This is a genomic window from Sporichthyaceae bacterium (genome assembly GCA_036493475.1).
Taxonomy (GTDB): domain Bacteria; phylum Actinomycetota; class Actinomycetes; order Sporichthyales; family Sporichthyaceae; genus DASQPJ01.
The window spans coordinates 1-45,747 of sequence record DASXPS010000075.1 but is presented as its reverse complement, the minus strand read 5'-3'; the positions used below and the strand labels follow the sequence as shown (position 1 = coordinate 45,747).

Sequence of the window (45,747 nt, the reverse complement as noted above, 5' to 3'; positions counted from 1 at the left end):
CGACCAGTTCGCCGACTTCTGCCGCTCGCTCAGCGAATTGTGCGGCACCGATCTCGTGCTGCCGATGAACACCGGGGCCGAGGCGGTCGAGACCGCGATCAAGGTGGCCCGCAAGTGGGGTTACACGGTCAAGGGCGTGCCGGCGGATCAGGCCACCATCATTGTGGCCGCGGACAACTTTCACGGCCGCACCACCACGATCGTCTCCTTCTCCACCGACCCCGGCGCCCGCGAGGACTTCGGCCCGTTCACCCCGGGCTTCAAGGTCGTCCCGTACGGCGACGCCGCGGCGCTGGAGGCGGCCATCGACGCCACCACGGTGGCCGTGCTGCTCGAGCCGATCCAGGGCGAGGCGGGCGTTGTCGTGCCGCCCGCGGGCTACCTGCAGGCGGTGCGCGAGGCCTGCACCCGGAACAACGTGCTGTTCGTGGCCGACGAGATCCAGTCCGGTCTCGGCCGCACCGGCGCGACGTTCGCCTGCGAGCATTCCGATGTCGTGCCGGACATGTATCTGCTCGGCAAGGCGCTGGGCGGCGGCATTGTGCCGGTGTCCGCCGTGGTCGCCGACGCCGACGTGCTCGGTGTGCTGCGCCCCGGCCAACACGGTTCCACGTTCGGCGGCAACCCGTTGGCCTGCGCGGTGGGTCGCGCGGTGGTGCGGCTGCTGAGCACCGGGGAGTTCCAGGCCGCAGCCCGGGTCCGGGGCGCGCAGTTGCACGCCCGGCTGGCCGAGTTGGCCCCGCTCGGCGTCACCGCCGTGCGCGGTCAGGGCCTATGGGCGGGCATCGACATCGACCCGGTAGTCGGCACCGGCCGGGAGATCTGCGAGCGGTTGATGGAGCGCGGGGTGCTGGCCAAGGACACCCACGGCTCCACCATCCGCCTCGCCCCCCCGCTGACCATCAACGAGGTCGAGGTGGACTGGGCCGTGGATCGGCTGGCCGAGGCACTGCGGGGCTGACGTTCTCTCAGTTCAGTCGGGAGCGGGCGGTACGCGCGTCCTGACGGGCCGAGCGGGCCACCAACGGGTGCTCGGCCTCCACCCGCTCCGCGAAAGCCTCCAGCGCCGTGGCCGCGGCGGCGAACTCGCCGGTGCGGGCCAATGTCTCGCCGTGCTCACGGCGCAGCGCCTCCGGGCAGCCGGGCAGCAGCAGCGACAGCTCCAACGCCCACAGTCGAGTACGCACCCGATCGGTGCGCGAGGCCCAGGTGCGGATGTTGGCGAGGATGCGCAACACCGTGCGCGGGGTGTCCCAGGGCCGCAGGTCGCGTGCGGTCGGCTCGTGCCCGACGGCCCGGTACACCGCCGCGGAAGTCACCGGTGTGCCGCCCGCGAACGGGTCCACCAATGCGAACTGGGACGGGTCGGTGGCCCGGTCCGGGTCGCCGATCCCGACCACGAAGTGACCCGGCAACCCGATGCCGTAGGCGGGGACATCGATGCGGCGAGCCACCTCCAACCACACCACCGAGAGCAGGATGGGCAGCCCGCGCCGGGAGCGCAGCACCTCGTGCAGTAGCGAGGAACGCAGTTCGTCGTAGTCCGACGTGGCCCCGGCGAACCCGACGTCGCCACCGAGCGTGGCCCGCAGGTGGCGGCCGATCGCGGCCGGATTTGCCTCGCCGGGCAGGCCGGCGCCCACCACCTGCGCCAGTGAGTCCAACCTGGCCCGGGCCACGTCAATGTCCAGGGTGGGCTCGACCTCGGTGCCCAGCAACAGACAGGGCAGGTCCAGCGGCCCGTTCGGGTCCGCGGCAGAAGCCGCGAACCGTTCCCGGACCTCACTCATGTCGCCCCTGACCCCGGTGCCACCCGGTAGTGATACGTGTGATGCAGCGTCAGACCGAGCTCGCGGTAGAGCGTGAGCGCCGGCTTGTTGTCGTTGGCCACCTGCAGGAAGACATTGCCGGCGCCCTGCTCTCGACCATATGCGACCAGCGCGCCCACGACATGGCGCGCCAATCCCCGCCGGCGTGCGGCCGGGGCGGTCTCCAATGCGGACAGGCCCACCCAGCCGTCCGCCACGGTAGCCCGGCCGATGGCCAGCACCTCGCCGTCGCACTCCACCTGCGCGAACGTCACCCGCTCCGGTCCGGTCAGCACGCTCAACCCGACCGGCGGGATGGACGCACCGCGCGCGCGGTAACACGCCAACCAACCCGGCGACGGCGCGGGCAGCAGTTGCGCGGGCGGCAACCCGGCCAACGCCGCCGGCTCGGGCACCGCGACGGCCGGGCCGGTCAACACCAGGATCTCCGCGCCGCGCGCGACGGTGAAACCGCGCGCGGCCAGCGCCTCGTCCACGTCCGTGGCCGTGCTCGGCACCGAGTACACCGACGCAAGCCCACGGCGGGCGTACCAGGCATCGACAAAGGCCATGGCCCGGTCCACCGGCAGGCCCGGATCACCCAGCGGCAGCACCGAGTTAGCGCGCAGCGTCCAGCCCGCCGACGCCCGCAGCAGCCACCCGGCGAGCTGCTCGGTCTCCGCCGCCGGCCAGCCCGCGGCGGCGATCGACTGCAGGGCCTGAACCTGCTCGGGTCTCCCGACGGCCCGCAGCGGGGCCGGCGGCACCCGTTTCCCGGCCAGCAACGTGTCCTGGGCGATCTCGGTCACCGTGCCGTCCTTGCGGGCCACCGCGAGCGTCCCGTCCGCCCAGCGCAGCAGCATCCCCACCGCATCGGACATGGTGCCGTCCGCCAGCCGACGCCGCACCGACACGCGCGCCCCGACATCCTGCGGCGAGATGGACACGACCAGCGCGAATCCCGTCGGCAACCATCGCCCCCCGTTGTCGTGACGGACTGACCTGCCCGTGATACTAAGTCGGGATTCGCAGCGCTAGGAGGAGCCACCCGTGACGTACGTGATCGCCCAGCCTTGCGTCGATCTGAAGGACAAGGCCTGCATCGAGGAATGTCCGGTCGACTGCATCTACGAGGGCGAGCGGATGTTGTACATCCACCCCGACGAGTGCGTGGACTGCGGCGCGTGCGAGCCGGTATGCCCGGTCGAGGCCATCTTTTACGAGGACGATGTGCCCGACCAGTGGAAGGACTTCTACAAGGCCAACGTGGAGTTCTTCGACGATCTCGGCTCGCCCGGTGGCGCCGCCAAGCTCGGCCTGATCGAGCGTGACCACGCCACGGTCGCGGCGTTGCCGCCGCAAGAGCACGAAGAGTGAGCCGCGGATCCCTTCCTGATTTCCCCTGGGACCGGCTGAGTCCGGTCAAGGACGCCGCGATCGCCGCCGCCGGTGCCGACGGATTGGTGGACCTCTCTGTCGGCACCCCGGTTGACCCCGCGCCTGCCGTGGTGCGGGCGGCCCTGGCCGCCGCGGCCGATGCCCCCGGCTACCCGCTGACCTCCGGCACCGCGGCGCTGCGGGAGACCATCGCCGGATTTCTGAGGAGTCGGTTCGGGATTGCCGGCCTGTCGCCCACGGCGGTGCTGCCCACCATCGGCTCCAAGGAGCTGGTGGCGTGGTTGCCCACGTTGCTCGGCATCGGCGCCGGTGATGTGGTCGCCCATCCCGCCTTGGCCTATCCGACCTACGACGTCGGCGCCCGGCTCGCCGGCGCCATTCCGGTGCCCGCGGACGACCCGGAGCAGCTGGACCGGGCCGCGGCCGCCGGGCCGGTCCGCGCGATCTGGGTGAACTCGCCGGCCAACCCGTCCGGCCGGGTACTCGGCCCGGACCAACTCAAGGCCTTGGTGCACTGGGCGCGTACGCACGATGCGGTGCTGGTCTCCGACGAGTGCTACGCCGAATTCGGCTGGGATGTCGAGCCGACTTCGGTGTTGCACCCCGACGTGTGCGGTGGGTCGCACGAAGGCCTGCTGGCCGTCCACTCACTGTCCAAACGGTCGAACCTGGCCGGCTACCGCGCCGCATTCCTGGCCGGGGACGCCGCGGTGATCGCCGGCCTGCTCGAGGTGCGCAAGCACGCCGGGATGATGGTGCCCGCGCCGGTGCAGGCCGCGATGATCGCCGCGCTCACCGACACCGAGCACGTGCGCGTGCAGCGAGAGCGCTACGCCGAACGCCGCCGGCTGTTGCGCGCCGCCCTGGCGGAAACCGGCTACCGGGTCGAGCACTCCGAGGCCGGGTTGTACCTATGGGCCACTCGCGACGAGGACTGCTGGGAAACCGTGCGGCGCTTCGCCGGCCACGGGATTCTGGTCGCGCCGGGGGAGTTCTACGGGGCCGCGGGCATGCGGCATGTGCGGGTGGCGCTCACCGCGACCGACGAACGCATCGCTGCGGCGGCCACCCGGCTACGCGCCGGATGATCAGCCCCGGGCGACGATCACGATGAACGCGGCCACCGCGATCAGCAGCGCCACCAGGGCCACCAGCAACGGGCCCTTGGCACCCGCCCGCGGCTCGTAGTGCTCGGCGCCGGCCACGAACGCGCGGAACATCTCGGTATTGCCGCCGGGATCCGGCTCCAAGTCCGACATGAGCCGACCATAGACCTCGCCGAGCCCGATCGCAGGCAGATACGCCGGCATGATCGCAAAGGCTGACCGCCGCGGGTGGGTCGGGCTACGGCGCGCCGCCGGCGGCCTGCAACGCGTCCGGTTCCGGTTCGGTGGCAATGCCGGTCAGGGCGGCGAAAACCACCACGTTCTGGGTGTATCCGGACGGGGAGTAGGCCCCTCCGCAGGTGATCAACCGCAACACCGGCACCGCGCTGGATCCGTAGACGGCCTCGGAGGGGAACGAGTCCTTCGGGTACAGGCCGCTCTCCCGCACGGTGAACTCCGCGATGCTGCGATCGGCCCGAGTGACCCAGATGCGGTCGCCCGGATGCAGTGCACCGAGGTTGAAGAACACGGCCTGGGCGTCGGGGGCGTCCAGGTGTCCGACGATCACCGCGGGACCGACCTCGCCCGGACTGGACAGGTTCTGGTACCAACCGGCCGGGGAGTTGGGGGCGTCCGGTGGCAGTTGCAGGGTGCCGTCCGGGTTCAGTCCCAGGCTGAGCAGGTTCGTCTCGATGCCCACCCGCGGGATGGAAAGGTGCACGGGCACCGAGCGGTCCAGGGTGAGCGCCATGGGCGCGACCACGGGCGTCTGCGGGACCGACGGGAACAACGAGTCGGTCAGATCCAACGGATCGTCGGAGTCATGATCCGACTGGGTCACCGCCGACTCCATGGACGGCACCGGAGCAGATTGTTTGCCGAAATCCAGCCCGATCACCATCGCGGCCACGCCGATCTGCGCGCACAGCGTGGCCACGGCGACGGCCAGGAAGGTCGTCCGGTCCATCGACCGGGACTTCCTGGCCGGAGCCGCAGCCGGTGCGCAGTCAGGTTCGGCCATGGACGTCAGACTGACAGATCGGCGGCCGAACGGAAGGGGCGAGGATCAGGCGTTCGGGCGGCGACGGAGCATGAACCCACCGGCGGCACACGCGACCAGCACGGCAGCGGCACCACCCACCGCGAGCGCGGTGTTGTCCGAGACCGCCGCGCCGCCGCCACCGGTGGCCGGGGCACCCTTGGGCACCGCGGACGGCTGGGTCGCCGGCGCGGTGGCCGCACTGGTCGGCTTGCTGGTCTTGTACTCGTCGGACTCGCTGCTGCTCGAGGAGCCCGCCGCGGAGGACATCGAGGACGAGCTACCCGAGCTGGACTTCGGCGGGGTGCACGGCGGCGGGGTCACGCAGGTCGAGGTCGACGAGGTGGCGGCTGCCGAGGGCTTCGCGGTCGCGGCTGCGCTGGAGCCGGTGTGCGTGGTCATTCCGGGCATGTCCGCGGACATCGAGCTGCCCGGAGCCATGTTCATGCCCGGCATCGCGTTGTTGCTCGACGAGGAGGAGCCGGAGCTGCCCGACGAGGAGGACCCGGAGCTGCTCGACGAGGAGGAGCCGGAGCTGCCCGACGAGGAGGAGCCGGAGCTGCCCGACTTCGGTGGCGTGCACGGCGGCGGAGTGACGCAGGTCGACGTGGACGACCCGGAGGAGTTCGAACCCGTGGCCAACGACGAGGAGGACGTGGCGGCGGAGCTCGGCTTGACCGAGGCAGCAGGCGTGGCGGAGGCGGTGGCGGGCGCAACCGTGGTGGTCGGCAACACCAGGGGTGCACCAGCGGGCGGCGCACCCGCGGGCGGAGCTCCGGCTCCCGCGGTTGACGAGGTCGAGTCGTTACCGGACTTCAGACCGATCAGCGACAGCACAACGGCGAGGAGCACGATCGCCACGAGTGCGCCGATGACCCAGGCTGTGTTGTTCGGACTGTCGTTGTCCGGGCCTGGTTGATCGTCCGACATGGTGTCGGCGGGATTATCGGACATGAGTGTCTCCCGTTGGCGAGCGCAATTGAGGCGAAATGCTATGCGCTCTCGGGTTCTTGCTGATCATGCTGGCCGCAAAGATCTTGTTAGCCTTCACACGCCTCTACGTTCACATTTGTCACTAGCGGACCATGATCCGCACCTGATCCCTCAACAGATCCGCCGGATCCTGCGAGCCACTGGGCGCCCGGTACTGCTGCCACCCACGGGCCGATTTGGACGCCGTCCACACCCGGCCGTCAAAGGCCACACTGGCCAGGCCGAGCGCTTTGGCCCGGGCCACCGCCCATTGCGCGCCGGCCCATCCGGCCCGACGTGAATCGGTCTCGGTTTCTGGGTACCGCACATCGAGCGTGCGCGGCGACACCAGCGGGCTGATCCGGGCGTCCACCGACGGACCGAACGCAGCCTCGAGTGCGGCGATCGCCTGCTGCATGCGGGCGGTGTGCCCGCTGGGCCCCGGGGTTTCCGGATCCAGCGACCCGATCCGCTCGGCGCAGGTGAACGCGGACGGCGAGTAACCCATCAGCGTCGAGGCCAGCACCCGGGCCCGCGGTTCGTGCTTGTCGTAGCCGTGCGGGTAGCCGCTGCGTTGTACCTTCTGCGCGGCCTCGCCGATGTCCATGGTCTTGTAGCCATCGATCTTGATCAGTGCGTCGAAGAACGCGTTGGCCGCATGCACCGGGTCCATGACCTCCGCCGAGGTGCCCCACCCCTGCGACGGGCGCTGTTGGAACAGACCCAGGGAGTCCCGATCACCGTGGTCCAGGTTCTGCAGCTTGGACTCCTGCAACGCGGTGGCCAGAGCAATGGTCGCCGCCCGAGCGGGCAGCGCGCGCCGCGCGGCCACCGCGGAGATGGTCGCGGCGTTGTCCGCCTGCTCCAGGCTGACGTGCACGGTGGTGCCGCCGGCCGTGGCGGTGCAGGCCTCGTGCAGCACCACCCGTTCGGAAAGGATGTGCAGGGTCACCGCCGCGGCACCGGCGAGCACCAGCATGCCCAGTGAGACGATCGCGGCCCGCCGCACCGGCCGGGTCAGTGCCATGGCCGTCCCCCGCCGGTGACAATGTGCAGCAAGGACGACATTGAGCAGGGCGCCCGGTGCGGCCGGGCCCGAACCGGGAGAACCGCGGAATGCCGACGGGAGTCATCGGGGTCGGATACGAGGATCGATCCGTCACGGAGTTCGTGCTGAGCCTGCGCGCCCACGGCGTGCACGTGCTGCTCGACGCTCGGCAGGTGCCGCGGTGCAGCCGGCGCGGCTTCAGCCGGCACTCGTTGGCCGAGGCGCTGCGGTCGGTGGGCATTCACTACGTGCACTACGAGGTGCTGGGCAATCCCGACCAGAACCAGGCCGGATTCCACGGTGATGCGACTGCGATGGCCGCGGCCGCAGCCCGGTATCGCACCCGGCTGGCCGAACCCGCCGCGCTGGCGGTTCTCACCGACCTGATCGCGGTGTCCCGACGGCGCCTGGTCGCGGTCATGACCATGGAGGTCGACGCCGAGCGTTCTCATCGGGCCACCCTGCTCGCGGAGATCGAGCGGCGGGCGGAGAACCGGCCCGCGGATATCGACGCGGTGCTCGCCGAGTTCCTCGAGCCCGCGGTTAGCGTCGCGGCGGAGCCGGTGGACACCCGGACCAAGGTCGAACGCGACATCGACGAACTGCTCGCCGAGTTCAGTTAGCGTGCAGGGCGGCGTTCAGCCCGCCCCAGTCGGCCCCCGCCCGGGCCACGGCCTCCACCGCGCCGGTCACGCTGTTGCGCCGGAACAACACGTTGTCCCGCCCGGAGAGTTCGCGGGCCTTGACGATGCTGCCGTCCGGCAGGCTCAGCTTGGTGCCCGCGGTGATGTAGCAACCGGCCTCCACCACGCACCCGTTGCCCAACGAGATGCCCAACCCGGCGTTGGCCCCGATCAGACAACCGGTGCCGACCCGGATGACCTCCTTGCCACCACCGGACAGCGTGCCCATGATCGATGCCCCGCCGCCCACGTCCGAGCCGTCGTCCACCAGCACGCCGGCCGAGATGCGACCCTCCACCATCGAGGCGCCCAACGTGCCCGCGTTGAAGTTGACGAAGCCCTCGTGCATGACCGTGGTGCCACTGGCCAGGTGGGCGCCCAACCGCACCCGATCCGCATCGGCGATGCGCACGCCGGTGGGCACCACGTAGTCGGTCATCCGCGGGAACTTGTCCACGCCGAAGACCTGCACCGGGCCGTCGGCGCGCAGCCGCGCGCGGATCAGCTCGAAGTCCTCCACCGGGCACGGTCCGCGGTCGGTCCACACCACGTTGGACAGCAAGCCGAAGATCCCGTCCAGGTTCGCCCCGTGCGGTGCGATCAGCCGGTGGGAGAGCAGATGCAGGCGCAGGTAGGCGTCGGCGGCGTCCACCGGCGGATCTGCCAGCGAGCCGATCACCGTGCGCACCACCTCGGTGCGCACCCCACGCTTGGCGTCCTTGCCGACCAACGCGGTCAGCACTGTCGGTGGCGCCGCGTCGTCCGGCGTGCCCAATGCCGGGCTGGGATACCAGGCGTCCAGCACCCGGCCGTCGGACTCCACCACCGTGGCCACGCCGTGGCCCCACGCACCCGTCGCACTCACCCGCCCACCGTATCCGCCCCATCCCAACTACCGTGGGCACATGTTGATCGACCCGAGCAGCGCGCTGGACCTGTCGTTGGACGGGCCCGCGTTGGCCGCCGACCTGGTGGCCCGCCCGTCGATCAGTGGCACCGAGGGGCCGTTGGCCGACGCGGTGGAGAAGGCGTTGCGCTCCCTGTCCCATCTGACGGTGGATCGGGACGGCGACGCGGTGGTGGCCCGCACGCAAAGCGGCAAGCCCGAGCGGGTGGTCATCGCCGGTCACCTGGACACCGTGCCCGCGGCCGGCAACCTGTCCGCCCGGGTGGAGGCCGACCGGCTGTACGGGCTGGGCGCCTGCGACATGAAGGGCGGCGTGGCGGTGGCGTTGCGGTTGGCCGCGACGCTGACCGACCCGGCCCGCGATGTCACCTACGTCTTCTACGACAACGAGGAGGTCGCCGCCGAGCTCAACGGGCTCGGTCGGTTGGCCCGGGCCCACCCGGATTGGTTGGCCGCGGACTTCGCGGTGCTGATGGAGCCGTCCAACGCCGGGGTGGAGGCCGGGTGCCAGGGCACGCTGCGGGTCGAGGTCACGGTGCGCGGCGTGCGCGCCCACAGCGCCCGGGCCTGGCGCGGGAAGAACGCCATCCACGGCGCCGGGGAAATTCTGGATCGGCTGCGGGCTTACCAGCCCCGCCGCCCCGTGGTCGACGCCCTGGAGTACCGCGAGGGTCTGTCCGCGGTGTTCGTGCGCGGCGGTGTGGCGGGCAACGTGATTCCCGACGAATGCGTGGTGACGGTCAATCACCGATTCGCCCCGGACCGAACCCCGGAGCAGGCACTGGACCACGTGCGGGAGGTGTTCGACGGCTTCGACGTCGCCTGCCTGGACATCGCGCCCGGTGCGCTGCCCGGCCTGAACCGGCCCGCGGCCGCGGCCTTTCTGGCCGCTACCGGTCGACCGCCGGCCCCGAAGTACGGCTGGACCGATGTCGCCCGGTTCTCCGAATTGGGCGTGCCGGCGGTGAACTACGGCCCCGGCGACCCGAGCCTGGCGCACGCCGCGGGGGAGTTCGTGGAGCTGCGCGAGATCCGGGAGTGCGAGGAGCGGTTACGCAGTTGGCTCAGCTACTGAGTTCTATGTTTTGAGGGCCTCGGCCAGCAACCGGTAGGAGTGCAGCCGGGCCTCATGGCTCCACACGTTGGTCACCACCATGAGCTCGTCCGCGCCCGATACGGCCAGCCGCTTGCTCACTTGCTCGCGCACGCCCGCCGGATCCCCGATCACCCCCAGCGGACGACGCCGGGCGATCGCGGCGCGCTCGGCGGCGGTGAAGGCGTGCGCGTCGACCTCCGCCGGGCTGGGCAACGGTTCGAACAGGCCCCGTTCGATGCGCAACCACGCCAGATCCATGGTCGAGGCCAGCCGCTCGGCCTCGGCGTGCGTGTCCGCGCAGACCACCGCGACGGCGAGGATCGCGTGCGGTGCGGGAAAGTCCGCGCTCGGGGTGAACGATTCCTTGTACGCCGCGATCGACGGACCCGGCGGGTCCGGGGTGAAGTGGGTGGCGAAGGCGTAGCCAAGGCCGGCCCGTCCGGCCGCGGCGGCGCTGGCCCCGCTGGACCCGAGAATCCACATCGGCGGACTGGCCACGTCCACCGGCATCACCGTCAGCTCCGCGAATGGGTGCCCGGCCGGGAACATCGCCCGGGACAGCGCGATCAGCTCGGACATCAACGAGGAGAAGGCGGTCCCGTCGAAGGCGCGCAGGGCGTTGCCGGCCACCTGATCCGACCCCGGCGCGCGGCCCAGTCCCAGGTCGATGCGGCCGGGGTAGAGCGCGGCCAGGGTGTGGAACGCCTCAGCCACCCGCAGCGGGGCGTGATTGGGCAGCATGATCCCGCCCGAGCCGACCCGGATCCGTTCGGTGTGCGCCGCCACGTGTGCGATCAGTACCTCAGGGGAACTGCTGGCCACCGAGGGCAGGCTGTGGTGCTCGGCGAACCAGTAGCGCACGTATCCGAGTTCGTCGGCCAACCGGGCCAGGTCGACCGTGCGACGCACGCACTCAGCAGCCGGGGTCCCCGTAGGCACCGGCGCAAGATCGAGGACCGACAGCGGGAGATCCATGGCAGATCAGATGCTGTCATGATGGGCGGGCGAGCCGGGACCGGGCCGGCTGACGGGGCGTACTAACGTCACGCGCATGGCCGAGCAGCCCGCCGGGCGGACCCCCGAGCACCACCGTGGACCCGTCATCCTGCGCCGCCGGTATGCGCAGACGTCCACCACCGACCAGCGACTGCTCGACGGGCTCGGTCCCAGCGACTGGGTGCACACCGACCCGTGGCGGGTGCTGCGTATCCAGGCGGAATTCGTCGAGGGCTTCGGCCTGCTCGCCGAGATCGGCCGGGCGATCACCGTGTTCGGCTCGGCGCGCACCCCGCGCGACCATCCCGAGTACGAGCTGAGCCGGCAGCTGGGGTACAGCCTGGCCAAGGCCGGCTGGGCGGTGATCACCGGCGGCGGCCCCGGCGTGATGGAGGCGGCCAACCGTGGATGCGTGGAGGCCGAGGGAACCTCGATCGGGCTGGGCATCGAGCTGCCGTTCGAGCAGGGCCTCAACGACTACGTCGACATCGGCATCGACTTCCGCTACTTCTTCGTGCGCAAGACGATGTTCGTCAAGTACGCGCAGGGCTTCGTGTTCATGCCCGGCGGGTTCGGCACCCTCGACGAGCTGTTCGAGGCGCTGGTGTTGGTGCAGACGCAGAAGGTCACCCGGTTCCCCACCGTGCTGATGGGTGTCGAATATTGGAGTCCCCTGGTCGAGTGGCTGCGCACCCGGATGGTGCAGGCGGGCAAGATCTCACCCGACGACATGGACCTGCTGCACATCACCGACGACGTGGACGAGGTCGTGCAGATCATGGCCGACGCGGACCAGCAGCGCCGCGGCCACGAGCGGGCCGCCGGGAATGCGTTGGCCGTCGACATGGCCGCGCAGACCGGCGAACTGCGCATGGTCCGGCCGGACCTGCGCGATAGCTGACGGTTCGTCAGGTCGATGTAAATGGCAAGCATCTGCGTGTTCTGTGCGTCCAGCGAGGCCATCGAGCCGCGCTGGGTGGAACTGGGTGCCGCGGTCGGTGCGGAGCTGGCCACCCGCGGGCACCGGTTGGTGTCCGGCGGCGGGTCGATCTCCACGATGGGTGCGCTGGCCCGCGCGGCGCGGGCGGGCGGTGCGCACACCACCGGGGTGATCCCGCAATCACTGGCGGACCGCGAGGTGGCCGACTCCGATGCGGATGAGTTGTTGGTGACCGCGGACATGCGCACCCGCAAGGGCGAGATGGACGCGCGCTCGGATGCGTTCCTGGTGCTGCCCGGCGGCATCGGCACGCTGGAGGAGTTGCTGGAGATCTGGGTGGCCCGGGTGCTCGGCATGCACGACAAGCCGGTGGTGGTGCTCGACCCGGCCGGTCTTTATGCGCCGCTGCGTGAGCAGGTCCGGGTGCTGGTCGAACAGCGGTTCATGCGCCCCGCGGCCGCCGACCTGCTGCGGTGGACGACCACCGTCGCCGAGGCCCTGGACGCCGTGGAGGCAGAGTTGGCCCGGCCCGTCGTGGCCCAGCCCGTCGAGGCGGAGATCATCGAGGTCGCCGAGCCCTGAGGAGCCAGCCAATGGATCTGTTCGACCTGACCGGCCGCACCGCCCTGGTCACCGGCGGCACGTCCGGCATCGGGGTGATGATTGCCCGCGGCCTGCTGCAGGCCGGCGCCACGGTGTGGCTCACCTCCCGCAAGCAGGACCAGGGCGATGCGGCGGTCGCCGAGCTGTCGCAGTTCGGCAAGGTGCAGTTCCTGGCCACCGACCTGGGCCGAGAGGAGGAATGCACCCGGTTGGCAGGCGAGATCGCCGCGCGGGAACCACGTCTGCACATCCTGGTAAACAACGCGGGCGCCAACTGGGGCGCGCCGTTGGAGGAGTTCCCGGCCAGTGCCTGGGACAAAGTGCTCGGCCTGAACGTCAAGGCCCCGTTCCTGCTCACCCGCGCCCTGCTGCCGCAACTGCAGGCTGCGGGCAGCGCGGACAATCCCGCCCGGGTGATCAACGTGGGCAGCATCGACGGTTTGCGGGTTCCGGCATTGCCGACGTATTCCTACTCGGCCTCCAAAGCCGCGCTGCACCACTTGACCCGGGTCCTGGCCCGCGAACTCGGACCCCGGCACATCACTGTCAACGCGATCGCCCCCGGCCCGTTCCGCAGCAAGATGATGGACGCGACGCTGAAGAGCCACGAGCAGCAGATCATCGCCGCGTCACCGCTGGGACGCGTCGGCGTCGACGACGACATGGCCGGTGCGGCGGTGTTTTTGGCCGGCCGGGCCTCGTCCTATGTGACCGGGGCGATCCTGCCGGTGGACGGCGGGATCTACACCACGTCCTGAGCGCGGTCAGACCAGGACGGTCGTGGCCTCGGGCTCATCGGTCTCCAGGAACACGAAGCGGCGGTAGGCCCAGAACCGGAAAATCGTGCCCAACGCCATGCCCACGACGTTCGCGGAGATGTTGTCGGCCAGCGGCGAGGTGAGGTCGAGCAGGTAGTGCGAGGTGCCGAGGCAGGACAGGGCGATGGCCAAGCCGACCGCGTTGAACCCGAAGAACAGCGCGTACTCCTTGCGCATGCCCTGCCGCTCACGGTGGCGGAAGGTCCAGTGGCGGTTGCCGAAGTAGGCCACCGTGGTGGCCACCACCGTGGAGATCGCCTTGGCGGTCAGCGGCTTGCTCTCCAGCGCGCCGGAGCGCAACGCGTTGAACGTGGTCAGGTCCACCAGGTAGGCCACCGCGCCGACCACGCCGAACTTCGCGAGTTCGTGCAGCAGATGACCGAACCGCTCGCGGACGGCCCGATTGAGGCCGCCGAGCCAGCTGCGGTCCAGAGGTCGGGCGTAACTCACCGGTGGCAGCCCTCTCAGCCGTCCCGGGACCTGGCCCCGAGCTCCCATGACAAATGCAGTACTCCCCCGCGAGGAAGAAATGTAACGGGCTGTGCCCGGTGAATTCGCACCCGGCCCGCGGTCGTGATCGAACGGCAACCCGACGTGGGGCTGATGTGACCCGGCAGTTAACGTGTGCGCGTGGCGGCGCCGGTAGTGGGCATGGTCGGCGACGGTCAACTCGCCCGGATGACCGCCCAGGCCGCGATCGCGTTGGATGTCCGGCTACGCGTGCTGGCCTCGTCGAAGGACTCCTCCGCGGGCAAGGTTGCCGCCGAGGTCACGCTGGGTGATCACGACGACCTGGACGACCTGCGTGCGTTCGCCGCCGAATGCGATGTGCTCACCTTCGACCACGAGCACGTGCCCACGGCCCACCTGGACACCCTGGTGGCGGAGGGGGTGCTGGTTCGCCCGGGGCCGCACGCCTTGCGTTATGCCCAGGACAAGTCTGCGATGCGTGAGCGGTTGACCGCGGCGGGCATCCCCACTCCGCCTTGGGCGCTGGTGGCCGATCCCGAACAGCTCGCCGCGTTCGGCGACCGGGCCGGCTGGCCGGTGATGGTGAAGACCCCGCGCGGTGGCTACGACGGCCGCGGGGTGCGGCTGGTGTTTGACGCCGAGGACGCCGCGGACTGGCTCGCCCGCGGACCGCTGCTGGCCGAGGCCAAGGTCGACTTCAGCCGCGAGCTCGCCGTGCTGTTGGCCCGCAGCCCGCACGGGCAGGCCGCGGTGTACCCGGTGCAGCAGACCGTTCAGCGCGACGGCATCTGCCGCGAGGTGATCGTGCCCGCGCCCATCAGCGAGGAGCACGCGTTGGACGCGATGCGCATCGGGCTGGCGGTGGCCGGGGAACTCGACGTGGTCGGGCTGCTGGCCGTCGAGCTGTTCGACACCCCGGACGGCGTGCTGGTCAACGAACTCGCCATGCGGCCACACAACAGCGGGCACTGGAGTATTGACGGCGCGATCACCAGCCAATTCGAGCAGCACCTGCGCGCGGTGCTGGACTGGCCACTGGGCGACACCTCGATGCGCAGCCCGCACGCGGTGATGGCCAACGTGCTCGGTGGGTCCCACCCCGATTTGCATTCCGGTTATCTGCACTGCATGGCGCACGACCCCGGCCTACGCATCCACAACTACGGCAAAAAGGTGGTGCCCGGCCGCAAGGTGGGCCACGTGACGGTCACCGGGGACGACCCGGCGGACCTGCTGGCCCGGGCCCGGCACGCGGCGGCCTTTCTGACTTACGAATATGAAGGCCTGATTGGCGAGGACGAAGGAGACCCCGATGGCTGAGCCCGACGCCCCGCCGGCGCCACCGTCCGGCCCGAAGCCGCTGGTCGGCATCGTGATGGGCTCGGACTCCGACTGGTCGGTGATGGAAGCGGCGGCCGAGGCGTTGGGCGAGTTCGATGTGCCGCACGAGGTCGATGTGGTCTCCGCGCACCGGATGCCGCAGGCCATGCTCGACTACGGCGCGAAGGCGGCCGGCCGCGGACTGAAGGTGATCATCGCCGGTGCCGGCGGAGCCGCCCACCTACCCGGCATGCTGGCCGCGGTGACGCCGTTGCCGGTGATCGGGGTGCCGGTGCCGCTGAAGAACCTGGACGGCCTGGATTCGCTGCTGTCCATCGTGCAGATGCCCGCCGGGGTACCGGTGGCCACCGTGGCGATCGGCAACGCGCGTAACGCCGGCCTGCTCGCGGTGCGCATTCTGGGCACCGCGGATCCCGACCTGCGCAACCGGATGAGCGACTTCCAGAAAGATCTCGAGGCCGGGGCCCGGGCCAAGGGGGCTGCGCTGCGTCGGCGTTGACCGTCCTGGTCGAGCAGCTAGTTGCGGCCGAACCCGCGGTAGGCCCAGCCGGCCGCCCGCCAGGCGGTGGCGTCCAGCGCGTTGCGGGCGTCCAGCACACAGGGCCGGTTGACCGCCTCGGCCAGCGCGGCCGGGTCCAGCGCGGCGAACTCCGGCCATTCGGTCAGGTGCAACACCAGGTTCGCCCCGGTGCACGCGGCCACCGCGGACTCCGCGTAGGTCAGCGTGGGGAAGCGGTCCCGGGCGTTCGGCATCGCCTTCGGGTCGTAAACGGTGACCAGGGCGCCGGCCAGTTGTAGTTCACCGGCCACGTGCAGTGCCGGCGAGTCGCGCACATCGTCGGAGTCCGGCTTGAACGCCGCTCCCAAGATGGCGATGTGTTCGCCGACCACGGACCCGCCACACATCTCGCGAGCCAGTTCGACGGTGCGGGAACGGCGGCGCAGGTTGATCGCGTCCACCTCGCGCAGGAACATCAGCGCCTCCGAGGCGCCGAGCTCCCCGGCCCGGGCCATGAAGGCACGGATGTCCTTGGGCAGGCAGCCACCGCCGAAGCCCAGGCCGGCGTTGAGGAACTTCCGGCCGATGCGCGGGTCGTGGCCGAGCGCGTCGGCCAGGGCGCTGACGTCGGCGCCCGCCGCCTCACACACCTCGGCCATCGCGTTGATGAAGGAGATCTTGGTGGCCAGGAACGCGTTCGCGGCCACCTTGACCAACTCCGCGGTCGCGTAGTCGGTGGTCAGGAACGGCACCCCCGCGGAAATCTGCTCGGCGTACACCTCGCGCAGCATGGCCACCGCGGCCTCGGTGCGCGCGCCGATCACCAAGCGGTCGGGGCGCAACGTGTCGGCCACTGCAAAGCCCTCGCGCAGGAACTCCGGGTTCCAGGCCAGCTCCGCACCCACCCGGGCGGGCGCGGTGCGGGCCAACTCCTCGGCCAGCCGCGCGGCGGTGCCCACCGGCACGGTGGATTTGCCGACCACCAGACAGGCCCGGTCCAGGTGCGGTGCCAACCCGGCGATCACCGAGTTGACCTGGCTCAGGTCGGCGGCCAGCTCGCCCTGCCGCTGCGGGGTGCCCACACAGGTGAAATGCACGTCGCCGAAGGCAGCCACCTCGGCGTAGGAGGTGGTGAAGCGCAGCCGGCCGCCCTCGATGTGCTTGGCCACCAACGGCTGCAGGTCGGGCTCGAAGAACGGCACCTCACCCGCGGACAACATGCCGATCTTCACCGCATCGACGTCCATGCCGAGCACCTCGAAACCCAGCTCGGCCATGCATGCGGCGTGCGTCACACCGAGGTACCCGGTGCCCAACACCGTCAGCCGCAGCGTCACCACCGCTCCTTCCCATCACACTCAAAGCTGAGGCTAATGTCCGGCGTCTACCATCTGGTGTATTCACACGATCACTGCGCGCGACTCGCCCAGATGTACCGGACGGCGACCCGTCGCGTGTTGATACTGGTCATCTTGTCCCCGGCCGGGGGAGTCGGTGAGATGTCGGAGGCTGTCCGTGCACATCCCGAAGGCCGACCTTCGCCGTAAGTCGGAGCTGGTCCGGTTCCGGCGGGCGCTGGCGTTGCTGGGCATGACCCTCGTGCTGCCCGGCTCGGCGCAGGTGATGTGCGGGTCGAAGACCGTCGGGCGGGCTGCGCTGCGGGTGCTTGGGCTGTGTGCCGCGGTGTGCGTGGTCGGCTTTCTGATCATCGGGCGCAACGGGGTGATCAAGCTCGGTCTGAACACCACCGCGCTGACTCTGGGCGAGGTTGCCGTCACCGTGCTCGCGCTGTGCTGGCTGGCGCTGTTCGTGGACGCGTGGCGGTTGGGGCGGCCACCGACACTGCGCCGTCCGCACCGTCTGGTGTCCGCAGGCCTGTCGCTGACCCTGATGGCCGGCATCACGGTGCCGATGGCCTACGGCGCGTACCTGATGGACCTGCAGCGCAACGTCATCAAGGACGTATTCGTGCAGGGCGGCCTCGGTCAGCTCTACAACGGCCGACTGAACGTGCTGCTGCTCGGTGGCGACGGCGGCCTGGACCGCACCGGCATCCGCACCGACTCGATCTCGTTGGCCAGCATCGACGTGGCCACCGGCAAGACCGTGCTGTTCTCGTTGCCGCGCAACCTGCAGTACGTGCAGTTCCCGCCGGGCACCACGATGGCCAAGCACTTCCCGAACGGATTCCCGGACTTCGCCTTCGGCATCTACACCTGGGCGACGGAGAACAAGAACCTGTTCCCCGGCGTCTCCGACCCCGGCGCACTCGCGGTCGAACAGGCGGTGGCGCAGACCCTCGGCATCCCGGTGCACTACTACGCGCTGGTGAACCTGCAGGGATTCCAGAGCGTGATCGACGCGCTGGGCGGCATCACGCTGCGGGTCGGCGAGCGGCTGCCGATCGGTGGCGGGCACACCATGGGTGGCGCACCGAACCCGATCCTGGGCTGGATCGAGCCCGGCCTGCAGCACCTCGACGGGTACCACGCGCTGTGGTACGCCCGATCCCGCGCGACCACCACCGACTATGACCGGATGGCCCGGCAGCGCTGCGTGTTCGGCGCGATCCTGCGCGAGGCCAACCCGGCGACCGTGCTGAAGAACTACAGCGGCCTGGCCCACTCGGCCAAGAAGGTGCTGACCACCGACCTGACGACAGGCGCCCTATCCCGACTGGTCGACGTGGCCAACCTGACCAAGAACACCAAGGTGACCAGCGTCCAATTCACCAACCAGGTCATCGATCCGGCCAACCCGGACATCAACTACATCCGGCAGAAGGTGCAGGAGGCGATCACGGCCTCGGAGGCACAGCCGGTGCCGACCGCGACGCCGACCGCCTCGGCCAAGGCGAAGGCCAAGCCCACCAAGGCCAAGACCAAGGTGAAGCCCAAGCCGACCAAGCAGCCGACGGTGTCCGCGGCGCCGGGCGACCCGGAGTCGGTCGACGACAGCTGCCAGTACTCCTGAGCATGGCCGTCGACTGCACTGACGCGACCCTCCCGAGGGTCGCGGTGATCATGCCGATCCTCAACGAGGGCCGGCACCTGCGGCACGCCGTCGGCGCGGTGCAGGCCCAGGATTACCGCGGGCCGATGGAGATCGTGCTCGCGCTGGGTCCGTCCACCGACGACACCGATGTCATCGCCAAAGAACTGGCCGACGCCGACCCGCGGATCACCACGGTGCAGAACCCGACCGGGGCCACCCCGCGCGGGTTGAACGCGGCCATCGCGGCGAGTACCCACGAGATCGTGGTACGTGTCGACGGCCACGCCATCCTGCCGCCGGACTACGTGCGCATCGCGGTCGAGGTGCTCGCCGAAACCGGCGCGGACAACGTCGGCGGCGTGATGGCCGCCGAGGGGGTGACCCCGTTCGAGCAGGCGGTGGCCAGGGCCATGCGCAGCCGGTTGGGCATCGGCGCCGCCCGGTTCCATGTGGGCGGCGAGGCCGGCCCCGCGGACACCGTCTACCTGGGGGTGTTCCGCCGGGAGATGCTGCACCGGGTCGGCGGCTTCGACGAGTCGCTGCGCCGCGCGCAGGACTGGGAGCTCAACCACCGCATCCGCGAGGCCGGCGGCACCGTGTGGTTCACTCCGCGCATCCAGGTCACCTACCGGCCGCGGCCGGACCTGCCCTCGTTGGCCAAGCAGTTCTTCCGCACCGGACAGTGGCGTCGGGGGGTGATCCGGCGGACGCCGCGCACCGCTAACGCCCGGTACCTGGCCCCGCCCGCCGCGGTGCTTGCTGTGCTCGGGGGCACCGTCCTCGGGTTGTCCGGCAGGCGCATCGGGTGGCTGGCGCCCGGTGGGTATCTGGCCGCGGTGCTGGCGGGTTCCCTCGCCAATCGCAAGGGCCTGGGCACGGGTGCCGCCGCGCGGCTGCCGGTGGTGCTCACCACCATGCACATGGCCTGGGGCGCAGGTTTCCTGCTCAGTCCGAAGGACCTGATTCCGGAACCCGAGCTCAACGCTCCCGAGTGACCTCGTTGGCACGGCGCAGGTCGGCGACGAAGTCGACCTCTACCGCGTAGAACCGGGAGATGTCCACCGGGCGCACCCGCAGGCCCGCCGCGATCGCCGTCTCCAGACCGCGCTCGAAGTAGTCGGTGTCCGCGCATGCGTCCAGGTGCGAAATCAGCAGGTCCTTGTCCGCGGGGCCGACGAAGTTGATGCCGATCGCCTCGCCAAGCCCGTCCGGGACCGTCTTGGACAGGCCCAGCACCATGCCGTCGCCGTCCACCGTGTACTTGATCTCCTCCTCGCCCACGGCCGCGGTGTTCACGCACACGAACGATTCGCCGGCCGCGATCTGTGGTGCCACCGCCTGCAGAATCGCCGGGTCGAACACCACGTCGCCGTTCAACCAGAGCACGCCGCCGGGCCCGGCGAGGCGCAGCGCGCGCAGCAGGCTCTTCGCGGTGTTCGTCTGGTCGTAGCGCTCGTTGTAGGCGTAGAGGACGTCCGGGTGCGCCTCCATGATCAGGTCCAGCTTGAAGCCGACCACCACGATGACCGGCACGTCCGCACCGAACACGGCGCGGACGCCATCCAACTGGCGGGCCATGATCGTTCGGCCACTCACCAGCGGGGTCAAAGGCTTGGGAAACGGCATGCCCAGCCGGGAGCCGAAGCCCGCGGCGAGCACCACCACCTGTACTGCTGGGGCCATCGGGCGATCGTACGCGCGGGGACGGTGCGTGCGGGCCGCGTTGAGCCGGGCGCGCTGATATACACGGCCGTGTGGCTTCCGATGTCCGATCGCCCGGCACCCGGCCCCGGCCGTCGCTGGCCGAGTTGCGGGCCAAGGCGCAGCCGCCGGCCGTGCTGTCCCGGGCCAACGCCGAGCACTGGGCCGGGTTGGCCTACGGCCGCAAGATCTCCATCCACCTGACCCGGGCCTTGGTCAACACCCGCATCACCCCGGACGCCATCACCTGGACGATGATCGTGGCCGGGGGCCTGTCCGCGATATCGCTGTCCATCCCGGGCCTGCCCACCGCGATCCTGGCCGTGCTGCTGATTCAGTGTCAGTTGATCCTGGATTGCTCGGACGGGGAGTTGGCCCGGTGGCGGGACAAGACCGGCGCCAGCGGGGTGTACCTGGACCGCATCGGCCACTACGTCACCGAGGCCGGACTGACCGCGGCACTGGGTATTCGGGCCGGCGGCGGTTGGGGGTCACTGGACGGCTGGGCCACCCTCGGCTTCGCCACCGCCACCGTCACGCTGATCGTGAAGGCGGAGACCGACCTGGTGCACACCGCCCGGGCGTTGGCCAAGCTGCCGCCCACCGCGGACGGCGAACAGACCATTCGCACCGCGGGCCTGCGCGGGGCCCGGGCGATCTTCGGCTGGATTCCCATTCACCGCGCGCTGCTGGCGCTGGAGTTTTCCTTCCTGGCCATGGTTATTGCCGTCGTCGACGCAATCGCCGGCAACCACGACGCCACCAGGGCGTTGACCGTCGCGATGCTGCCCATCGCGACCTTTGTGGCCGGCGGACACCTGCTCGCGATCCTGTTGTCCAACCGGCTACGCGCGCCGGAGATCGAACAGTGAAACATCGGGCAGGACGGGACGAACGGTCCGAACGCCGGATGCGCATCGCGCTGTTGGCGCCCGCGGACAATGTGCACACCCACAAGTGGTTGGACTTCTACGACCGGCGCGGCATCGACGTCTACGCGATAAGCCTGGCTGCGCACACCGACCACGAGGGCCACAAGTGGTCGCGGGTACGCCAGGCGTACCTGCCGATGGCCTTCGATCACAAGTCCGCCTACCTGCTGACCGTGCGTCGGTTGCGTGCGCTGCTGGCGCAGGCCGACCCCGATCTGGTGCACGCGCATTACGTCTCCAGCTACGGCTTCCTCGGTGCGTTGGCCAACCGGCATCCGTATGTGGTGTCCGTGTGGGGCAACGACATCTACGAGTTCCCGCAGCAGGGTCCGGCGCAGAAACGCATGGTGGAGTTCGCATTGCGCCGCGCGGACGCGGTGTGCTCGACCAGTCAGGTGATGCGCGTGGAGGCCAACAAGTACACCGACAAGGCCGTGTCGGTGACCCCGTTCGGGGTGGACACCGTGCGCTTCGCACCCGGCCCTCGCCCACCGGATGACCGCATCGTGTTCGGCATCGTCAAGACCATGGACGCCAAGTACGGCATCGACGTGCTGTTGCGGGCCTTCCGACAGTTCCTGGACGACGCACCGGCCGAGATCGGTGCGCACGGCGAACTGTTGGTCGTCGGTGGCGGGCCGCAATTGAAGGCCTACCGGAGGCTGGCCGCGGAACTCGGCGTGAGCGACCGGGTGCGCTTTCCCGGACGCATCCCACATGCCGAGGTGCCGGCCACCATTCGGGGCATGGACGTGTTCGTGGTGCCCTCGGTGCGCGACTCGGAGAGTTTCGGGGTGGCCGCGGTGGAGGCCCAGGCCTGCGGGGTCCCGGTGATCGTGTCCGACGTCGGCGGGCTGCCCGAGGTGGTCCAGGACGGCGTCACCGGATACGTGGTGGCGCCCCGCGACCCGACGGCGATCGCCGCCCGGATGACCGAACTGGCCGCCGACGCGTCATTGCGCGCCCGCATGGGCGCCGCAGGCCGCGCCCACGCGGTCCAGGCGTACTCCTGGGACCGCAATGCGGGGTTGATGTTGGACGTTTATTCGCGGCTGAACGTCGCCGGACGGTGACCAACGGCGCACCGTCAGCTCACTGGTGTCGCACGCACGTGCCCGTGTCGCGCCCTACGCTGGGCGCCGGGGATCTTCTGGATGGGAGCTGGATTCGGTGGTCGTGGCGCGCACGGAGACGTGGTCCCGCACGCGGACCCTGATCCAGCGGCGCCGCATTCTGTACCTGCTCATCTCCCGGGACTTGAAGGTCAAGTACTCCGATTCCACGCTGGGTTACGTGTGGACGGTGCTCGAGCCGCTGACCATGGCGATGGTCTATTGGTTCGTCTTCACCCGGATCTTCCCCCGCGGCACCGCCACCGACCAGCCGTATCTGGTGTTCCTGTTGCTCGGCATGCTGCCCTGGCAGTGGGCGTCCCAGGTGATCTCCGGGTCCGCCCGGGCGATCGCCGGCGAGGCCCGATTGGTCCGTTCGGTGGATGTTCCGCGGGAGATTTGGATCCTGCGCACCGTGGGCTCGAAGTTCGTCGAGTTCCTGCTCAGCCTTCCGGTGCTCTTCATCTTCATGTGGACCCTGCACAAGGGCGCGAACTGGTACATCCTCTTGTGGCCGCTGGCCATGGCCATGATGTGGGTGACCCTGCTCGGGTTCGCCTTCATCCTGGCGCCGCTGTGCGTGATGTTCACCGACCTGGAGCGCCTGATGCGGATCATCGTCCGCATCCTGTTTTACATGTGCCCGGTGCTCTACGGCACGGAGAAGGTGCTGGACAGCAAGCACATCGTCGAGCCCGTTCGGCAGTTCTATTTGTGGAACCCGTTCACCACGGAGCTGAGCATGATCCGCGGGGCGGTGTTCCGTAACGAACTGCCGGGCGTCGACGTGGCGGTGCGCGGCGCCATCGTCTCCTTCGCTCTGCTGGCCATCGGCCTGGTGGTGTTCCGCCGGCTCGAGCCCGAAGTGCTGAAGGAGATCTGAGGCATGGGGCGGGCGAGCAAGGCCGGCGGGCCGGTGATCATCGTGGACAACCTCGGCATCAAGTTCCACGCGAACCGTCGCCGGCGGATGAAGGTGCGCGAGCTGCTCGCCAAGGGCCGGACCGGGGCGCCGGGCAAACACGAGGAATTCTGGGCGCTGCGCAACGTCTCCTTCGAGGTGCAGCGTGGCGAGGCGGTCGGCATCATCGGCGGTAACGGTCACGGCAAGTCCACGCTGCTTCGGCTGATCTCCGGGGTGATGATCCCGGACGAGGGCACCGCGTGGGTGCGCGGCGGCAGCAGCAAGGTCGCGCCGTTGATCGAGGTGACCGGCGGCTTCGAGGGTGAGCTGACCGTGCGGGACAACATCTGGCTGGCCGCCGGCCTGAAGGGCCTGTCCAAGCGGCAGATAGCGGCGAAGTTCGACGAGATCGTGGAGTTCGCGGAGATCGGCCACCGCCTGGACACCCCGTTCCGGCATCTGTCCAGCGGCATGAAGGCCAAGGTCGGGTTCTCGGTGGTGACCAGCGTGGACAGGCCCGTGGTGCTGGTCGACGAGGTGTTGTCGGTGGGCGACCGGGCGTTCAAGAACAAGTGCTTCGAGCGCATGGAGGAAATGCTCGGCGAGGGCAAGACCGTGCTGCTGGTGTCGCACAGCGCGGTTCAGGTGGAGCGGTTCTGCAAACGCGGTCTCTATCTGCGCGACGGTCAACTCATCGACGACGGCCCGGTCAGCGAGGTCCTCACCCGATACGGGCAGGACGCCGACCGACTCGCCGAGGACGACCGGGCCGCGCTGCGTGCCCGGCGCCGGGCGGCCCGCATGTTGCGGCAGGCCGACCTCGATGATGACGACGTGTCCCTGGGCGCGCCGCGGCGGCGGCGGCAACGGGTCCCCGCGCCGCCGCACACCGAGCGCGCCCGTCGTGAGGCGGATCTCGATGACTGACCGTCAGAACTCCCCGGTCCCCGCGCTGGTGATCGTGGTAGACACCGCGGACCCGTTCGGTGAGTCGACCGCCTTGCTGCGCCCGCCGCCGGCCGGCCCGGTCGCGCTGGACGACCCGCCGACGGTGCTGGAACGGTTGCTGGGCCGCCTGGCCGGGCACGGACTGACCCCGACCGCGGTGCTCACCCGGTCGCAGTGGCGGGATGCGGTGGGCGCCTTGGTGCCCGCGCACGTCCCGGTGATCGCGCACTTCGACACCGCCGGTGGGATGGCTGCGTTGGCCGCACAGGTGGAGCGGGGCGAGGGCCCCGTGGTGGTCGTGGCCGGAGATCTGCTCTGCCACGACGGTCTGTTGGGGGATCTGGTCGCCGATCCGCGATTGCGCAGTGCGCTGCTGGTGGGCGCGGCGGTGGACGGCCCGCCGACCGTGCGGGTGGACGCCGACGCGGTGGTCGAGGCGGGCACCGACACCGCGCCACTGGCGGCGGCCACCGCCGCCGGCATGGGTCTGCTCCGGGTGGACGGCGCCGACCGGGCCGCCGCGGCCCGGGCGATGTGGCGGCTGTCCGGGGTGGCCGCGGTGCACAACTGGACCACCGATCTCACCGACCTGGCCGTGCTCGGCGCGACGCAGGCCGGGGTGGCGCTGCGCGCGATCGGGGTCGGGGACTACGTGTGCAGCCGGGTTACCAGAACGGAACAGGCCGCCGGTGTCGCCGCCCGATTGGCCGTGGTCGATGAGCACCGGGTGCGGCTGCGCCGGGTCGCCCGCCCGGACGACGGCTTCTACTCGACGTTCGTGGTCCGCCGGATCTCACCGAAGTTCACCGCCTACGCAGTGCGCTGGAATCTGTCGCCCAACCAGATCACCGGAATCGCCTTCGGGGTCGCGCTGTTGGCGGCCTGGTGGTTCGCCGCGGGCAGCCGATTGGAACTGGTGGTCGGCGCGCTGCTGCTGCAGTTGTCGTTGGTGTTGGACTGCGTGGACGGGGAAACCGCTCGCTTCACCCGCCAGTTCACCCCGCTGGGTGCGTGGTTGGACGCCACCACGGACCGGGTCAAGGAGTACCTCGTCTATGCCGCGCTGGCGGTCGGGGCGAGCCAGCACGGGCACTCCGCGTGGACCCTGGCCACCGCAACATTGGCCCTGCAGGTGTTCCGCAACTTCGTGGACTTCGGCTTCGTGGCCACCCTCGACGAACGCCAGGGCGCGGGCGCCGGCGTCGGGGCGGCGGCGATTGCGCTGTCCGAGCGGACCAGCGGCACGGCGCTGAAGTGGGCCAAGCGCATGGTGTTCCTGCCGATCGGGGAGCGTTGGCTGCTGATCTCGCTGCTGGCCGCGTTCGGCGGGCCGCGGGCGGTGTTTATCGTGCTGCTGGCGCTGGGCTTGGTGTCCGCGGTGTACGCGACCACCGGGCGCGTGTTGCGCACCCTCGCGGTGCGCCCGGCGGTGCAAACCGGATGACCAGCACAATGTCGATCATGCTCGCCTCGCCGGTACCCGACCCGGCCGAGAAGCGCTGGCCTGCATCGGCGCGACCGACCACCGAACTGGATCATCTCCTCGACGCCGGCCCGATCGGGAGACTGTTGGCGCCGCTGGCGCTGCCGGTAGCGCCCTGGGTGTCGCTCGGCCTGTCCGTGCTCGCCGCGTTGGGCACCGCGGCCGCGGCCGGGGCGGACCGGCGGGGGATCACGGCGCTGGGGCTGCTGGTCGTGGTGCTGATCGCGGTGCCCGCGCTGGCCCGGCCGCCGGCCGGTCGGTTCGGCTGGCTGATGCCGGGCGTGGTGCGTGGGCTGGAGTACGGGCTGGTGGTCCGGGTGGTGGCCGCGGTGGACCGTCCGGCCATGCCCATCGCGTTCGGTCTGCTGTGCGCGGTGGCCTACCACCACTACGACACCGTCTACCGCTGGCGGCACACCCGACGCGGCCCGGCCGCCTGGGTCTATCGGTTCGGTATGGGGTGGGACGGTCGGCTGATCATGTTGGCGGGCATCGTGCTGTTCACCGCCCGCCTGCGCGCACCGTTGGCCATCGCCGCGGTCTTGCTCGCCGTGGTCTTCGTGGCGGAGAGCGCCATCGGCTGGCGCAGCTGGTTGGCCGCGCAACGCCCCTCCTGAGCACCACCCCCCGGGTGCGAGGGGCGTTCACCCATTCGGAGTAATCACGCCGGGGTGATTCGGGTGGTCGGAGCTGAATTGCAGATCACAAGCACGCCGACATGTCCGCGCGGGGCCCTGGCGCCGGGAGCAGGCCGCTAGGACAACCGGTCGGTGATCCGCTCGGTCGCGACCCGGCGGCCGACGGCCGCGGGGTCGAGATTGCGGCACAGCACCACCGAGGCGCCGACGGCGAGCGGAGCCAGCAGTACTCGGGTCAGGCCCTTCGCGGTGCCCAGATCGGCATCCACCAGCAGCCGGGAGCCGGCGTGCAGCCCCAACTCCGCGGCGGTTCGCCGGGCCAGGTCGACCACCTCGCCCGCGCTGAGCAGGGTGCCGTCGCGGTCCAGCGCCGGGTCGTCGGGCGTCGGGGGCGGCGCCGCGAGGAACCGGTCCGGCTGAGCGGGCACCTCGGCGGCGTAGTCCAGCACCCCGGCGGGCAGATCGAGGGCTCGGCCGCCCATCGGGCGCAGCGGGACCAGCAGCCGCCCGCCCGGGCAGGCGGCCAGCTCCGCGACGTGCGTCGGGTCGGCCACTGCGTGCGCGCACCGTGCCGGATCGGCGGTCGGCGCGGCGACCACGCCGGCCGTCCAACAGGCCAGATAGAACACCACGCTCTGCCAGTGGGTGGGTAGAAACAGCGCGACCCGCTCGCCGGGTTCCGCGCCGAGATCCTCGATGAGCAGGGTGGCGGTCTTGGCCACCCAGTTGTCGGTGGTGCTGAACGAGAGCTCGACGCGTTCGCCGGTGGCGTCGTCATAGAAGGTGACGAACGGGCGACCGGGATCCGACCGCGCCGCGGCGCGAAAGAGTTCCGGCGGCGTGCGCATCCCCGGCAGGGTAGCGGCGGCGTAAGCTGACACTGCGCCCGGCAAGGTCGGCGCGTGGATCATTGGTTGTTGTTCCATGAAAAAGGGGTGCACCGTGGGGCCGCGCGTGCTCGTCGACGCCACCGCGGTGCCCGCGGACCGTGGCGGCGTCGGTCGCTACATCGACGGTTTGGTGCCCGCGCTGGCCGCCGCCGGCGGCGACATTGCGGTGGCCTGTCAGCGGGCCGACGCGGACCGACTGGCCCGGCTGGCGCCGACCGCCCGTATCCTGTCCGCCCCGACCACGATTTCCCACCGCGAGGACCGGCTGGCCTGGGAACAGGCCGGGTTGCCGCGGCTGGCCGAGGAGATCGCCGCGGACATCATTCACTGTCCGCAGTACTCGATGCCCTCGCAGACCTCGGTGCCGGTCGTGGTCACCATCCACGACGCGACCATGTTCAGCGATCCGGATATTCACGCCGATGCGCGCGGTGACTTCTTCCGCAGCGCGACGCGGTACGCGTTGGAGCACGCGACCCGGTTCATCGCTCCATCCCGGGCGACCCGCGACGAATTGGTCCGGATGCTCGGCTTCGACGCGACCAAGGTCGACGTGGCCTACCACGGCATCGACACCACGGTGTTCCGTCCGCCGGAGGACCTGGAGCGGGAACGGGTGGCCCGTCGCCTCGGCCTGCACGGGCAGAGCTACGTCGGCTCCCTCGGCGAGATGTCCCGCCGCAAGAACATCCCGGAACTGATCCGCGGCTGGGTGGCGGCGGTCGCCGAGCGGCCCAACCCACCCGCGCTGGTGCTGGCCGGCCCGTCCACCGGGGACCCGGCGATCCGGGACGCGGTGGCCGCGGTGCCCGGCCACCTCAGGTTGATCCGACCCGGCTTCCTGCGCCCGGCGGACCTGCCCGGCTTCATGGGCGGGGCGACGATCATGGTGTTCCCCAGCCGCTCGGAGGGCTTCGGCTTCCCCACGCTGGAGGCCATGGCCTGCGGCGGGGCGGTGCTCATCGCCCGGCGACTCTCCTCGCCCGAGGTGGGCGGGCAGGCGGCCGCCTACACCGAGCCGGAGGCGGACAGCATCGCGCGCAACCTGACCCGGCTGCTCGACGACCCCGATCGTCGCCGGTCCCTCTCCGAGGCCGCGCACACCCGCTCGCAGCTGTTCACCTGGGCAGCGTCGGCCGAGATCCACCTGGAGACCTACAACCGCGCGGCCAGCGCGGTGGCCAAGCAGTGATCTGAGCGCATGCCTCGGGTCAACGCCGACGAGGCCATCGTGCTGGTCGGTGGCCAGGGCAGCCGGTTGCGCCCGCTGACCATCCGGACCCCGAAGCCGATGCTGCCCGCCGCGGGGGTGCCGCTGCTCACCCACCAACTGCTGCGACTGTGTGAGGCCGGGGTGCGCCGGGTGGTGCTGGCCACCTCGTATCGGGCCGAGGTGTTCTCCGCGTATTTCGGTGATGGGTTATCACTGGGCCTGGAGCTGGAGTACGTCACCGAGACCGAACCGTTGGGCACCGGCGGGGGCATCCGCAATGTGGCCGACCGACTGCAATCCGGACCGCAGGACCCGGTGTTCGTGCTCAACGGCGATGTGCTGTCCGGACACGACCTCGGCGCTCAACTCAAGACCCACGCGGCGACCGAGGCCGCGGTGACCCTGCACCTGGTGCAGGTTCCCGATCCGTCGGCCTTCGGCAGCGTGCCGACCGATGGCGCCGGGCGGGTGCAGGCGTTCCTGGAGAAGACGCCGAACCCGGTCAGCGACCAGATCAACGCCGGGTGCTACCTGTTCCGCCGCGATCGGATCGACGCGATCCCGGCCGGGCAGGTGGTGTCCGTGGAACGCGACACCTTTCCGGGCCTGCTGGCCGCGGATGAGGTGATCACGGGGTACGTGGAGAACGCTTACTGGTTGGACCTGGGCACCCCGGCGGCGTTCGTCCGGGGCAGCGCGGATCTGGTGCTCGGCGTGCTCGCCTCGCCCGCCGTGCGCCGGCCGGGGCCCGCGCTGGTGCTCGCCGACGCGTTGGTGGCCGCCGATGCGGTGCTGGACGGCGGCAGCACAATCGGGGCCGGTGCGGTGGTTGGCTCCGGCGCCGTGGTGTCCGGCAGCGTGCTGCTGGACCGCGCCTGGGTCGGTGCCGGCGCGGAGGTCCGCGACACCGTGGTGGGGGCGGGTGCCCGGGTGGGCGAGCGCACCCGACTTACCGGTGTAGTCGTCGGTGACGATGCGCTGATCGGCGCTGACAATGAACTGATCACCGGCGCCCGGGTATGGACCGGAGCGATCGTCCCCGACGGCGTAATCCGTTTCTCCGCAGACAACTGACGCTGACTCAGACAGTTGCGGCGTGCTGATCCCGTCGACGGATCAACGCCGCCCAGATCACTGTTCCCTGGGCGAGCAGGCCACCGGCGATGACCGTGCCGGCCGTCCACCAACTGCTCAGCGGCAGCTCGTCGACGATGCCCCAAATCACCCCGCCGACCACCACCGCCAGTGCGGACAGCAGCGAGGCGGACAGCCGCAGCGGGCCGGCCACCGAGGCCTCCGCGGCGGCGACCACCCGGCCGCGCACGGCGTCCAGTCGGCGGCGGGCCCACGGGTATTCCTTGGCCAACACGGCCAGCCCCAGCACGATGACCAGGGCGCCCGGCCCGGGCAGCACCACCAGCGCCGCCCCGACGGCGATGATCAACCCACCCAACGCCGTGACGGCGAACTTGCGCATGAACGCAGGTCTACCTGATGTTGCGTTCCGGTGCGTCGGTGGCCGGGAACTTGTCCATGAACTCGCGCACTGCCTGACCCGACAATTGTCCGCAGAACAGCCGATGCCCATAGGCCGGGCCGTTCGCGCCGGTCGGACCGCTCCAGTGCGACAACGCGATCGGTTTGCCCGCCGGCAGGTTGCCGTAGGCGGGGTCCCACGGGGTGGCGATGAACAGTTGGTAGATCGCGTCGTCGCGCAGTTTGCGGGCCAGGCCCTGGATCTGGTCCTGGGAGTTGCGGGGCAGGTTCGAGTCGTACCAGAGCACCGTGTAGCCGTGTTCCAGGTTCTGCACCAGGTTCTCCACCGGCGGGTTGTCCTTGGTGGTGAAGAACGGCTCGGCGTCGAAGGAGACCTGGCGGTCGTAGTGCCTACCGGAGGTCGGCGGCACGGTCGTGTAGCTGACCCGGGTGCCCTCGTCCACGTGCTGCCCGGCCGGCGCGGCCCGGTCCGCGGTGATCGAGCCGCAGCCGGCCGCGGCCAACGGCACGCCGAACGCGGCGATGGATCGCTTCAGCGGGTTGTCCAACTGGTGCTCGACCCAGTTGTAACCGGACTTGCCGAATACGGCGCCCGCGCCGAGCAAGCACACGCACAACGCGGCCAGCGATCTGCGGCGGTCGGACTTGCGTTTGGCCGCGCGCAACGCCTCGATGCGCGTCTGGCGGTCCGGCTGCTGGGCCGGGATTCGCGCACTCGGCGATTCCTCGAGAGTGCCGCCCGGCGTGCTGCGCTCGGTCAACCCGCCCCCTCCCACGCAACGCACGCCACCAGCGTGCGATGTCCGTCCACCGTAGGACCGGGTTCGGCGGCCACCGGGGCGGCGCGCCGCTACTGCTCGTCGATCCCCGGGATGGCCGGCGCACCGTAGAACGCCATGAACTCGCGGAACGCCTCACCGGACGGCTCGTGGCAGTAGGCCACGTGCCCGAGATTGCCGGCCGAGGTTTTCGTCCACCGGGTCAACGCGATGGGCGTGCCCAACGGGAACTTTCCGCGGCTCTCGTCCCACGCCGCGGCAACGAACAGGCTGTACCGCGGATCGGAGTGCAGTACCTGCGCTGCCTTCTTGATGTTGTTGACCTGGCCCGGGTCCAGCAGATTCGGGACGTACCAGAGCACCGTCCACCCGGCGTTGAGGTTGGCCATCAGCGACTCCACCGACGGCGCATTGTCCGCGGTGTAGTAGCCGTCGGCGTTCACCTGCACCTGGTCGGCCGCGTACGGCCCGAAGTCGGGCGGCGCGAGCTTGTAGTCGACCTTCTGGTCCGGGCGCAGCACGATGTCCCGGTCCTGGTCCGGCACCGGATCGTTGGACGCGGGGACCGCGGCACAACCCGAGAGGAAAGGCGTGTCGCCGACGGCCGCCAGCGTCTTGAACGTGGGGTCGTTCTTGCCGGTCTTCGCGCCGCCGGTGTGCTTGTGGATGATCACGCCGATCGCGACCAGGCCGACGATCACCGAGATGACCAGCACCGCGCGCTCGATCCGGCTCACGGGGTGTTCGGCTCCGGGGTGTCGGTGGCCGGGTGGTCCTTCATGAACTGCACGATCGCGCCACCCGAGGCCTCGCCACAGAACTCCCGGTAGCCGTTCTCCGGGGAGGTCGGCTTGGTCGGGTCGCTCGGACCGCCCCAGTGCGACATGGCGATCGGGCGGTCTGCCGGGAATGCCCCGCGGGTGAGGTCCCACGGCGCCACGATGATCTTGCGGAACGCCGAGTTGTTCCGCAGCAGCCCGCCGATGTCCTTGAGCACGTTCAGTTCTTCCGTCGCGATCTTCGGGTCGTACCAGACGATCGTGTAGCCGTGCTCGAGGTTGTGCACCAACTGCTCGACGGTCGGGGTGTCCTTGGTGGTGTAGTAACCGCGCTCGTTGACGTCGGCCGGGTACTGGAAGTGCCGACCGGAGCTGGGCGGGATGGTCGCGTAGTCAACGTGGGTCTGGGCGTCCACGTGGTCCTGACCACCGGTCGCCGGATCGATCTTCACCGCGTCGCACTGGGCCGCGGCCGCGGTGGCCCCCACGGTGGCCGGGTCGCGGTGCTTCTGATGGTTGCGGTGCATCAGTACCAGGCTGGACGGGACGATCAGCACCGCCGCCACCCCGATACCGATCGCGGCCAGCAGCAGCGTCTTCTTCCGCTCCTGGGCCTGCTGTTGGCGCTTGAGCTCCTCGACGCGGGCACGCCGGTCCACGCCGGCGCTCGAGCCGGACTTCTTCGGCTTGTTCGCCACGCTGCGTCTGCTCCTGTCGTGGTGGGCGGTCCGGGCCGGAGTCTACGGAGGCCGGCTCGCACCCAGCGGAGTGCGGGAGACTTTCCGGCGTGTCTGACGGTCTGTCGCGTCGCTGGTCACCCGGCCGCCCGGTGGACCTCTTTCGTACGCTGGCGCCGCTGCGTCGCGGCACCGGTGACCCCACCTTCCGCATGGACGAGGCGGGCGCGATCTGGCGGGCGGCGCGCACCCCGAACGGTCCGGGGACCCTGCGGATCAGCGCGGCTCCCGCCGCGGGGGAGGTGCTCGGCCAGGCCTGGGGACCGGGCGCCGCGTGGTTGCTGGAGCAGCTGCCGGCCCTGTGCGGGGCGGCGGACGACCCGGACAACTTCCAACCGGCTCACCCGATACTGCGCGAGGCGGTGGCCCGCTATCCCGGCTTCCGGCTGACCCGCGCGGGCCAACTGATCGACGTGCTGGTGCCGTGTGTGCTGGAGCAGAAAACGACCGGCAGGCAGGCCCGCGCCTCCTATCGAGAGTTGATGCGTCGATACGGAGCACCGGCCCCGGGCCCGGTCGCCGGGCGGGCGCTGCTGGTCCCGCCGGACCCGGCGACCTGGGCGCTGGTGCCGTCCTGGGCCTGGCATCGCGCGGGCGTCGAACCGGCACGCTCGCGGGCCATCGTCACCGCGATGAAGCACGCCGGACGACTCGAAGGGACCCTGACGATGGGCTCGTCAGTGGCCGACCAACGCTTGCGCGCCCTGCCCGGTATCGGGGTGTGGACCTCGGCCGAGATCCGCCAGCGTTCCTTCGGCGACCCCGACGCCGTCTCCGTCGGCGACTTCCACCTGCCCGCCACGGTGGGCTGGGCGCTGGCCGGCGAACGCGTCGACGACGCCGGCATGCTCGAGCTGCTCGCCCCCTACGCCGGCCACCGCTACCGCGTCACCGCCCTGATCGAACTCTGCGCCGGCCCCGCCCCCCGCCGCGCCCCCCGCCTCACCATCCAGAACCACCGGTCCCACTAGTAGCTGACGTCATCCCCCTTGACCACGGTGGCGCCCGATTTGGTGGCTCAGGCGGATGACGTCAGCTGTTACCAGCGCCACGTCCGGAAACGATCGAGGTCGAGGTCGGGACGGGGGCGGGGATCACCGGCGGGGACGCCGACCGCGACGGCGCCGAGGGGGTGCCAGTCGGCGGGGAGGTTCAGGGCGGTGCGGGTTTCCGCGACGCAGAACAGGGTGGAGGAGACCCAGCAGGAGCCGAGACCCTCGGCGGACAGCGCAATGAGCAGGCTCTGCACTGCGCCGCCGCCGGCGGTGAGAAACATGTCGCGTTCCGACGCGTTGCGGTCGGGGTCGGGGTAGGTGTGCCAGGCCTCGGCGGTGACGCAGGGGACGATGACGAGGGGGGCGCGGCGCAGCACGTCGCCGCGGCGCAGTCGGCGGGTGATCTGCTCGGAGGTGAAGCCGTCGCCGCGCAGGTCGGCGATCCAGGTGTCGCGCAGTGCGTCGAGGAAGGTGTGCTTGGCGGCCTCGGCGAGCACCCGGAAGCGGAACGGGGTGCTGTGGTGCGGCGCCGGCGCGGTCAGCGCGGCGGCGATCGCCCGGTCCACGGCGGCCGGGTCCACCTCCCCGTCGGTGAACTCGCGCACGGTGCGCCGCGCGGTCACCGCGGCCCGCATCGCCTCGGCCGTGCCCAGGGAGAACATGTCGTCCTCGGCAGGCCGGATCAGCGCCCGCGCGCCCGGCCCGTCGGACGCGGTCAGCCAGGCGCCCAGTCCGCGAACCACCACCACCGGGACCGCGCCGAGCTTGGTCTTCACCAACTCGGCGGCCGCGGCGATCTCGTCGGCGACGGCCACCACGGTGACCTCGAGCAGGTTCCCGTAGTCGTCCTTGCCGCCACGCAGATCGTGGGCCGGCTCCAGGCCTGCGACGCCGATGGCGATGTCCACCACGCCCTGCCGCCACGGCCGGCCCAGCGAGTCGGTGATCACCACCGCGACGTTCACGCCGAGTCGGTCCCGCACGCCGGCGCGCAGCGTCCGGGCGGAGGCGTCCGGGTCCTCGGGGAGCAGCAGTACTGTGCCCGGTTCGACGTTGCTGGCGTCCACGCCGGCGGCGGCCAGCACCAGGCCGTGCCGGGTCGCCACGATGCGGGTGTCCCGCCGCCGAGCCACCACTCGGACGGTCTCCGCGGTGATTGCGTCCTCCCGGTCCGGTGCCTGCACGCTGCGACCCTCGGCCTTGGACACGATCTTGCTGGACACCACCAGCACGTCACCGTCCTGCAGGGCAGGGAACTGACGCACGATCAGCTGGGCGAGCTCGTCCCCGTCGGTGACCTCGCCGATGCCGGTGACCGGCAGCAGCGTCAGCGCGACGGGCGCGGGCAGGTTCACCGGCCCGCCACGATCGTGGCCAGCGCCAGCGTCTCGGCGGCCATCGTCGCGCTGGCGGAGAGGTCGCGCATCAACAGGGGGACGGCGCGGCAGCGGATGCCGGCCGCCTCCACTGTCGCAACTGACGCAGCGTCAGCGGAGTCGACCAGCCAGCCGTCCAGCACCCCAGCGGCCGAGCGCGCGCCGTAGTGCAGCGCCACCGCGGCCGCGGAGGTGGGCACCCCGATCGCGGCCAGCATCTTGTCCGCCATGCCGCGCACCGGCGCCCCACCGACGATCGGGGACAGCCCGACCACCGGCGCCGCGGTGGCCGCCAACGCCTCCGCGATGCCGGGCACCGCCAGGATCGTGCCGATGCTCACCACCGGGTTGGACGGCGGCAGCAGCACCACGTCGGCCGCGGCGATCGCCTCCACCACCCCCGGCGCGGGTGTGGCCTTTTCCGCCCCCACCGGCGTCACCGCCAACGCGTCGGGCGCGTGCAGGCGTACCCAATACTCCTGAAAGTGCACGGTCCGGGTGCCGCCCGACGTCGCGGCGTCGGCGATGGTCACGTGGGTGGCCACCGGGTCGTCACTCATCGGCAGCAACCGCACGCCGGGTCGCCACCGCTCGCACAACGTCGCGGTGGCCTCGGACAGCGTCGCGCCCTCGCTGAGCAACCGGGTGCGCACCAGGTGGGTGGCGATGTCCCGGTCGCCCAACGCGAACCATTCCGGGCCCTCGCCGTACGCGGCCAGTTCCTGTTGCACCGCCCGGGTCTCGTCGGCCCGGCCCCAGCCCTGCTCGGCGTTGATGCCGCCACCGAGGGTGTACATGACGGTGTCCAGGTCGGGGGAGACGTGCAGACCGTGCAGCACGATGTCGTCCGCGGTGTTGCCGATGACGGTCACGTCGGCCTCGATCGCCGCGGTCTTCAGGTGGCAGAGCAGCCCGCGCAGGAAGCGCGCACCGCCGATGCCCCCGGCCAGCGCCACCACCTGCATGGCACGCATCGTCGCAAGCGGCCCGCCCGCACGCGCTCCCGGGGTTGCCGCACATTGTCCGATTTGCGGCGTGTCGCGGCACGACTAGCACCCCGTGGGTTGACGTGAGGGTATTTGCGTGAGTGTAATTTCACTTGTGTCGTTTAGTCATGGTTCGTCCAAGTAGCTGCGACACCGAGGGTCCCGGCCCTCACCACACGGGGCACAGCCGCCACAGGCGGCACAAATGATCAGAGTCAAGGAGGCCGGCAAATGGGAGAGGTGTTGCTCCCCTTGCTCGGAGGCGTCGAGCGGGAATCCACCTGGCAGGACCAGGCATTATGCGCCGAGACGGACCCGGAGGCTTTTTTCCCCGAAAAGGGGGGATCGACGCGGGAGGCGAAGAAGGTTTGCCTCTCGTGCTCGGTCCGTGACGACTGCCTGGAGTATGCCCTGGGCCACGACGAGCGCTTCGGGATCTGGGGCGGGCTGTCGGAGCGCGAGCGGCGTCGGCTGAAGAAGCGGGCCGTCTGACCCGTTCGGGTGTCGTGGCGCGTCCGGTAGGTGACGCGCTGTCCGATCTGCGTCTGTGCTGCGGTCACGGGTTCGCCGCAGCACACCGGTCGACCCCCGCGGTTGGCTTACTGTGGCGCGAGCGCTGATCATCCGCGGCGCGATCGGCGACTCGACAACCGCTGACGGAACCCGCGCATGTCCCAACCCGGCGAGCCCATCCGCCATCACGTCACCACCGTCCTGGTCACCCACGACGGTGAGCGGTGGCTGCCCCGGGTGTTGGACGGGCTGGACGCCCAGACCCGGCCGCCGGACCTGGTCGTGGTGGCCGACACCGCCAGCGCGGATGGCGGCCGGGACCTGATTCGCACCTGGCGCCCGGAGCTGGAGATCGTCTCGCTGGCCCGCACCGCCGGCTACGGCGCCGCGGTCAAGGCGGCGCTCGCGCATGCGGACACCGTCGAGCAGCCCCCGTCGGAGGCCACCGGCTGGATCTGGTTGCTGCACGACGACAGTGAGCCGGACCCCGATGCGCTGGCGCAGTTGCTGGCTGCCGTCGAGGCCGAGCCGCGGTTGGGCATCGTCGGGCCCAAGATCTTGGGTTGGTATGACCGCCGGGTGTTGCTCGAGGTCGGCGTCACCATCGACGCCGGTGGCCGACGGGAGACCGGCCTGGAACGCGGCGAGGAGGACCAGGGCCAACACGACCAGCGGCGCGAGACCCTCGGGGTGTCCAGCGCGGGCATGTTGGTGCGCCGCGACGTGTGGCGGGAGCTCAGCGGCTTCGACCCGCACCTGCCGTTGATGCGCGACGACGTGGACCTGTGCTGGCGGGCGTGGCTGGCCGGCCACCGGGTCGCGGTGGTCCCGTCCGCGATGGTCTTCCACGCCGAGGCGGCCGCGACCGAGCGGCGTGCCGTGGACGCCGGGTCGGGCCGGGTGCACCACCTGGACCGCGCGGGCGCGATGCGTGTGTTGCTGGCCAACCTGGCCACTCGCTCGTTCCTGTTGGCCCTGCCGCGACTGCTGTTCGGCAGCGCCGGGCGGGCGCTCGGCTACCTGGTGGCCAAGGTCCCGCGCAACGCGTTGGACGAGGTGCGGGCCGTGGGCACCGTGTTGGTCCGTCCGCGCGCCATCCTGCGGATGCGCCGGGCGCGCCGAACCGCGCACGTCGTCCGCCCGGGCACCTTGCGCCGGCTGTTTCCCAGGCCGGGCCGCCAGCTCGGCCTGGCCCTTGACGCGTTGGCCCACACCGTGGGTGGCCGGCGGGTGGATCGCGAGGCGATCGGCCGGCACCGCTCCGCCGAGGTCGGCTCGGCCGCGGCCGAGGTGGACGACCTGGACCTGGGGGCCGGCGGGGTGCTGCTGCGGCGGATGGCACGCTCGCCGGGGGCCCTGCTGGTGCTCGGGTTGGCGTTGCTCGCGCTGCTCGCCGAACGCAACCTGCTCGGCGGCGGACGGTTGCTGGGCGGGGCGCTGTTGCCCACGCCCGGCGGGGTCGGCGAGGTGTGGTCGACCTATCGGGAGTCCTGGCACCCGTCCGGTCTGGGCAGCCCGTCGGGCGCGCCGCCCTACCTGGCCGTGACCGCCCTGGCGGGCACCCTCGCACTCGGGCACGTCGGCTTCGTAATCGGCCTGATGCTGCTGGCCGCGGTGCCCCTGGCCGGGCTGTTCGCGTACCTGGCCTCGGCCGCGGTGCCCACCACCCGTGCGCTGCGGGTGTGGGCGTCAGTGGCCTACGCGCTCAGCCCGGTGCTGACCGGTGCGGTCGCCGCGGGCCGACTGGGCACCGTGGTGACCGTGGTGCTGCTGCCGGTGGCGCTGCGCATGGCGGTCGCGGTGGTCGGCAGCAAGCGGCGCCCCAGCACCGACCGCGCCGCTTGGGCCGGCGCTCTCGTGCTGGCCCTGCTCACCGCGTTCACCCCGCTGATCTGGTTGCTCGCGTTGATCGGCGCACTCGCCGTGGCCGCAGGCCGCATGGCCGACGCCGAGTTGCGTACCCGTCTGCTGATCGCGCTCGGCGCCCCGATGGTGCTGCTGCTGCCCTGGTCCGGGCACCTGCTGCGGCACCCGACGCGGTTCCTGACCGAGCCCGGACCCACCGGCCCGGGCCTGTCCGTGCACGCCCTGGGTACCTGGCACGTGCTGCTGCTCAATCCCGGTGGCCCGGGCACCGGACCGGGTTGGTTGGGCGTGGGCATCGTGCTGGCGGGCCTGACCGGGTTGGCACTGGGCCGGCGCACCACGATTCCGGTGGCCGGTTGGACGATGGCGGGACTGGGTTACCTGGTCGCGCTGGTGATTTCCCGGATCACGGTGACTGCGCCGGCCGGTGGGCAGCCCGCGGCGGCCTGGCCCGGGGTGGCGCTCGCGCTGGCCGGATTGGGCGCGCTGATCGCCGCGGTGGTCGGCTGCGGGGATCTACCCGAACGGTTGTCCGCGCGCGACTTCGGTGTGGTGCAACCGGTGCTCGGCGCGGTGGCGGTGCTGGCCCTGCTCGCTCCGCTGGTCGGCGCCGGCGCCTGGACCGTGCGCGGTGCGCAGGGCCCGCTGCACCGCGCGGACGCGTCCCTGGTGCCCGCGCACGTGGCCGCGGAGGCGGACACCGCCGACCGGCCGCGCACGCTGGTGCTGCGTCCGGCGCGCTCGGACCTGGTCGGGGCGGTGCCCGCCGGTGAGGTGCCCGCCGCGTTGGCCTACGTGTTGGTCCGCGGGGGGTCCCCGGAATTCGGCGCTGCGGACCTGTCCGTGCCGCGGGCCGCCTACCGGTCGTTGCGCGCGTTGGTCGGCGACCTGGTCTCCGATCGTGGTGACGCGCAGGCCCAGCGGCTGGCCGATTTCGCGGTCCGCTACGTGTTGGTCCGTGGCCCGGTCCCGGAGGGCGTGGCCGCCGCGCTGGACGCGGTGCCGGGCCTGGAACGGGTCAGTGCGCCGGAGGGCGACGGACTGTGGCGGGTGTCCGCGCCGACGGCCCGGGTGAGCGTGCTCGGACCCATCCCGGTGGCGCTGCCCTCCGACGCGGTCGGGGTGCGCGCCACCGTGCCGCCGGGTGCGCCGGGTCGGGTGCTGGCCCTGGCCGAACCCGCGGACGGACACTGGCACGCGAAACTCAACGGGCACTCGCTGCCCAAGGTGGTGCGCGACGGCTGGGCGCAGGGCTGGACGTTGCCCGCATCCGGTGGGCAGCTGACGATCAGTCACGTGGATCGACTGCGCGCCCTGTGGACGGCCCTGCAGGGCGTGGCACTGCTGGTGTTGATCGTGCTCGCGCTGCCCGGCGCCAATCGCCGGCCCGGTGATGAGGAGGAACCGCCGCCGGTGCTGCCGGGCGCGCGTCGGCACGCGCATGGTGACGATTTGGTCGGGGTGAACCAATGACCCATCCGCCCGGCCGGCACGGCGCGCGGGCACGGCGGCCCGCCGCGACGCCGATGGCCCGGGTGCCCGGCTCACCGGGCCCGCTGCTCACCGCCGTGGTCGTGTTGGTCCTGGTGGTGGCCGCGGTGCTGGTGCAGTTGATCGGTGGTGGGGCGACGAAGGTGCGCGCGGTCACCGACCAGGTGCGGGCCGCGGAACTGGTCTGCCCGGCGCCGGCGCTGCGCGGCGCGGGCACCGCGGCCACCGTCACCCTGTCCGCCCGTCCGCCGGGCGAGGACGCGCCGCGATCGGGCAGCGCCGTGGTGTCCGAGGTCGGCGGGACCGCCGTGCCGCGGATCAAGGTGAGCAAGGCGGGCACCTCCCGGGTGGACGTCACCACCTCGACCGCCGCCGCAACGGTGATCCGGGGCGCGGAGGGACTGGCGCCGGGTTTGGCCGGGGAGTTGGTCGAGGTCAGCACCGCCGGCCCCGGCCAGGGCCTGTCCACCGCGGCCTGCACCGCACCCGCCTCCAGCGCGTGGTTCGTCGGGGCATCCACCGCGGCCGGGCGCAATGACCGGTTGGTGCTGGCCAACCCGGACGCCGCGGCCGCCTCGGTGGACCTGCGCTTCTGGGACCAGCAGGGCAAGATCGACGTGCCGAACTCCACCGACATCGCGGTGCCCCCGAACGGCGCGGTGTCCCTGCCGCTGGAGGGGATGAGCGCCGGGCACCAACGGCTCGCTGTGCAGGTAATCCTGACCCGGGGTCAGGTGGCTGCGGCGCTGCACGACACCGACGCGCCGGGTATCGATGTGCACGGCAGCGACTGGATGGCGCCGGCCCCCCGACCCACCCGCCGGGTGGTCATTGCCGGCCTGCCCGACCACGTCACGGACCGCAAGCTCGAGGTCCTCGTGCCGGGCGACACCGATGGGATCGTGCACGTGCGACTGCTCGGTCGGGACAACGACTTCGCGCCGGTCGGCGCGGACACCCTGGAGGTGCACGCGGGTCAGGTCGGCGAGTACGACCTGTCCAAGGTGGACCCGACCGGGGCGTACACCGCGGTGCTCACCTCCGATCAGCCGTTGGTGGCCGCAGTGCGTTCGGTGGGGGTCGCGCGCAAGGCGTCCGACCTAGCCTGGTCCACCGCCGCGGCGGCATTGACGACCCCGGCCGCGGTGCCCGATGCCCGCGGGGGCAAGGCCGGGTCGACCCGGTTGCTGCTCGCCGCGCCGGACGGCCCGGTCACGGTGCGGGTGGACGTCTACACCAACGCCGCCACCCCGCACTCGATCACGGTGAGCATCCCGGCCAACCGCACCCTGGTGGTCGATCCCGGCCCGAAGGGGGTGACCGGCTACAGCGTGGTGGTGGTACCGGTCACCGGCACTGCGTACGGCGCCGTGCTGCTGCGGGTGGGCACCGGGCTGAGTCTGCCCGCGCTGGTGCCCAGCCGGGTGGCGGTGCGCACCCCGCAGGCCGTGCCCGACGTCACCGCGATCACCGCCGGACGACGCAGCCGCTGATCCTGACGGAGCGTCAGTCCAGGCCGTAGTCGGGGTCGACGGTATCCGGCTCTACGCCGATCAGGTCGGCCACCTGCTCCACCAACAGGTCGTGCACCAGCGCGGCCAGGTCCGCGCGCCCCGCGGCCCGCGCCTCGATCGGACGGCGGTAGAGCACGATGCGCGCGTCCTGGCCCGCGCCGCCGCGATACAACCGACCCAGCGGCACCGGGCTGTCCGTGGCGCTATCCGCGGGCGGCACGTCCTCGACCGCGAACTCCACCTCCTGCAGTTCCCGGCGCCAGCGCCGTTCCAGCCGTTCCACCGCGTCGAGCACCAGATCGGCGAACGTCTCGGCCCGGGAGCGGGTCAGCGGGGATTCCGCCGGGGCCAGCGGTCCGCGCAGTCCACGGGAGCGCCGATCCCGGCGCCGACGGACGGTCCGGGCGAGGCTCGCCGCGCTGGTCGGTCGGGGATTTGGCGCCGCCTGCGAAGCGACCTCGGCCGGTTGCGGGGGTTCGGGGTCGCGACGGAAGCGGCGCCTGCGCACCCCGCGAGAGTACGCGTCAGTAGGGGTCGGAACACCGCAACGCGACACAGGGACGAGGGTGCGTGGCGAATGCGGGGCGCGAGAGGCTGGTGGGAGTAGCGTCCCGACCGTGACCCACAGTCCGCGTCCCAGTGCATCCCGGCGGCCCGCGTGATCCAATCCCGGCGCTGTTCGCGCAACGCTTGCACCCGACCGGCGGTGGCGACGTTGACCTATGTCTACCGGGATTCCACCGCTGTGCTGGGCCCGTTGGCGACCTACGCCGAGCCGCACTGCTACGACCTGTGCGCTGAGCACGCCGAGCGACTGACCGCGCCACGTGGATGGGAGGTGCTGCGGTTGGCCCCGAACAGCGCCGAGCCGGGGCCCTCGGTGGACGACCTGGAGGCGTTGGCCGACGCGGTCCGCGAGGCGGCCCGGGCCCGCCCGGAGGAGTCCGACGAGCCCGCGCTGACCGGCGCGCGCCGCGCCCACCTGCGAATGGTGCGCACCCCCGTCGACTGACGTCGCGTCAGCACATGAAGTTCCGATAGCTCGGTAAGGTCCGCTGGTGCGCGCTGACCTGGCCCAAATCGTCAAGGCCTACGACATCCGTGGCCTGGTGCCCGAGCAGTGGGACGACACGGTGGCAGGGGCGCTGGGGGCGGCGTTCGCCCGGCTCTGCCTGGAGGAGGGCACCGCGTCCGGCCGCATCGTGGTGGGCCGGGACATGCGGGACAGCTCTCCGCAACTGGCGGGTGCCTTCGCCGCCGGCATCACCTCCCTCGGCCTGGACGTGGTGGACATCGGATTGGCCAGTACCGACGCGGTCTATTACGCCAGCGGGGCGCTGGACGCGCCGGGCGCGATGTTCACCGCCAGCCACAACCCGGCCCAATGGAACGGCATCAAGCTGTGTCGGCCCGGTGCCGTGCCGATCGGGCGGGACACCGGGCTCGGGCGGCTGACCCAAATCGTCGCGGAGAACTCCGGCGCGGTGGCCGGGGTACCCGGCAAGCTTCTGCGCCTGGACGTGTTACCCGACTACGCCAACCACCTGCGCAGCCTGGTGGATGTGGCGGCGGGGCGGCCGTTGCGGGTCGCGGTGGACGCGGGCAACGGCATGGCCGGACACGTGGTGCCCACAGTGTTCGCCGGGTTGCCGATCGCGATTCTGCCGCTGTACTTCGAGTTGGACGGCACCTTCCCCAACCACGAGGCGAACCCGATCGACGCGGCCAATCTCGCCGACCTGGCCGACACGGTGGTCGCCGAACGCGCCGACCTCGGGCTGGCCTTCGACGGCGACGCGGACCGCTGCTTCGTGGTGGACGAGACCGGCGCAGCAGTGTCCCCGTCCGCGGTGTCCGGGCTGATCGCGGTGCGCGAACTTGCGCGCCGACCGGGCAGCGCGGTGGTGCACAACCTGATCACCTCCCGCGCACTGCCGGAACTGATCGCCGAGCACGGCGGCCGACCGGTGCGCACCCGGGTCGGGCACTCGTTCATCAAGAAGGTGATGGCCGAACAGGATGCGGTGTTCGGTGGCGAGCACTCCGGCCACTACTACTTCCGCGACTTCTGGTTCGCCGACTCCGGCATGTTGGCCGCACTGCACGTGCTGGCCGCACTCGGCGCCACCCCGGCGGGCACCACCTGCTCGTCGATAATGGCCGACTACGAGCGCTATGTGGCCTCCGGGGAGATCAACAGCACCGTGGCCGACCCCGTCGCGGCGCTGGTCGCGTTGCGGGAGGGCTGGAGCCGGGACGGCGCGGTCCTCGACGACCTCGACGGGCTGACCGTCTCGCTGCCCGACGGATCGTGGTTCAACGTGCGCCCGTCCAACACCGAACCCCTGCTGCGGCTGAACGCCGAGGCGGCGGATTCCGCCGCGATGGGTGCGCTACGCGACGAGGTGCTGGCTCAGATTCGGTCATACGGCAGGCTGTAGCCCGTGGACCTCGAACTGCTGGCGATTCTGGCCTGCCCGAATTGCCGCGCGTCGCTGCGGCACGACGAACCCGCGTCGGAACTGGTGTGCACCGGAGAGTGTGGGTTGGCCTACCCGATCCGTGACGGCATTCCGGTGCTGCTGATTCATGAGGCGCGCTCCGCCCCGTGAACGAGCGGAGCGAGCGAACCAATGTGACTGTTCCGTGAGTGCCGGCGGCGGCAACCGCGCCGTGGTGGCCGCGCTGGCGGCCAATCTGGGCATTGCGGCCACCAAGTTCGTGGCCTTCGTGCTCACCCGCTCCTCCTCGATGTTGGCCGAGTCCATCCATTCACTCGCCGACTCCGGCAATCAGGCGTTGCTGCTGATCGGTGGGAAGCGCGCAAAACGCAGCGCCACCCCAGAACATCCCTTCGGCTTCGGCCGGGAGCGCTACATCTACGCGTTCCTGGTCTCCATCGTGCTGTTCACCGTCGGTGGCGTGTTCGCCATCTACGAGGGTGTGCACAAGCTTCGCCACCCGGAGGCCATCGACGACTGGAAGTGGGTGCCGCTGGTCGTGCTCGGCACCGCGACCATGCTGGAGTCCTTCTCCTTCCGCACCGCGATCCAGGAGGCCAACCACGCGCGCGGCAACACCGGCTGGGTGGCCTATGTCCGGCACGCGAAGGCCCCGGAACTCCCGGTGGTGCTGCTGGAGGACCTGGCCGCGCTGATCGGTCTGCTCCTTGCACTGTTCGGCGTCGGCATGACGCTGGCCACTGACAACGGCCGCTGGGACGGCGGGGGCACCCTGGCCATTGGCGTGCTGCTGGCCGCGGTGGCGGTGATCCTGTCGGTGGAGACCAAGAGCCTGCTGCTGGGTGAGTCGGCCACGCCTGCCTCGGTGCGGCGGATCACCGAGGCACTGGAGGCCGAGCCGGCGGTGGAGCGGGTGATCCACCTGCGCACACTGCACCTGGGTCCGGACGAACTGCTGGTTGCGGCCAAGATCGCGGTGCGCCACGACGAGACGGCCGCGGCGGTGGCCGCCGCCATCGACTCCGCCGAGGTGCGGGTGCGCACCGCCGAACCGGCCGCGCGGGTGATCTACCTGGAGCCCGATTTGGACCGCACGCCGGGGCTGTGAAGCCGGTCCTGTTAAACTGGTAATGCCCCGGGTGTGAATGAGTCACGGGTTTGTCGCGATGCCTGTGTTGGTCCCCCAACTGATCCACTCCATCGGACACTGTGATTCGGTGGGGTGGCTGCTGCGCGCCCCGCGAGCGTGAAGGGACGCCGTTCACCCATGACCCGTCATTGGCTCTCCGACAGGTTCCGCCGCACCACGCGCGTCGTGGCGGCCGTCGCGGTGGTCGGGGTGCTCGCCGGGTGCGGGGCCAATGCGGCGGCGGCGCCGAAGGGGGCGGCCACGCCGAGCGCGGCCCCGGCCATCGACGCGCACCCGGTGGAGCCGGGCTCCTACCCGGCCTATGTCAAGCACGAGTGGGGCGTCACCAAGATCGAGAACGAGCCCAAGCGGATCGTCGCGCTCGGTTTCCGGGACCAGGAGGACTTCCTGTCCATGGGCATCAAGCCGCTGACCATTCGCAACTACTTCGGCGCGGCGGACCCGTGGACCAAGGAGCCGTGGCTGTCCGACGAGGCGCGCAACGGCCAGTACCAGGTGATCATCGCCGACGTGCGGGACCCGAAGAACGGCAAGATCACGGTGGGCACCGACGGCCCGATCCTGCCCAGTGAGTATCCGCAGGCCTCGGCCACCCCGGTGTGGAAAGAGGTCTACAACCTCGACGACATCAAGAACCTGCACCCGGACCTGATCACCGCGTTGTACTCCGGTTTGACCCAGGACGACTACCTGAAGCTGTCCGCGATCGCGCCAACCGTCACCGGGGTCTCCGCCGACCTGCGCGACTACTTCTCCTCCTGGCAGGAGGAGATCAACGCGGTCGGCCAGATCATGGGTCGACCGACCTACGCCACCAAACTGGTCACCGACACCGAGGCCAACTTCACCCGCGCGGTCACCGACCACCCGGAGTTCCGGAACGCCAGCGTCGCGGTGGCCGCACCCGGGCCGACCGGCCAGTTCCGGCTGATGAACCCGTACGCGCCGATGTCGCGGTTCTTCTCCTCGCTGCGGATGGACACCCCGGGACGCATCGACACCATCACCAGTCCGCGCGGGAGGGCCTTCTATCGGGCCATCTATAACGTCGACCTACCGACC

General features: G+C 70.9%; 48 protein-coding genes. 30 read left to right on the top strand and 18 right to left on the bottom strand.

The window, feature by feature from the left end:
• The coding region (rocD, locus tag VGJ14_08420) for an ornithine--oxo-acid transaminase (protein HEY2832433.1) at window positions 1–961 on the top strand (961 nt) is incomplete at its 5' end.
• 7 nt (window positions 962–968) lie between these two features.
• Here rocD and VGJ14_08415 read toward each other — a convergent pair.
• Together VGJ14_08415 and VGJ14_08410 are read right to left on the bottom strand one after the other, a co-directional pair.
• Complete coding sequence (locus VGJ14_08415; GenBank protein ID HEY2832432.1) at window positions 969–1,790, bottom strand: transglutaminase-like domain-containing protein; 822 nt, start codon at window positions 1,788–1,790, stop codon at window positions 969–971.
• Window positions 1,787–2,779: a GNAT family N-acetyltransferase gene (locus tag VGJ14_08410; GenBank protein HEY2832431.1), complete on the bottom strand. Its 993-nt coding sequence runs from the start codon at window positions 2,777–2,779 to the stop codon at window positions 1,787–1,789. Before VGJ14_08410 ends, VGJ14_08415 begins: the two co-directional genes overlap by 4 nt.
• A gap of 79 nt (window positions 2,780–2,858) precedes the next feature.
• Between VGJ14_08410 and fdxA the strand changes: the two genes are divergently transcribed.
• On the top strand, window positions 2,859–3,185 hold the full coding sequence (fdxA, locus tag VGJ14_08405; GenBank protein ID HEY2832430.1) for a ferredoxin: 327 nt from the start codon (window positions 2,859–2,861) through the stop codon (window positions 3,183–3,185).
• Window positions 3,182–4,294 (top strand): succinyldiaminopimelate transaminase, encoded by a 1,113-nt coding sequence (gene dapC, locus VGJ14_08400; GenBank protein ID HEY2832429.1) that lies wholly within the window; start codon window positions 3,182–3,184, stop codon window positions 4,292–4,294. Before fdxA ends, dapC begins: the two co-directional genes overlap by 4 nt.
• Here the strand turns inward: dapC and VGJ14_08395 are convergent, their stop codons facing one another.
• On the bottom strand, window positions 4,295–4,465 hold the full coding sequence (locus VGJ14_08395) for a hypothetical protein (GenBank protein ID HEY2832428.1): 171 nt from the start codon (window positions 4,463–4,465) through the stop codon (window positions 4,295–4,297). It abuts the gene before it with no gap.
• Between the two features lie 85 nt (window positions 4,466–4,550).
• On the bottom strand, window positions 4,551–5,279 hold the full coding sequence (locus VGJ14_08390; GenBank protein HEY2832427.1) for a class F sortase: 729 nt from the start codon (window positions 5,277–5,279) through the stop codon (window positions 4,551–4,553).
• A gap of 124 nt (window positions 5,280–5,403) precedes the next feature.
• Between VGJ14_08390 and VGJ14_08385 the strand changes: the two genes are divergently transcribed.
• Complete coding sequence (locus VGJ14_08385; GenBank protein ID HEY2832426.1) at window positions 5,404–6,270, top strand: hypothetical protein; 867 nt, start codon at window positions 5,404–5,406, stop codon at window positions 6,268–6,270.
• Window positions 6,271–6,426: 156 nt separating this feature from the next.
• On the opposite strand, the gene VGJ14_08380 is transcribed toward VGJ14_08385, so the two are convergent.
• Window positions 6,427–7,350: a hypothetical protein gene (locus VGJ14_08380; GenBank protein ID HEY2832425.1), complete on the bottom strand. Its 924-nt coding sequence runs from the start codon at window positions 7,348–7,350 to the stop codon at window positions 6,427–6,429.
• A gap of 89 nt (window positions 7,351–7,439) precedes the next feature.
• Here VGJ14_08380 and VGJ14_08375 point away from each other — a divergent pair, with 89 nt between their 5' ends.
• Window positions 7,440–7,994, top strand: coding sequence for a DUF488 domain-containing protein (locus VGJ14_08375; GenBank protein ID HEY2832424.1), 555 nt, complete (start codon window positions 7,440–7,442; stop codon window positions 7,992–7,994).
• On the opposite strand, the gene dapD is transcribed toward VGJ14_08375, so the two are convergent.
• Window positions 7,987–8,919, bottom strand: coding sequence for a 2,3,4,5-tetrahydropyridine-2,6-dicarboxylate N-succinyltransferase (dapD, locus tag VGJ14_08370; protein HEY2832423.1), 933 nt, complete (start codon window positions 8,917–8,919; stop codon window positions 7,987–7,989). The genes VGJ14_08375 and dapD overlap by 8 nt on opposite strands.
• Window positions 8,920–8,959: 40 nt before the next feature.
• On the opposite strand from dapD, the gene dapE reads away from it, so the two are divergent.
• Window positions 8,960–10,036, top strand: coding sequence for a succinyl-diaminopimelate desuccinylase (dapE, locus tag VGJ14_08365; GenBank protein HEY2832422.1), 1,077 nt, complete (start codon window positions 8,960–8,962; stop codon window positions 10,034–10,036).
• Window positions 10,037–10,039: 3 nt separating this feature from the next.
• Here dapE and VGJ14_08360 read toward each other — a convergent pair whose 3' ends face one another.
• A complete protein-coding gene (locus VGJ14_08360; GenBank protein HEY2832421.1) occupies window positions 10,040–11,032 on the bottom strand; it encodes an LLM class flavin-dependent oxidoreductase in 993 nt (330 codons plus the stop codon).
• Between the two features lie 76 nt (window positions 11,033–11,108).
• Between VGJ14_08360 and VGJ14_08355 the strand changes: the two genes are divergently transcribed.
• From VGJ14_08355 to VGJ14_08345, 3 genes are read left to right on the top strand one after another with little or no spacing between them, the layout of a single operon-like run.
• A complete protein-coding gene (locus VGJ14_08355) occupies window positions 11,109–11,954 on the top strand; it encodes a TIGR00730 family Rossman fold protein (GenBank protein ID HEY2832420.1) in 846 nt (281 codons plus the stop codon).
• 21 nt (window positions 11,955–11,975) lie between these two features.
• Window positions 11,976–12,575, top strand: coding sequence for a TIGR00730 family Rossman fold protein (locus tag VGJ14_08350; GenBank protein ID HEY2832419.1), 600 nt, complete (start codon window positions 11,976–11,978; stop codon window positions 12,573–12,575).
• A gap of 11 nt (window positions 12,576–12,586) precedes the next feature.
• Window positions 12,587–13,354 (top strand): SDR family oxidoreductase, encoded by a 768-nt coding sequence (locus tag VGJ14_08345; protein ID HEY2832418.1) that lies wholly within the window; start codon window positions 12,587–12,589, stop codon window positions 13,352–13,354.
• Window positions 13,355–13,360: 6 nt separating this feature from the next.
• Here VGJ14_08345 and VGJ14_08340 read toward each other — a convergent pair whose 3' ends face one another.
• Complete coding sequence (locus VGJ14_08340; GenBank protein ID HEY2832417.1) at window positions 13,361–13,864, bottom strand: GtrA family protein; 504 nt, start codon at window positions 13,862–13,864, stop codon at window positions 13,361–13,363.
• 180 nt (window positions 13,865–14,044) lie between these two features.
• Here VGJ14_08340 and VGJ14_08335 point away from each other — a divergent pair, with 180 nt between their 5' ends.
• Together VGJ14_08335 and purE are read left to right on the top strand one after the other, a co-directional pair.
• On the top strand, window positions 14,045–15,205 hold the full coding sequence (locus VGJ14_08335; protein HEY2832416.1) for a 5-(carboxyamino)imidazole ribonucleotide synthase: 1,161 nt from the start codon (window positions 14,045–14,047) through the stop codon (window positions 15,203–15,205).
• Window positions 15,198–15,725 carry a 5-(carboxyamino)imidazole ribonucleotide mutase gene (gene purE, locus VGJ14_08330; protein HEY2832415.1) on the top strand — a complete coding sequence of 176 codons (528 nt, stop codon included), beginning with the start codon at window positions 15,198–15,200 and terminating at the stop codon, window positions 15,723–15,725. Before VGJ14_08335 ends, purE begins: the two co-directional genes overlap by 8 nt.
• Window positions 15,726–15,742: 17 nt before the next feature.
• Here the strand turns inward: purE and VGJ14_08325 are convergent, their stop codons facing one another.
• Window positions 15,743–17,062, bottom strand: a complete 1,320-nt coding sequence (locus VGJ14_08325) for a UDP-glucose/GDP-mannose dehydrogenase family protein (protein ID HEY2832414.1) — start codon at window positions 17,060–17,062, stop codon at window positions 15,743–15,745.
• Between the two features lie 178 nt (window positions 17,063–17,240).
• Here VGJ14_08325 and VGJ14_08320 point away from each other — a divergent pair, with 178 nt between their 5' ends.
• Window positions 17,241–18,698 carry an LCP family protein gene (locus VGJ14_08320; GenBank protein HEY2832413.1) on the top strand — a complete coding sequence of 486 codons (1,458 nt, stop codon included), beginning with the start codon at window positions 17,241–17,243 and terminating at the stop codon, window positions 18,696–18,698.
• Window positions 18,699–18,700: 2 nt separating this feature from the next.
• Window positions 18,701–19,714, top strand: coding sequence for a glycosyltransferase family 2 protein (locus VGJ14_08315; protein HEY2832412.1), 1,014 nt, complete (start codon window positions 18,701–18,703; stop codon window positions 19,712–19,714).
• Here VGJ14_08315 and VGJ14_08310 read toward each other — a convergent pair.
• On the bottom strand, window positions 19,698–20,402 hold the full coding sequence (locus VGJ14_08310) for an NTP transferase domain-containing protein (protein HEY2832411.1): 705 nt from the start codon (window positions 20,400–20,402) through the stop codon (window positions 19,698–19,700). The two genes, VGJ14_08315 and VGJ14_08310, sit on opposite strands and share 17 nt — an antisense overlap.
• A gap of 71 nt (window positions 20,403–20,473) precedes the next feature.
• On the opposite strand from VGJ14_08310, the gene VGJ14_08305 reads away from it, so the two are divergent.
• The 6 genes from VGJ14_08305 to VGJ14_08280 all read left to right on the top strand — a co-directional run bounded on the left by VGJ14_08305 (window position 20,474) and on the right by VGJ14_08280 (window position 26,416).
• Window positions 20,474–21,292, top strand: a complete 819-nt coding sequence (locus VGJ14_08305; GenBank protein HEY2832410.1) for a CDP-alcohol phosphatidyltransferase family protein — start codon at window positions 20,474–20,476, stop codon at window positions 21,290–21,292.
• A 38-nt stretch (window positions 21,293–21,330) separates the two neighbouring features.
• On the top strand, window positions 21,331–22,425 hold the full coding sequence (locus VGJ14_08300) for a glycosyltransferase (GenBank protein HEY2832409.1): 1,095 nt from the start codon (window positions 21,331–21,333) through the stop codon (window positions 22,423–22,425).
• A gap of 97 nt (window positions 22,426–22,522) precedes the next feature.
• Complete coding sequence (locus VGJ14_08295) at window positions 22,523–23,347, top strand: ABC transporter permease (GenBank protein ID HEY2832408.1); 825 nt, start codon at window positions 22,523–22,525, stop codon at window positions 23,345–23,347.
• 3 nt (window positions 23,348–23,350) lie between these two features.
• Window positions 23,351–24,295, top strand: a complete 945-nt coding sequence (locus VGJ14_08290) for an ABC transporter ATP-binding protein (GenBank protein HEY2832407.1) — start codon at window positions 23,351–23,353, stop codon at window positions 24,293–24,295.
• Entirely contained in the window at window positions 24,288–25,760 is a 1,473-nt protein-coding gene (locus VGJ14_08285) for a CDP-alcohol phosphatidyltransferase family protein (GenBank protein HEY2832406.1), read from the top strand. Before VGJ14_08290 ends, VGJ14_08285 begins: the two co-directional genes overlap by 8 nt.
• A complete protein-coding gene (locus tag VGJ14_08280) occupies window positions 25,757–26,416 on the top strand; it encodes a DUF5941 domain-containing protein (GenBank protein ID HEY2832405.1) in 660 nt (219 codons plus the stop codon). Before VGJ14_08285 ends, VGJ14_08280 begins: the two co-directional genes overlap by 4 nt.
• Before the next feature lie 137 nt (window positions 26,417–26,553).
• Here VGJ14_08280 and VGJ14_08275 read toward each other — a convergent pair whose 3' ends face one another.
• Complete coding sequence (locus tag VGJ14_08275) at window positions 26,554–27,285, bottom strand: TIGR03089 family protein (protein ID HEY2832404.1); 732 nt, start codon at window positions 27,283–27,285, stop codon at window positions 26,554–26,556.
• A 94-nt stretch (window positions 27,286–27,379) separates the two neighbouring features.
• On the opposite strand from VGJ14_08275, the gene VGJ14_08270 reads away from it, so the two are divergent.
• Together VGJ14_08270 and VGJ14_08265 are read left to right on the top strand one after the other, a co-directional pair.
• Complete coding sequence (locus VGJ14_08270) at window positions 27,380–28,519, top strand: glycosyltransferase family 1 protein (protein ID HEY2832403.1); 1,140 nt, start codon at window positions 27,380–27,382, stop codon at window positions 28,517–28,519.
• A gap of 9 nt (window positions 28,520–28,528) precedes the next feature.
• Window positions 28,529–29,614 carry an NDP-sugar synthase gene (locus VGJ14_08265; protein HEY2832402.1) on the top strand — a complete coding sequence of 362 codons (1,086 nt, stop codon included), beginning with the start codon at window positions 28,529–28,531 and terminating at the stop codon, window positions 29,612–29,614.
• A 7-nt stretch (window positions 29,615–29,621) separates the two neighbouring features.
• Here VGJ14_08265 and VGJ14_08260 read toward each other — a convergent pair whose 3' ends face one another.
• The 4 genes from VGJ14_08260 to VGJ14_08245 form a co-directional block, all read right to left on the bottom strand.
• Window positions 29,622–30,017: a PGPGW domain-containing protein gene (locus tag VGJ14_08260; GenBank protein HEY2832401.1), complete on the bottom strand. Its 396-nt coding sequence runs from the start codon at window positions 30,015–30,017 to the stop codon at window positions 29,622–29,624.
• A gap of 10 nt (window positions 30,018–30,027) precedes the next feature.
• Window positions 30,028–30,798, bottom strand: coding sequence for a DUF3105 domain-containing protein (locus tag VGJ14_08255; GenBank protein ID HEY2832400.1), 771 nt, complete (start codon window positions 30,796–30,798; stop codon window positions 30,028–30,030).
• Window positions 30,799–30,887: 89 nt separating this feature from the next.
• Complete coding sequence (locus tag VGJ14_08250) at window positions 30,888–31,553, bottom strand: DUF3105 domain-containing protein (protein ID HEY2832399.1); 666 nt, start codon at window positions 31,551–31,553, stop codon at window positions 30,888–30,890.
• Window positions 31,550–32,293 (bottom strand): DUF3105 domain-containing protein, encoded by a 744-nt coding sequence (locus VGJ14_08245; GenBank protein ID HEY2832398.1) that lies wholly within the window; start codon window positions 32,291–32,293, stop codon window positions 31,550–31,552. The genes VGJ14_08250 and VGJ14_08245 overlap by 4 nt, the downstream gene beginning before the upstream one ends.
• An 89-nt stretch (window positions 32,294–32,382) precedes the next feature.
• Between VGJ14_08245 and VGJ14_08240 the strand changes: the two genes are divergently transcribed.
• Complete coding sequence (locus tag VGJ14_08240) at window positions 32,383–33,303, top strand: hypothetical protein (GenBank protein ID HEY2832397.1); 921 nt, start codon at window positions 32,383–32,385, stop codon at window positions 33,301–33,303.
• 68 nt (window positions 33,304–33,371) lie between these two features.
• Here the strand turns inward: VGJ14_08240 and VGJ14_08235 are convergent, their stop codons facing one another.
• Together VGJ14_08235 and cofD are read right to left on the bottom strand one after the other, a co-directional pair.
• Window positions 33,372–34,682, bottom strand: a complete 1,311-nt coding sequence (locus tag VGJ14_08235; GenBank protein HEY2832396.1) for a coenzyme F420-0:L-glutamate ligase — start codon at window positions 34,680–34,682, stop codon at window positions 33,372–33,374.
• On the bottom strand, window positions 34,679–35,677 hold the full coding sequence (gene cofD, locus VGJ14_08230) for a 2-phospho-L-lactate transferase (GenBank protein HEY2832395.1): 999 nt from the start codon (window positions 35,675–35,677) through the stop codon (window positions 34,679–34,681). Before cofD ends, VGJ14_08235 begins: the two co-directional genes overlap by 4 nt.
• A 243-nt stretch (window positions 35,678–35,920) precedes the next feature.
• Here cofD and VGJ14_08225 point away from each other — a divergent pair, with 243 nt between their 5' ends.
• The 3 genes from VGJ14_08225 (at window position 35,921) to VGJ14_08215 (ending at window position 41,052) form a co-directional block, all read left to right on the top strand.
• Window positions 35,921–36,181: a WhiB family transcriptional regulator gene (locus VGJ14_08225; protein HEY2832394.1), complete on the top strand. Its 261-nt coding sequence runs from the start codon at window positions 35,921–35,923 to the stop codon at window positions 36,179–36,181.
• Window positions 36,182–36,358: 177 nt separating this feature from the next.
• Window positions 36,359–39,541 (top strand): glycosyltransferase, encoded by a 3,183-nt coding sequence (locus VGJ14_08220; protein ID HEY2832393.1) that lies wholly within the window; start codon window positions 36,359–36,361, stop codon window positions 39,539–39,541.
• Complete coding sequence (locus tag VGJ14_08215) at window positions 39,538–41,052, top strand: DUF5719 family protein (protein HEY2832392.1); 1,515 nt, start codon at window positions 39,538–39,540, stop codon at window positions 41,050–41,052. The genes VGJ14_08220 and VGJ14_08215 overlap by 4 nt, the downstream gene beginning before the upstream one ends.
• A 13-nt stretch (window positions 41,053–41,065) precedes the next feature.
• Here the strand turns inward: VGJ14_08215 and VGJ14_08210 are convergent, their stop codons facing one another.
• Entirely contained in the window at window positions 41,066–41,581 is a 516-nt protein-coding gene (locus VGJ14_08210) for a metallopeptidase family protein (protein HEY2832391.1), read from the bottom strand.
• A gap of 150 nt (window positions 41,582–41,731) precedes the next feature.
• Between VGJ14_08210 and VGJ14_08205 the strand changes: the two genes are divergently transcribed.
• From VGJ14_08205 to VGJ14_08185, 5 genes are all read left to right on the top strand, one after another.
• Window positions 41,732–42,085, top strand: a complete 354-nt coding sequence (locus VGJ14_08205; protein ID HEY2832390.1) for a DUF3499 domain-containing protein — start codon at window positions 41,732–41,734, stop codon at window positions 42,083–42,085.
• Window positions 42,086–42,131: 46 nt separating this feature from the next.
• A complete protein-coding gene (locus VGJ14_08200; protein HEY2832389.1) occupies window positions 42,132–43,514 on the top strand; it encodes a phosphomannomutase/phosphoglucomutase in 1,383 nt (460 codons plus the stop codon).
• A gap of 3 nt (window positions 43,515–43,517) precedes the next feature.
• A complete protein-coding gene (locus tag VGJ14_08195) occupies window positions 43,518–43,685 on the top strand; it encodes a Trm112 family protein (protein ID HEY2832388.1) in 168 nt (55 codons plus the stop codon).
• 34 nt (window positions 43,686–43,719) lie between these two features.
• Entirely contained in the window at window positions 43,720–44,643 is a 924-nt protein-coding gene (locus VGJ14_08190; GenBank protein HEY2832387.1) for a cation diffusion facilitator family transporter, read from the top strand.
• A 207-nt stretch (window positions 44,644–44,850) separates the two neighbouring features.
• Window positions 44,851–45,747, top strand: an 897-nt coding sequence (locus tag VGJ14_08185; protein ID HEY2832386.1) for an ABC transporter substrate-binding protein, incomplete at its 3' end; no start/stop codon positions are given.

Coding starts and splice junctions, on each gene's coding strand:
- VGJ14_08390 (HEY2832427.1), bottom strand. CDS start 5,279: ATGGACCGGACGACCTTCCTGGCCGTCGCCGTGGCCACGCTGTGCGCG.
- VGJ14_08375 (HEY2832424.1), top strand. CDS start 7,440: ATGCCGACGGGAGTCATCGGGGTCGGATACGAGGATCGATCCGTCACG.
- VGJ14_08385 (HEY2832426.1), top strand. CDS start 5,404: ATGAACCCACCGGCGGCACACGCGACCAGCACGGCAGCGGCACCACCC.
- VGJ14_08360 (HEY2832421.1), bottom strand. CDS start 11,032: ATGGATCTCCCGCTGTCGGTCCTCGATCTTGCGCCGGTGCCTACGGGG.
- VGJ14_08355 (HEY2832420.1), top strand. CDS start 11,109: ATGGCCGAGCAGCCCGCCGGGCGGACCCCCGAGCACCACCGTGGACCC.
- VGJ14_08315 (HEY2832412.1), top strand. CDS start 18,701: ATGGCCGTCGACTGCACTGACGCGACCCTCCCGAGGGTCGCGGTGATC.
- VGJ14_08285 (HEY2832406.1), top strand. CDS start 24,288: ATGACTGACCGTCAGAACTCCCCGGTCCCCGCGCTGGTGATCGTGGTA.
- purE (HEY2832415.1), top strand. CDS start 15,198: ATGGCTGAGCCCGACGCCCCGCCGGCGCCACCGTCCGGCCCGAAGCCG.
- VGJ14_08350 (HEY2832419.1), top strand. CDS start 11,976: ATGGCAAGCATCTGCGTGTTCTGTGCGTCCAGCGAGGCCATCGAGCCG.
- VGJ14_08220 (HEY2832393.1), top strand. CDS start 36,359: ATGTCCCAACCCGGCGAGCCCATCCGCCATCACGTCACCACCGTCCTG.
- VGJ14_08275 (HEY2832404.1), bottom strand. CDS start 27,285: ATGCGCACGCCGCCGGAACTCTTTCGCGCCGCGGCGCGGTCGGATCCC.
- VGJ14_08225 (HEY2832394.1), top strand. CDS start 35,921: ATGGGAGAGGTGTTGCTCCCCTTGCTCGGAGGCGTCGAGCGGGAATCC.
- dapE (HEY2832422.1), top strand. CDS start 8,960: ATGTTGATCGACCCGAGCAGCGCGCTGGACCTGTCGTTGGACGGGCCC.
- VGJ14_08265 (HEY2832402.1), top strand. CDS start 28,529: ATGCCTCGGGTCAACGCCGACGAGGCCATCGTGCTGGTCGGTGGCCAG.
- VGJ14_08215 (HEY2832392.1), top strand. CDS start 39,538: ATGACCCATCCGCCCGGCCGGCACGGCGCGCGGGCACGGCGGCCCGCC.
- VGJ14_08415 (HEY2832432.1), bottom strand. CDS start 1,790: ATGAGTGAGGTCCGGGAACGGTTCGCGGCTTCTGCCGCGGACCCGAAC.
- VGJ14_08395 (HEY2832428.1), bottom strand. CDS start 4,465: ATGTCGGACTTGGAGCCGGATCCCGGCGGCAATACCGAGATGTTCCGC.
- VGJ14_08345 (HEY2832418.1), top strand. CDS start 12,587: ATGGATCTGTTCGACCTGACCGGCCGCACCGCCCTGGTCACCGGCGGC.
- VGJ14_08260 (HEY2832401.1), bottom strand. CDS start 30,017: ATGCGCAAGTTCGCCGTCACGGCGTTGGGTGGGTTGATCATCGCCGTC.
- VGJ14_08300 (HEY2832409.1), top strand. CDS start 21,331: ATGCGCATCGCGCTGTTGGCGCCCGCGGACAATGTGCACACCCACAAG.
- VGJ14_08310 (HEY2832411.1), bottom strand. CDS start 20,402: ATGGCCCCAGCAGTACAGGTGGTGGTGCTCGCCGCGGGCTTCGGCTCC.
- cofD (HEY2832395.1), bottom strand. CDS start 35,677: ATGCGTGCCATGCAGGTGGTGGCGCTGGCCGGGGGCATCGGCGGTGCG.
- VGJ14_08280 (HEY2832405.1), top strand. CDS start 25,757: ATGACCAGCACAATGTCGATCATGCTCGCCTCGCCGGTACCCGACCCG.
- VGJ14_08290 (HEY2832407.1), top strand. CDS start 23,351: ATGGGGCGGGCGAGCAAGGCCGGCGGGCCGGTGATCATCGTGGACAAC.
- VGJ14_08380 (HEY2832425.1), bottom strand. CDS start 7,350: ATGGCACTGACCCGGCCGGTGCGGCGGGCCGCGATCGTCTCACTGGGC.